Annotated in this window: 47 protein-coding genes, 1 tRNA gene and 7 pseudogenes (1 of these 55 running past the window's edge); 26 read left to right on the top strand and 29 right to left on the bottom strand. The window is 70.4% G+C overall.

From position 1 onward, the window contains the following. From MXD62_RS11100 to MXD62_RS11090, 3 genes and pseudogenes are all read left to right on the top strand, one after another. Positions 1-1,157 carry the 3' portion of a carboxylesterase/lipase family protein gene (locus tag MXD62_RS11100; protein WP_248829212.1) on the top strand. 262 nt of this gene lie to the left of the window's left edge, so the window shows 1,157 of its 1,419 coding nt (coding positions 263-1,419); its start codon lies off the left edge, out of view; it ends in the stop codon at positions 1,155-1,157. A 424-nt stretch (positions 1,158-1,581) separates the two neighbouring features. After that, on the top strand, positions 1,582-2,787 hold the full coding sequence (locus MXD62_RS11095; protein WP_248829211.1) for an ABC transporter substrate-binding protein: 1,206 nt from the start codon (positions 1,582-1,584) through the stop codon (positions 2,785-2,787). 176 nt (positions 2,788-2,963) lie between these two features. Then, positions 2,964-4,208 (top strand): annotated as a pseudogene (locus tag MXD62_RS11090) (DHA2 family efflux MFS transporter permease subunit); the annotation flags it as partial. 186 nt (positions 4,209-4,394) lie between these two features. Here the strand turns inward: MXD62_RS11090 and MXD62_RS11085 are convergent. The 3 genes from MXD62_RS11085 to MXD62_RS11075 form a co-directional block, all read right to left on the bottom strand. Further along, entirely contained in the window at positions 4,395-4,649 is a 255-nt protein-coding gene (locus MXD62_RS11085) for a CocE/NonD family hydrolase C-terminal non-catalytic domain-containing protein (protein WP_248829245.1), read from the bottom strand. 286 nt (positions 4,650-4,935) lie between these two features. After that, complete coding sequence (locus MXD62_RS11080; protein ID WP_248829210.1) at positions 4,936-5,496, bottom strand: TetR/AcrR family transcriptional regulator; 561 nt, start codon at positions 5,494-5,496, stop codon at positions 4,936-4,938. A 212-nt stretch (positions 5,497-5,708) separates the two neighbouring features. Next, positions 5,709-6,194, bottom strand: coding sequence for a nuclear transport factor 2 family protein (locus tag MXD62_RS11075; RefSeq protein ID WP_248829209.1), 486 nt, complete (start codon positions 6,192-6,194; stop codon positions 5,709-5,711). Between the two features lie 728 nt (positions 6,195-6,922). On the opposite strand from MXD62_RS11075, the gene MXD62_RS11070 reads away from it, so the two are divergent. Then, positions 6,923-8,884 carry a long-chain fatty acid--CoA ligase gene (locus MXD62_RS11070; protein ID WP_248829208.1) on the top strand — a complete coding sequence of 654 codons (1,962 nt, stop codon included), beginning with the start codon at positions 6,923-6,925 and terminating at the stop codon, positions 8,882-8,884. A gap of 64 nt (positions 8,885-8,948) precedes the next feature. Here the strand turns inward: MXD62_RS11070 and MXD62_RS11065 are convergent, their stop codons facing one another. After that, complete coding sequence (locus MXD62_RS11065; protein WP_248829207.1) at positions 8,949-9,098, bottom strand: hypothetical protein; 150 nt, start codon at positions 9,096-9,098, stop codon at positions 8,949-8,951. Positions 9,099-9,162: 64 nt separating this feature from the next. Between MXD62_RS11065 and MXD62_RS11060 the strand changes: the two genes are divergently transcribed. Next, positions 9,163-9,501, top strand: coding sequence for a hypothetical protein (locus MXD62_RS11060; protein WP_248829206.1), 339 nt, complete (start codon positions 9,163-9,165; stop codon positions 9,499-9,501). 441 nt (positions 9,502-9,942) lie between these two features. Here MXD62_RS11060 and MXD62_RS11055 read toward each other — a convergent pair whose 3' ends face one another. The 11 genes and pseudogenes from MXD62_RS11055 to MXD62_RS39695 all read right to left on the bottom strand — a co-directional run bounded on the left by MXD62_RS11055 (position 9,943) and on the right by MXD62_RS39695 (position 19,207). Then, on the bottom strand, positions 9,943-10,179 hold the full coding sequence (locus MXD62_RS11055) for a hypothetical protein (protein ID WP_248829205.1): 237 nt from the start codon (positions 10,177-10,179) through the stop codon (positions 9,943-9,945). 476 nt (positions 10,180-10,655) lie between these two features. Beyond that, a complete protein-coding gene (locus MXD62_RS11050; protein WP_248829204.1) occupies positions 10,656-10,862 on the bottom strand; it encodes an RNA-binding S4 domain-containing protein in 207 nt (68 codons plus the stop codon). Between the two features lie 123 nt (positions 10,863-10,985). After that, entirely contained in the window at positions 10,986-12,197 is a 1,212-nt protein-coding gene (locus MXD62_RS11045; protein WP_248829203.1) for a cytochrome P450, read from the bottom strand. A 114-nt stretch (positions 12,198-12,311) separates the two neighbouring features. Beyond that, a complete protein-coding gene (locus MXD62_RS11040; protein WP_248829202.1) occupies positions 12,312-13,250 on the bottom strand; it encodes an oxidoreductase in 939 nt (312 codons plus the stop codon). 391 nt (positions 13,251-13,641) lie between these two features. Further along, the gene (locus MXD62_RS11035) at positions 13,642-14,247 is read right to left on the bottom strand and encodes a response regulator transcription factor (RefSeq protein WP_071059593.1); all 606 of its coding nucleotides are present in this window, start codon (positions 14,245-14,247) and stop codon (positions 13,642-13,644) included. Beyond that, complete coding sequence (locus MXD62_RS11030) at positions 14,244-15,647, bottom strand: histidine kinase (protein ID WP_248829201.1); 1,404 nt, start codon at positions 15,645-15,647, stop codon at positions 14,244-14,246. The genes MXD62_RS11035 and MXD62_RS11030 overlap by 4 nt, the downstream gene beginning before the upstream one ends. Before the next feature lie 73 nt (positions 15,648-15,720). Further along, positions 15,721-16,560 (bottom strand): ABC transporter permease, encoded by an 840-nt coding sequence (locus MXD62_RS11025; protein WP_248829200.1) that lies wholly within the window; start codon positions 16,558-16,560, stop codon positions 15,721-15,723. Continuing rightward, complete coding sequence (locus MXD62_RS11020; RefSeq protein WP_248829199.1) at positions 16,557-17,726, bottom strand: ABC transporter ATP-binding protein; 1,170 nt, start codon at positions 17,724-17,726, stop codon at positions 16,557-16,559. The genes MXD62_RS11025 and MXD62_RS11020 overlap by 4 nt, the downstream gene beginning before the upstream one ends. 122 nt (positions 17,727-17,848) lie before the next feature. Continuing rightward, positions 17,849-18,094: pseudogene (locus MXD62_RS11015) on the bottom strand (SDR family oxidoreductase); the annotation flags it as partial. A gap of 14 nt (positions 18,095-18,108) precedes the next feature. After that, complete coding sequence (locus MXD62_RS39700) at positions 18,109-18,657, bottom strand: ABC transporter substrate-binding protein (protein WP_308301235.1); 549 nt, start codon at positions 18,655-18,657, stop codon at positions 18,109-18,111. After that, a complete protein-coding gene (locus MXD62_RS39695) occupies positions 18,596-19,207 on the bottom strand; it encodes an ABC transporter substrate-binding protein (RefSeq protein WP_308301234.1) in 612 nt (203 codons plus the stop codon). Before MXD62_RS39695 ends, MXD62_RS39700 begins: the two co-directional genes overlap by 62 nt. 1 nt (position 19,208) lies before the next feature. Here MXD62_RS39695 and MXD62_RS39690 point away from each other — a divergent pair, with 1 nt between their 5' ends. Then, on the top strand, positions 19,209-19,361 hold the full coding sequence (locus MXD62_RS39690) for a hypothetical protein (protein ID WP_248829197.1): 153 nt from the start codon (positions 19,209-19,211) through the stop codon (positions 19,359-19,361). A 341-nt stretch (positions 19,362-19,702) separates the two neighbouring features. Here the strand turns inward: MXD62_RS39690 and MXD62_RS11000 are convergent, their stop codons facing one another. Then, a complete protein-coding gene (locus tag MXD62_RS11000; RefSeq protein ID WP_248829196.1) occupies positions 19,703-20,374 on the bottom strand; it encodes a TetR/AcrR family transcriptional regulator in 672 nt (223 codons plus the stop codon). Between the two features lie 339 nt (positions 20,375-20,713). Here MXD62_RS11000 and MXD62_RS10995 point away from each other — a divergent pair, with 339 nt between their 5' ends. Beyond that, positions 20,714-21,616: an LLM class F420-dependent oxidoreductase gene (locus tag MXD62_RS10995; protein ID WP_248829244.1), complete on the top strand. Its 903-nt coding sequence runs from the start codon at positions 20,714-20,716 to the stop codon at positions 21,614-21,616. On the opposite strand, the gene MXD62_RS10990 is transcribed toward MXD62_RS10995, so the two are convergent. Both MXD62_RS10990 and MXD62_RS10985 read right to left on the bottom strand, forming a co-directional pair. After that, positions 21,604-22,485 (bottom strand): glycosyltransferase, encoded by an 882-nt coding sequence (locus tag MXD62_RS10990; RefSeq protein WP_248829195.1) that lies wholly within the window; start codon positions 22,483-22,485, stop codon positions 21,604-21,606. The two genes, MXD62_RS10995 and MXD62_RS10990, sit on opposite strands and share 13 nt — an antisense overlap. A gap of 15 nt (positions 22,486-22,500) precedes the next feature. Beyond that, positions 22,501-23,361, bottom strand: a complete 861-nt coding sequence (locus MXD62_RS10985; RefSeq protein ID WP_248829194.1) for a sugar phosphate isomerase/epimerase — start codon at positions 23,359-23,361, stop codon at positions 22,501-22,503. Between the two features lie 411 nt (positions 23,362-23,772). On the opposite strand from MXD62_RS10985, the gene MXD62_RS10980 reads away from it, so the two are divergent. Beyond that, positions 23,773-24,003 (top strand): hypothetical protein, encoded by a 231-nt coding sequence (locus MXD62_RS10980; RefSeq protein WP_248829193.1) that lies wholly within the window; start codon positions 23,773-23,775, stop codon positions 24,001-24,003. A gap of 125 nt (positions 24,004-24,128) precedes the next feature. On the opposite strand, the gene MXD62_RS10975 is transcribed toward MXD62_RS10980, so the two are convergent. Beyond that, on the bottom strand, positions 24,129-25,715 hold the full coding sequence (locus tag MXD62_RS10975) for a high frequency lysogenization protein HflD (RefSeq protein ID WP_248829192.1): 1,587 nt from the start codon (positions 25,713-25,715) through the stop codon (positions 24,129-24,131). Continuing rightward, positions 25,712-27,091, bottom strand: a complete 1,380-nt coding sequence (locus MXD62_RS10970; RefSeq protein WP_248829191.1) for a tetratricopeptide repeat protein — start codon at positions 27,089-27,091, stop codon at positions 25,712-25,714. The genes MXD62_RS10975 and MXD62_RS10970 overlap by 4 nt, the downstream gene beginning before the upstream one ends. A 190-nt stretch (positions 27,092-27,281) precedes the next feature. Between MXD62_RS10970 and MXD62_RS10965 the strand changes: the two genes are divergently transcribed. Then, the gene (locus MXD62_RS10965) at positions 27,282-28,736 is read left to right on the top strand and encodes a DUF4331 domain-containing protein (protein WP_248829190.1); all 1,455 of its coding nucleotides are present in this window, start codon (positions 27,282-27,284) and stop codon (positions 28,734-28,736) included. A 15-nt stretch (positions 28,737-28,751) separates the two neighbouring features. Further along, positions 28,752-29,156, top strand: coding sequence for a hypothetical protein (locus tag MXD62_RS10960; RefSeq protein WP_020464201.1), 405 nt, complete (start codon positions 28,752-28,754; stop codon positions 29,154-29,156). A gap of 243 nt (positions 29,157-29,399) precedes the next feature. On the opposite strand, the pseudogene MXD62_RS10955 reads toward MXD62_RS10960, so the two are convergent. After that, positions 29,400-29,618 (bottom strand): annotated as a pseudogene (locus tag MXD62_RS10955) (alpha/beta hydrolase); the annotation flags it as partial. Between the two features lie 360 nt (positions 29,619-29,978). Here MXD62_RS10955 and MXD62_RS10950 point away from each other — a divergent pair. From MXD62_RS10950 to MXD62_RS10930, 5 genes are all read left to right on the top strand, one after another. Next, a complete protein-coding gene (locus MXD62_RS10950) occupies positions 29,979-30,185 on the top strand; it encodes an alpha/beta fold hydrolase (RefSeq protein WP_308301233.1) in 207 nt (68 codons plus the stop codon). Positions 30,186-30,264: 79 nt separating this feature from the next. Further along, positions 30,265-32,466 (top strand): MMPL family transporter, encoded by a 2,202-nt coding sequence (locus MXD62_RS10945; protein WP_248829188.1) that lies wholly within the window; start codon positions 30,265-30,267, stop codon positions 32,464-32,466. A gap of 37 nt (positions 32,467-32,503) precedes the next feature. After that, positions 32,504-35,737: an AAA family ATPase gene (locus MXD62_RS10940; protein ID WP_248829187.1), complete on the top strand. Its 3,234-nt coding sequence runs from the start codon at positions 32,504-32,506 to the stop codon at positions 35,735-35,737. Between the two features lie 63 nt (positions 35,738-35,800). After that, on the top strand, positions 35,801-38,470 hold the full coding sequence (locus MXD62_RS39685; RefSeq protein ID WP_248829186.1) for an AAA family ATPase: 2,670 nt from the start codon (positions 35,801-35,803) through the stop codon (positions 38,468-38,470). Positions 38,471-38,552: 82 nt separating this feature from the next. Next, positions 38,553-40,724: a BTAD domain-containing putative transcriptional regulator gene (locus MXD62_RS10930; RefSeq protein WP_308301232.1), complete on the top strand. Its 2,172-nt coding sequence runs from the start codon at positions 38,553-38,555 to the stop codon at positions 40,722-40,724. Here MXD62_RS10930 and MXD62_RS10925 read toward each other — a convergent pair. Then, positions 40,622-40,837, bottom strand: a complete 216-nt coding sequence (locus MXD62_RS10925) for a 2TM domain-containing protein (protein WP_248829185.1) — start codon at positions 40,835-40,837, stop codon at positions 40,622-40,624. The two genes, MXD62_RS10930 and MXD62_RS10925, sit on opposite strands and share 103 nt — an antisense overlap. Before the next feature lie 149 nt (positions 40,838-40,986). Here MXD62_RS10925 and MXD62_RS10920 point away from each other — a divergent pair, with 149 nt between their 5' ends. Then, positions 40,987-41,148 (top strand): hypothetical protein, encoded by a 162-nt coding sequence (locus tag MXD62_RS10920; RefSeq protein WP_248829184.1) that lies wholly within the window; start codon positions 40,987-40,989, stop codon positions 41,146-41,148. 162 nt (positions 41,149-41,310) lie between these two features. Continuing rightward, a complete protein-coding gene (locus tag MXD62_RS10915; protein WP_248829183.1) occupies positions 41,311-43,905 on the top strand; it encodes a SpoIIE family protein phosphatase in 2,595 nt (864 codons plus the stop codon). A gap of 148 nt (positions 43,906-44,053) precedes the next feature. Here the strand turns inward: MXD62_RS10915 and MXD62_RS10910 are convergent, their stop codons facing one another. After that, positions 44,054-45,577 (bottom strand): catalase, encoded by a 1,524-nt coding sequence (locus tag MXD62_RS10910; RefSeq protein WP_248829182.1) that lies wholly within the window; start codon positions 45,575-45,577, stop codon positions 44,054-44,056. A 267-nt stretch (positions 45,578-45,844) separates the two neighbouring features. After that, positions 45,845-46,030 (bottom strand): magnesium transporter accessory protein, encoded by a 186-nt coding sequence (locus MXD62_RS10905; protein ID WP_248829181.1) that lies wholly within the window; start codon positions 46,028-46,030, stop codon positions 45,845-45,847. 181 nt (positions 46,031-46,211) lie between these two features. On the opposite strand from MXD62_RS10905, the gene MXD62_RS10900 reads away from it, so the two are divergent. Continuing rightward, entirely contained in the window at positions 46,212-46,382 is a 171-nt protein-coding gene (locus tag MXD62_RS10900; RefSeq protein WP_071059584.1) for a CsbD family protein, read from the top strand. Between the two features lie 138 nt (positions 46,383-46,520). Continuing rightward, positions 46,521-47,489 carry a TIGR03557 family F420-dependent LLM class oxidoreductase gene (locus MXD62_RS10895; RefSeq protein ID WP_248829180.1) on the top strand — a complete coding sequence of 323 codons (969 nt, stop codon included), beginning with the start codon at positions 46,521-46,523 and terminating at the stop codon, positions 47,487-47,489. Here the strand turns inward: MXD62_RS10895 and MXD62_RS10890 are convergent. After that, entirely contained in the window at positions 47,486-47,998 is a 513-nt protein-coding gene (locus MXD62_RS10890; protein ID WP_248829241.1) for a DUF6328 family protein, read from the bottom strand. The two genes, MXD62_RS10895 and MXD62_RS10890, sit on opposite strands and share 4 nt — an antisense overlap. A gap of 297 nt (positions 47,999-48,295) precedes the next feature. Then, positions 48,296-49,855, bottom strand: a complete 1,560-nt coding sequence (locus MXD62_RS10885; protein ID WP_251081480.1) for a CYTH and CHAD domain-containing protein — start codon at positions 49,853-49,855, stop codon at positions 48,296-48,298. A 109-nt stretch (positions 49,856-49,964) separates the two neighbouring features. Here MXD62_RS10885 and MXD62_RS10880 point away from each other — a divergent pair, with 109 nt between their 5' ends. The 5 genes and pseudogenes from MXD62_RS10880 (at position 49,965) to MXD62_RS10860 (ending at position 52,743) form a co-directional block, all read left to right on the top strand. Continuing rightward, positions 49,965-50,123, top strand: coding sequence for a hypothetical protein (locus MXD62_RS10880; RefSeq protein ID WP_248829178.1), 159 nt, complete (start codon positions 49,965-49,967; stop codon positions 50,121-50,123). 111 nt (positions 50,124-50,234) lie between these two features. Then, positions 50,235-51,083 (top strand): glutamate-cysteine ligase family protein, encoded by an 849-nt coding sequence (locus tag MXD62_RS10875; protein WP_248829177.1) that lies wholly within the window; start codon positions 50,235-50,237, stop codon positions 51,081-51,083. 110 nt (positions 51,084-51,193) lie between these two features. Further along, positions 51,194-51,328 (top strand): annotated as a pseudogene (locus tag MXD62_RS10870) (IS6 family transposase); the annotation flags it as partial. Positions 51,329-51,639: 311 nt separating this feature from the next. Further along, positions 51,640-51,712 (top strand) — tRNA-Lys (locus tag MXD62_RS10865). A 242-nt stretch (positions 51,713-51,954) separates the two neighbouring features. Next, positions 51,955-52,743 carry a DUF429 domain-containing protein gene (locus MXD62_RS10860; protein WP_251081484.1) on the top strand — a complete coding sequence of 263 codons (789 nt, stop codon included), beginning with the start codon at positions 51,955-51,957 and terminating at the stop codon, positions 52,741-52,743. 250 nt (positions 52,744-52,993) lie between these two features. Here MXD62_RS10860 and MXD62_RS10855 read toward each other — a convergent pair. After that, a pseudogene (locus tag MXD62_RS10855) lies at positions 52,994-53,502 on the bottom strand (transposase). A gap of 258 nt (positions 53,503-53,760) precedes the next feature. On the opposite strand from MXD62_RS10855, the gene MXD62_RS10850 reads away from it, so the two are divergent. Together MXD62_RS10850 and MXD62_RS10845 are read left to right on the top strand one after the other, a co-directional pair. Then, complete coding sequence (locus MXD62_RS10850; protein ID WP_248829175.1) at positions 53,761-56,574, top strand: toll/interleukin-1 receptor domain-containing protein; 2,814 nt, start codon at positions 53,761-53,763, stop codon at positions 56,572-56,574. Next, on the top strand, positions 56,571-57,332 hold the full coding sequence (locus MXD62_RS10845) for a hypothetical protein (protein ID WP_248829174.1): 762 nt from the start codon (positions 56,571-56,573) through the stop codon (positions 57,330-57,332). Before MXD62_RS10850 ends, MXD62_RS10845 begins: the two co-directional genes overlap by 4 nt. 76 nt (positions 57,333-57,408) lie before the next feature. Here the strand turns inward: MXD62_RS10845 and MXD62_RS39680 are convergent. Both MXD62_RS39680 and MXD62_RS40665 read right to left on the bottom strand, forming a co-directional pair. Further along, a pseudogene (locus MXD62_RS39680) lies at positions 57,409-57,501 on the bottom strand (IS6 family transposase); the annotation flags it as partial. Positions 57,502-57,564: 63 nt separating this feature from the next. Beyond that, a pseudogene (locus tag MXD62_RS40665) lies at positions 57,565-57,671 on the bottom strand (MerR family transcriptional regulator); the annotation flags it as partial.

The following is a 57,671-nucleotide window of genomic DNA, read 5'->3' as shown; positions in this document are numbered from 1 at the left end:
CGCCCGATCCCACCGGCGGTGGTCTTCCGGTGCTGGTGTGGTTCTACGGCGGCGCGTTCCTGATCGGCTCCGCCAGCCAGCCCGAGTACGACGGCGCGACGCTCGCCCGCGGGGGAGCGGTCGTGGTGACCGTGAACTACCGGGTCGGCTTCGAGGGCTTTGGCTGGCTGCCCGACGCGCCGCTCAACCGCGGCCTGCTCGACCAGCTGGCCGCGCTGCACTGGGTGCGGGACAACATCGCGCAGTTCGGCGGCGACCCTGGCAATGTGACGATCATGGGCCAGTCCGCGGGCGGTACCTCGGTGGCCGTGCTGGTGGCGGCGGACGAGGGGCGGGGGCTGTTCAACCGCGCGATCGCCCAGAGCGTCGCCGGTGGCTTCCTCACCCCGGAGCGCGCCCGGGCGACCTCCGAGCGCATCGCCGCGGCCCTCGGGGTGCGCGCCACCGCCAGCGACCTGGCAGCCGTGCGCCCCGAGGCCATCCACGCGGTTCAGCGTGAGGAAGGCCAGATCACGCCGTACGGGCCGGTCCTGGGTGGGGAGCTCGTCCCCGGTCTGCCGTGGCGGCGGCTGCGCGGCGAGGTCGATCTCGTGGCCGGCTCCACCCGTGACGAGTACCGGCTGTTCGCCGTCACGGCCGGCATGGCGGACGCCGATCCGGCGGCGACCGCGGTGACGGTCGGCCTGCCGCCCTCGGCGGCCGGTGCCTACCGGGCGGCCCACCCGGATCTGTCCGATGCCGACCTGAACGCGATGATCCTCTCCGACGGCGCCTTCCGGATGCCCTCGCTGTGGTGCGTCGGCAACCATCCCGGCCGCGCCTACTGCTACGAGTTCGCCTGGCAGAGTCCCGCCTTCGCGGGCGCGCTCGGCGCCTGCCACGGCATCGACACTCCACTCACGTTCGGCAACTTCGTCGGGACGATGTCGTCGATGCTGCTGGGCAATCCCGTTCCGGCCGGGGTTGTCGACCTGTCGGAGCAGATGCGCTCGGCCTGGATCTCGTTCGCCGCGACCGGCGACCCCGGATGGCCGGCCTACCGGGCGGGCAAGGCGATCACCCGCATCTGGGACGTGCCGTCCCGCCTCGCGGCCGATCCGCAGGCGGTGTCCCGCCAGATCTGGGAGCAGGCCGCGACGGCGGGCTCCGGCCGCTGACAGATCCCCTGAACCGCGGTCGTCGGCCCGAGTCGCGTCACGAGACGCGAGGCAGGCCAGACGGGCCGCGGTGTCAGGTGGCCGGTAGTCGTCCCGTGACCAGGCGCGAGATCGACGCCTTGTGATCGTGATTGTTTCCGACCGTTTCGGACGGATTGGGGATGGTTCGACACGGCCGGAAGCGCCTTGTGTGCACATCGCGCCGACGCCGGCCCAGGGCTGCGAATTGTGCTTTGCGTGACGAGGTCTGTGCAGGTCAGGGCCCATATTTGGCGTCCTGGGGGTAGCGGCTACGATCCTCAAACTTCGCTAATGAAATGCTTATGCACGAGGGTTGGGTGCCGTGGGCGGCCCAGTGAGGAAGGCCTCCACGGCGCACGACATCGCCGCGTGCGTTCGTCCACGCGCTCATAGGGGGACCTGTATGCGTAAGGCTGGAGTGGTCGGACCGTTATCCCTGGTAGCCGCGATCGTCGTGGGTGCCCTGACAGGGTGCTCGGCATCGGGAGCAGGAGCCGGGGCAAACGGTCCCTGCGACAGCCCCGGAGTCACGGCCGACCAGGTCAAGTTCGGCTTCGTCTTCTCCGACACGGGCACGGGCAGCGAGGCGCTCTCGTCGGCCCGCCTGGGGGTTGACGCCAGGATCGGGCTGGCCAACGAGGAGGGCGGGGTCAACGGCCGCCGCGTCATCTACGACTGGCGGGACGACGCGGCCTCCTCGTCCACGAACGTGCGGGTGACCCAGGATCTCAGCAGCTCCACCTTCGGCCTGGTGGGAGTGACCTCCTCGATCGGTGGCTCCCTCGACAATCTCGAAAAAGAGGGAGTTCCGTACGTCGGTCTCACCCAGCCCTCCTACGCCAAGTACCCGAATGTCTTCGCGCACCTGTACGACGCGGCGTCGGAGACGATCGGCCGGTACTTCCAGGCCAACGGCGGAACGAAGGTCGCCATGGTGAGCACCGGGGGGTCGGCGTTCACCGAGGAGGTCGCCGGGCGGTACCGCCGCGCGTTCGAGTCCGTCGGTCTGCAGGTGGCCCCGCTGATTCCCTTCGCGGCCAGCGTCGACAGCCCGGCGCGGGTGGCCCAGCAGATCGCCGGCAGCGGCGCGAACGCGCTCATGGGCTTCACCACCGCGGACGACCTGGCCGCCATCGTGCAGGCCACCCGCCAGGCGAACCTGGCTCTCACTTCGACCGTCTCGACCAGCGGGTACGACCGCGGCGTGCTCGCCTCGATGGGGCCGGCGCTGCGCGGGGTCTCCTTCCCCGTCTATTTCCACCCGTTCGAGGCGGGCGGGCCGGCCATCGACCGCTACCGCGACGCGATGACCCGTTTCGCGCCGCAGGCCGTCCAGCCCGAAGAGAAGTTCGCCATGTACGGATACATCTACGCGGACATGTTCGTGCGCGGCCTTGAGCTGGCCGGCGACTGCCCGACCCGCGCGGGTTTCATCAGCGCGCTGCGCAACGTGACCGACTACGACGCCGGCGGCCTCATCGAGCCGACCAACCTGCGCACCAACCCGACCACCCCGCTCCAGTGCGCCGCGTTCGTCCAGGTCAATCCGGCCGGTGACGCGTTCCAGGTGGTGCGCGAGCGACTCTGCGCCAACGGCCAGGGGAACTGAGCCCCCCCGGGCGGCGGGTGGTGGTGAGCGCCCCCACCCGCCGTCTCGGTTGACGACTCTCCCATCCACCCTCATAGTGAGGTTGCCTCACTATGAGGGCCGGATGATGTCGGCCCGTGACGTCTGACGCCGAAGCCCTGTCCCACCTCGGCCGCGGCGGGACAGAAGGAGTCGGCATGGACGTCCCCCTTGACCGCCGCCCGAGCCAACGCGTCGTCGTCGCCACCCTCTTCGTCGCGACGATGTTCATCACGATCATGGACACCACGATCGTCAACGTGGCGCTCCCCTCCATCGCCACCGACCTGGGCGCGAGCTCCGGGTCGATCGACGAGGTCGTGATCGCCTACCTGGTCAGCCTGGCCGTCTCCATCCCGGCCTCGGGCTGGCTCGCGGACAGGTTCGGCAGCCGGCCGGTGTTCCTCGCCGCGCTGGGCGTGTTCACGGCGGCCTCCGCCCTGTGCGGGCTTGCCGGCAGCCTCACCGAGCTGGTGGTCTTCCGGGTGCTGCAGGGCGTCGGCGGTGGCCTGCTCACCCCGGTGGGCATGGCGATGCTCTACCGGGTCTACCCCCCGGCGGAACGGGCCCGGGCGGCCCGGATTCTCATCGTGCCCACCGTCGTCGCGCCGGCCGCCGGCCCGATCCTCGGCGGGGTGCTGACCGACCAGGCGTCCTGGCACTGGGTGTTCCTGGTCAACGTGCCGATCGGGATCGCCGCGTTCGGCTTCGGCCTGGCGTTCCTGGCGGGCTCCCGGGTGCCGGGTACCGGCCGCTTCGACGCGCCGGGCTTCGTGCTCTCGGCGAGTGGCTTCGCCCTCGTCCTCTACGCGCTGTCTGTCGGGCCGGACCACGGCTGGCTGTCGGCCGGGACCCTCACGGCCGCCGGGGTCGGGCTCCTGGCGACCGGGGCCACCATGTGGTGGGAGCTGCGCCGCACCCAGCCGCTGCTGGCCCTGCGGCTACTCGGCAACGACCTGTTCCGCACCGTCAGCCTGACCCTGTCGATCGCGTTCATGGCGTTCATGGGCGTGCTGTTCCTCGTCCCGCAGCTCATGCAGACGGTGCGGGGCGCCAGCGCGACCACCTCCGGGCTGGTCGTCTTCCCCGAGGCCCTGGGTGTGCTGACCGCCACCCAGATCGCCGGGCGCCTCTACCCGAGGGTCGGGCCGCGCCGGCTGATGGCCGGCGGCCTGGTCTTCGCGGCCGCCTCGACGCTCGCCCTCGGCTTTCTCGACTCGGCCGGATCCCTCTGGCCGCTGCGCGCGCTGCTGTTCGGGGTCGGCTTCGGTATCGGCTTCGTGATGATGCCGGCCCAGACCGCGGCCTTCGCCACCATCTCCGCCGCCTCGACGGCCCAGGCCTCCGCGCTGTTCAACGCGCAGCGCCAGCTCGCCTCCGCGATCGGCGTCGCGTTGGTCTCCACCGCGCTCAGCCTGGCCCGACCCGCCGCCACGGGGTCCGGCGGCGGGTCGGGCGTCGGCGACACCGGCTCCTTCAGGTGGGCGTTCGCCGTCGCCGCGGCGCTGGCCGCGCTCGGGCTGCTCGCCGCGCTGCGGGTGCGGGACGCCGACGCAGCCCCGACCATGCGCCCGGCCGCCGGGTCCGCCCTACTCGGGCACAGCCGGGATGATCAGGGTGGAGGTTCCAGGGCCGGTGCTGACGGTCACGTCGACCGGGCTCGCGTCGGGAGTGAGGACGTCGGCGGCGCCGCCGGAGACCCGGACACCGATGCGGTGGCCGGCGGCGAAGCGGTGGTGGACCGGCCGGATGCCGACCTCGAAGGCGGTGGGCTCCCCGGCGGTCACCGGCGTCGGTGACGTGTGCGACTCGCGGTGGCTGGCCCGCAGGAAACCGTCGTTCACCACCGTGGACGCGCCGTCCGGGCTACGCCGAGCAGGCAGTCAGCGCCGCCACCGCGCCCACGGTGACCAGCGCGGTGAACCTGGCGGCCGTCAGCCCGCCCCGGAGGTGCCCCGAGGGGCGCATCCGACCGGATAAAACGCCGGCTAACTGGCCGCCGACGGCGTTCAGCGCGCGTTTCCCGGGATCGCGGCGTCTCGCGCGTCCCGCGCGTCTCCCGAACATCGGCAGTTTCGACTTCCGGGTCCTGGGCCCGTCCTCTCCGGGTGATCATCGACAGCTCGGACGTCACACTCCGGCCAGGTTGTGGAGACCGGCGCGGACGCGATCGAGGGACATCTGGCGGGCCGCGACGAGGTAGTCGACGACGTCGGCACGCAGCGCGGTGAACAGGACGTGCGCCAGATAGTCGGTGTCCTCCCAGGGCCGCACGGCCGCGAGGCGCCGGGCGAGCTCGGCGATCCAGTACCGGCTGGACGGGTTCGAGTAGTAGGCGTTCGGCCCGCGGTGCTCGAGTGCCCGGATGAGGGTCCGGTTGGCCACCACGAAGTCGAGCAGGGCGTCGAGGTAGGCGCTCAGCGCCTCGGCCGGGCTGCCACCGGGGCCGAGCGGCGCCGGCCCGTGCTCGACGCGCTGGCCCAGCGCGTTCGCCCGGGGCTGCAGGACGGCCTCGACCAGGGTGGTGCGGTCGCCGAACCTTCGGAAGACGGTGCCCTTGCCGACCCCGGCGGCCTCGGCGATGTCGTTCATCGACACCTCCTCGGCCCCCTCGCGGTCGAACAGGTCCGCCGCCGCGGCCAGGATCGCCGCGCGATTACGGGCGGCGTCGGCCCGCTCGGCCCCGGTCACCGCCCACCTCCTCCCGCCGCGCGGACCGGCGGTTCGCCGGCCCGGCGATCCGCCGTGTGGCGCCACTCGCGTGGCGCCGGTTCCAGTCCGCGTGCGCGAACGGTTCCAGCAAATTCTGCCAGGAGTTCCGCGACGGTGTCCGGGGCGCCGCCGCTGCCCCGGACCGGTGTTTCAGATGCCCCGATTCAGCCGCGCGCAGGGTTTCCATCAGGTTAAGCGTGTCGGGATTGTCTGACCTCGGGAATCGCGTGCCGCGCTGCCGCCGGGGCGCCTACGAGGGCTGGCCGAGACCGCGGATGAACCCGGTGATCCCCGGGCCCCTCCCGCCGGACGGCCTCCGAGTAGTAGCGGCCGCTGGAGATCGTGGTGCCGGCCGGGTCGACGGTCCAGATGACGACCGCCGCCATCTCCATCCCCGTGGCGGTCGCGGTCGTCTCGGTCCGCACCTCGTCCCCGTTGACCGCCGTCCGATGGATCTCGACGGCGAAGCCGGGGTGCGTCTCGAACAGGGTGTTCAGGGTGGCGATCTCCTGGTCACGCCCCCGGAAGCCACAGGCCGGCTGTTGCGGGACGATCATCTCGAAGGCGGGGCCGAGGCAGGCCCTGAGCCCGTCGACGTCCTTTGTGCTGATGGCCCGGAAGAAGCTCTCGACAGGCCGGGGCGGGTCTGCGTCCGAATGAGCCGCAGGTGATGTCACGCTGACATCCCTGCGAGGGGAAGAACGGTCGAGAAGCGGGCGGGACACGTTTCCGGATGGCTGCCGATGAATCGGTGGAGACCTGCCGTTAAAGGCGGTCGAGAAAGCCGTCCTGCGGTCGCGAAATGCAGCCGAACAGTGCGGTTGCGAAATGCGTTCGACGATGGCTGTCGCGGTGACGTTCCCCGTCGCGGTGACGTCGCGGTGACCGCCGGGAATCGATTTCGGCATCGGTGCGCGCGGCGGCGGGGAGAACAAGTTACCTACCGGACCGGGCGGCTCGTCGAGAGGGGTGTCCGCCGGCGCCCCGCGGCGCTTCGTGCGCTGGTCCAGGGCCCTGTCGTCGGACGGAGGGCCGGGCGGAGGGCCGGGCGGAGGACCGTGCGGCCTATCGGATCGACGGGAAGAAAGCATCATAATCCGGGCGTACCGCCAGAATAACCCTGACTGCATCAAATTGGCGTGCCAGGTTTGTGAGCGTTCATTGACAAAGGTGGGGAGATCTGTTTTCCTTCGGGCGGTTGGGCGTCGACGTCCAGGAGGAACACGGTGTTGAAGCGGGCAGGGCTCTGGTCGGCCCCGGCACTCCTGCTAATGCTGGCGGCGGGTGGCTCTTCGTCGAACGTGCGGTCGCCGGCGGCGGCGCGAACAATGGTCGGCCGAACGGCGACCTGACGATGTCACCGGGGCCATGAGCAAGGGTGCATACCGATGGGAGCGGGCGCCACATGGCGGCTGACACGACGACATCCTTCGAGGTGGTCGGCTCGGCCGACGAGGCGGCGGACATCCGGGCCGCGGTCGCCGGCCTGACCGTCCCCACGCTGTTGGCCCGCCAGTGCCGCTCCCGCCCGGACGCGGTGAGCATCCACTGGATGCGCGACGGCGAGTGGCAGGCGTGGACGTGGCGCCAGTACGGCGCGCAGGTCGCGCGGATGGCCGGCGCGCTGGAGCGTCTCGGGTTCGGCCACGGTGACCGGGCGCTGCTGATGACGCACCCGCGGCCGGAGTTCCACGTCATCGACTCCGCCGTGCTCCTGCTCGGCGGCTGCCCTATCTCGATCTACAACTCGTCGCCGGCGGAGCGGGTGCGTCACCTCGCCGCGCACTGCCGGGCCAGCCTCGTCGTCGTCGAGGGACGCGAGCTGCTCGCCCGGGTGCTGGCCGTGCGCGCCGAGCTGCCCGACCTGCGGCACGTCGTCGTCATCGACCCGGCTCCCACCGGCAGCGGCGATACCGGCAGTGAGGCCGCCGGCGGCGAGAACCTCGGCGGCGGGGCCGCCGGTGACGTGCCGCCGGGTGTGCTCCGCTGGGACGACCTGCTCGCGGCCGACCCGGTCGACCTCGAGGCGCGGGCCGCGACCGCCGGCCCCGACGACCCGTGCACCGTGATCTACACCTCGGGGACGACCGGCGTCCCGAAGGGCGTCATGCTGGATCACAGGGCGGTGATCTGGCAGTGCGAGAGCTATCTGCGCCGGCTCGACCGTGACCTGACCAATGCCCGCTGGGTCAGCTACCTCCCGGTGGCACACATCGCGACCCGGTTCTACGCGCAGTACTTCCACGTCTACGCGGGCCTGGAGGACATCACCTGCCCGAACCCGGCGGACGTCGAATCGGTGCTGATCGACCGGCCGCCGCACCTCTTCTTCGCGCCGCCGCGGCTGTGGGAGAAATACCTGATCTCCCTGCGGGAGTGGATCGGCGCCATGGACGACCCGGCCCGCGCGACGCGGCTCACCCGCGCCATGCGGGTCGGCGAGGAGGCGGCGCTGCTCGAGCTCACCGGCGGGGACGTGCCACCCCGGCTCGCCCGGCAACGGGAGGAGCTGCGGCCCGCCGCCCGGGAGCTGCGCGCCCGCCTCGGGCTCGGCGACCTGCTGACCGGGGCGATCGGGGCCGCGCCCGCGAACCCCCAGCTCACCGCGGCGTGGATCGGCCTCGGCGTGCCGATGTTCGAGGGCTACGGGCTGAGCGAGTCGACCGGCATGCTCACGGTCGACCCGTTCGCCTACCGCCTCGGCAGCGTCGGCCGCCCGATGCCCGGCGTCGAGCTGCGCGTCGCGCCGGACGGCGAGCTGCACTTCCGTGCCGGCAGCGCGTTCCGGAGCTACCTGGACGACCCCGAGCAGACCACCGCCGCCGTCGACGCGGAGGGCTGGGTGCGCACCGGTGACCTGGCCACCATCGACGACGGCTACGTCCGGCTGCGGGGACGTAAGAAGGAGCTCATCATCACCGCCGGAGGCGAGAACGTCTCACCTGTGGCGGTCGAGTTCGCGCTCGCGGCGCAGCTGCTGGTGGGGCAGGTGTGCGTGCTCGGCGACGGCCAGCCGGCGCTGGGTGCTCTCGTCGTCCTGGACCCCCAGGCCGCCGCGGTCTGGGCCGGCGTGAACGGGATCCCGTTCACGCACGTCGACGAGCTCGCGGCCGATCCGCGGGTGCTGGCCGAGGTCGGGCGGCAGATCGCCCGGGCCAACGACCTGCTCGTGCGTCAGGAGAAGGTCCGGCGGTTTCACGTGCTGCGCCACGAGTGGCCGCTCGACTCCGACGAGCTCACGCCCACCGCGAAACTCCGCCGCGATCAGATCGCGGCGAAATACCAGGCCGAGATCGCGGCGATGTTCGCGGCGCCCGCCAATGTCGAGGTCATGCCGCGTGCGGTGGCCGCGAACCATTCCTCGTGACTCTCGGGGCACCCGCTGGCTTTCCCCACCTGGCCGCTGACCGCCGGCCCGCTCGTGGCGAAACTCAGATGCGCGGCCGCACGGCCTGCATGATGGCGGCGAGATCCTGCGGGGCGGCGAAGTCGACCAGGGCGTTGGCCATCGAGGTGGTGCCGACCGTGAGTGGTGGGTGACATGTCGGGCGCGTTGTCGGGGTGAGCGTCCGCGCCGGCACCGATTCGGGCCGGTCAGCGCCGCGGCACTTGACAGGATGATCTATCGCGGCCAGGATCGAATGTATGTTCGATCTCCTCGGAGTCCGGCCACGCCCTCGCACCGTCCAGGATGACTCCGTCGCGCCGGGCGAGCGGTTTCCGTCGCAGCGAGTAGCCGATGATTCCCGCCCGCTGTCCGCTCGGGCGTCGAGCGGCCTGCCGCCGAGCGTGGCCCGGGTCGCGGCGCGGACGAGACTGTCCGCCGAACTGCTCGCCGCCATCCTCACCGTCGACGGGCGATCACGGGCGACCCTCGACGACATGGAGCGCGCGGACGCTCTCGCGGACGTGCTTCTCGCCCGCCGCCGGCAGCGGGTCGACCGGCATCGTCCCGAGCTCGCTCGGCCAGCCCGGCACGGTTGACGCGTCAGCCCGCGGTGACGGTCCTGGCCTGACGGATCCGCAGCTGACGCTGTCCACCGTGAAGGTCAGCCCGCCGCCATCGCGGGCGGTAGCCTCGTCACCGCCGTTGTAGCCGCGGCCGGTTGTTCTGCTTGATGCCCGTCGGTATCCGGGTCTCTTCGCCGGCCAGGTGTTCAGGCGCGAGCGGTGATGTCGGCGATCGTAGGTTGCCTACGTAACGCTGCTCCGGTGCGTCACGCCGCCGGGAACTCTCGGACGCTGCACGATGAGTTCCCGGATGAACAGCCGTCCTCTGTGAGGACTTCCTCCAGCGCTTTCTTCACATCGCCGGCCGTTTATCGACATGCCCGGCTGATGGTTTCTCCCGCCGGCCCTCATGCCCACAGCCAGGGGGCCGTGGTGCACACAGCGGTGATCTGGTGCCGATGGGTACGGCCTCGATCAGCTGTGCGAGTGCGCCCAGCGCAGGACCCGGCGACGGATGGGACGCCGCTGCTCGACAGCCTTGCCGGCCAGGTCGAGGCGGGTGCGGACCGTCCGCCGCTCCGGCTGCGCGGTGGTGGCGCCAAGGGACAGGAAGGTCTCCTCGGAACCGAAGTGCCAGGGGTTGTCCGAGCGACGGGTGGCCGGCTTCTCGTACCCGCTGGAGTGAGTGGCGGCATGGATGGCGTTCAGCACGGCGGGCTCCCGGGTGCAGAGAAGGGGCAGGTGATGAGGCGGTCAAATCTCAGCCGCCGTAATTAATAGTGCATGCACCACGGAGTTCTTGTGGGCCCGATCGACGTGACCTCGGACGCACTCGGTAGGGAACCGTGAAAAATGTGACCGACGCCCGTGTCCTGGAACACAATGCGGCCGAAAGGTGTCGCAAGATCGCGACTGCAGGGTTGCGCCGCTCACATTCGGGTCGGCCATCGGTGACCTGTGTCACTAATGGCGGGAATGCGAATTTTGGCGGCATCTCCGGTGGAACGGGCGCCGCCGACGGGCGCGGACCAGGACAGCCTGCGGGCAGCGGGCGGGCAGTGGAGCCCGTTGCCCGCGAGGGTCTGGCACCGGCGCGGGGTCCTGACGACCGGCATCGCCGGGGCACGCCAGCCGATCCGGACGGACAGGCCGCGCCGGGGTCGCGACAGGGTCGTGACGGGGATGGATCAGCCGACGCGCAGCTGCTCGCCGGGCAGCGTCACCTCGTCGCCTGGCCGCAGCTGGCGGCCCCGGCGGGTCTCGACCTCGCCGTTGACGCTGACGCTCCCGCTGGCCAGCACCGCCTTGACCGCCGAACCCACCTCGACGACGTCGGCGAGCTTGAGGAACTGGCCGAGCCGGATAACGTCGCCGTCGATGCTCACTTCACGCATTCCCTCAGCATGCCGGACCGCCGACCGCCAACCACCGACCACCGACCGGACCGGCTGGCGGGAGCCGCGGTCGACGACCGGGCGAGGCCCGCGGCTGGGGTCGTGACGATCAGGTCCGCCGGTTCAGGCGGACGGGTCGAGCTGGAGCGGGAGTGCGACAAGCGAGCGGATCGTCGTCGTGAAGGCTGGCTGGAAGCCGTCCGGAACGCGGTAGTCGGGGATGCGGGCGTGCCATTCGCGCAGGGCGATGCGCAGCTCCAGCCGAGCCAGGTGTGAGCCCAGGCAGCGATGCGGCCCCCGCCCGAACGCGATGTGCCGGTTCGTGTCGCGGTTGAACCGGACGGCCTCAGGCTCGGGGATCTCCCGTTCGTCGGTGTTGGCGGCGCCGAGCAGACCGGTCACTACCTGGCCCTTGCGCACCGGGCAGCCGGCGATCTCGGTGTCCTGGGTCGCGAATCGCGCCACCATCATCACCGGCGACTCCCAGCGGAGCAGCTCCTCCACGGCGTTCGGAATCAGCGTCGGGTCGTTCACCAGCGCATGCCGCCGGTCGGGGTGGAGCGCCAGGTGCAGCATCATGCAGTCCAGCGAGGCCGAGACGGTGTCCAGGCCGGCGACGAGGAAAAGGAAACAGATGTCGAGGATGTCCTCGTGGCTGAGGCGTGCGCCCTCGACCTCGGTCTGCAGGAAGCGGCTGACGATGTCCTCGCCCGGGGTGGAGCGCCGGTCGGCGATGACGGCGTCGAAGTACTCGTAGATCGACGCCGCGGTCGTCTTCAACAGGGCAACCGAATCCTCGTGGCCTCGAGGCCGCCCGGTGATCGACTCGGGCCGGATGAAGCCGTCCTTCATTTCAAGGAAGGTGGGGAGCTCGCCGAGCGGAAGCCCCAGCAGGGCGAGGAAGACCTGCGACGGGAACCGCAGCGAGAACTGCTGTACGAAGTCCACCTCACTCTCGGTGGCGATCGCATCGACGAGGCCGCGGGCCAGCTCGGTGATCGGCCCTTCCATCTCCTTCATGCGCTGCGGGGAGAAGAGCGGGTCAAGGATCCTGCGGTACTCACGGTGTTTCGGCGGGTCGATCTGCAGGGGGATCAACGGCCGCTCGGTGCCCGTCTGGGCCACGCCGACTCCGGAGGAGAAGACCTCGGGGTTTGTGAGCAGTGTTGCGATGTCCGCGCTCCGGGTGACCAGTACCCCCCTTTCGCCCAGCGAAATCGCGCGCTGGGCGCGTAACCCGGGGAAGACGGCCTGTGGAGCCGTCAGGAACGCAGGGTTCTCCATGGGATTTCCCGACTCGGGTGCCGTACCCGACGCCGCACTGTCAGTCGACATGTGAGCTCCTCGCCGTAGGCTGCGACGAATTTATACCAAGTATAAAAACGTCGCAACCTGGCGAAGTGGGCCCGCCGCGCCGTCGCCCGCTGCCGGCGGGTGCCGCGGCGCCGCTCAGAGCGGGTAGGTCACCGTGGTCAGCCGCTCGGACAGTTCCCACAGACGTTCGGCGGTCCCGGTGTCCCGCGACGCGGCGTTGGAGGTGACCAGGACCGGGTGGCCGGTCATCTTCAGCAGCCCGGACGGCCCGTAGTACTCGCCACCCCTCGTCGATGGATCAACCGCCGCGCGCAGAAGGGGCAGGGAGCCTTTGAACGCCGAGTGGACGATGGGGTTGGGGATGTGGTCGACGACCTTCTTGAGTTTCCGCTGGACCGGGCTGGGGTTGCCTCCGACCTCCGTGTTCGCGCCACCAGGATGCGCGGCGACGGACCGTGCCGATTTTCCCGCCGCCGTCAGCCGGCGCTGCAGCTCATAGGTGAACAGCAGGTTCGCGAGTTTCGATCGGGCGTAGGCCCGGAACGGCCGGTACTTCTGGGTCAGGTCGAGGTCGTCGAAATCGATCTTTCCCATCCGGTGCCCGTTGCTGCTGACCGTCACTATGCGGCCGGCGTCGGAGGCCGTCACGGCTCCCAGGACGAGCCCGGTAAAGGCGAAGTGGCCGAGGTGGTTGATACCGAAGTGCTGTTCGAAGCCGTCCTCGGTCCTGTCCTGGGGCAGCAACATGACGCCCGCGTTGTTGATGAGCAGGTCGATGACGGGGCGCTCCGTGACCAGCGCGTCGGCGGCCTTGCGGACCGAGGTGAGCGAGCTGAGATCCATCTGCAGTACTGAGACGTCCGCCTCGGGCACGGCGATCCGGATGGTGTCCAGGGCGTCCTGTGCCTTGACCGGGTTACGGCAGGCCATCACCACTGTCGCGCCGCGCCCGGCGAGCAGCCTGGCGGCCTCGAAGCCGATTCCGGAGTTCGCGCCGGTGACGACGGCCGTCCGCCCGTTCAGGTCGGGAACGTCGGCCGCACTCCAACGCCGCCGCTCAGGCGCTTCCGCCATGACGACCTCCGCGATCGATACAGGGCGAGGATCTCCGCCCATCTGATGGGAAACCCCGTGACCATATCGAGACCACTGGCAGCACACTACAGGCACTGGTCCGCGTGTGATTCCCATAGCCCACGCGCTCGCGCATGCCAGGCCCAGCACCAGACAGACCGTCGCCGTCCTGCTTCGGTGGCGGACGTCCGCCCGGCGCGTTCTCGGACCCGCTGCCCGCATACCGGCGTCGCGGTATCCCTGCCATTCGGCGCGCGTCGAGCGACTGGCCTGGAAATTGGCGCCGAAATAGCCACTGGCCGAGCGGGCCCCGCTGCGGTCCCGTAGTGGCCCCGTAGGCGGCAGGCCACCCGCTCCCTCGATGCTCATCCCCGGCCGGCGGTGCCTCGGGTCAGATCCAGCCGCGGGCGCGGGCGAGCTGGACGGCCTCGTGCCGGTTGACGGCGCCCAGCTTCGCGGCAGCCGATGACAGGTAATTGCGTACCGTGCCCCGAGACAGAGCGGCCCGGGCCGCGATCTCCTCGACCGGTGCGCCGCCGGCGGCCAGCTCGAGGACTTCGGCCTCACGCGAGGTCAACGGGCTCTCGCCGGCCGCGATCGCCTCCGCGGCCAGCTCCGGGTCCACGTAGCGGCCGCCACCGTGCACCGCCCGGACCACGTCGGCGAGGACCTGCGCGGAGACGGTCTTCGGAAGGAAGCCGCGCGCCCCCGCCGCGAGCGCCTGCTTGAGATAACCGGGACGTCCGTGGCTGGTCACGATCACGTTGGCGCACCCGGGGACCTCGGCGCGCATCGCCTGGGTGACGGCGATGCCGTCCATGCCCGGCATCTGCAGGTCCAACAGCGCGACGTCGGGGCGGTGTAGCCGTCCCATGGCCAGCGCCTCGGGCCCGGACGCGGCCTGGGCGACAACCGCCATGTCGTCCTCCATGGCCAGCAGTGCCGCCAGCGCGCCGCGGATGAGGTTCTCGTCGTCGGCAAGCAGAACCCGGATCACGGCTGCGCCTCGGCCGCGGTGGGTGCGGGTCCCGGTGCCGTGACCGGGCCGTCCGAGACATCGTCCGGGACGGCGAGCCGAACCTCCAGGACGAAGCAGCCCCCGGATTCCCGGGCCACGCTGAGAACGCCGCGCAGGCCGGCGAGCCGCTCGCCCAGACCGGCCAGGCCGCTGCCCGCCGTGGGTCTGGGCCCAGGCCCCGCGACGGGCCCTGGGTTCGGGGCCGCGCCGGGTCGCGGGGCGTGCTGGCTGGCGGTGCCCGCCGCGGCCGGCGGCACACCGTCGTTGGTGATCCGCAGTACCGCGGTGCGTGCGCGCCCGGGCCCGACACGCACATCGAGGTCGACGGTGCAGGTGGTGGCCGCGCTGTGCCGGATCACGTTGGTGGTGGCCTCGCGGACGACCCAGCCCAACGCGGTCTGAGCGGAGGGGGGCAACGCCCGGTCGAGGGCCTCCTGGCTGACACCTCCGGTGATCTGACAGGCCACCCCCGCCGAGCGCAACAGCGCCCGGGCGCCGGCGAGTTCCGCGCCCAGGTCGGCCCGGCGGTAGCCGTCGACAACCGCGCGCATCTCGCGCAGCGAGTCGTGGGCGACCTGGCGAACCTCCAGCATGCGTTCCGCCGCGGCAGCGTCTCCGTGCTCGGCCAGGCGTGCGGCGAGCTCGCTCTGGACGGCCATCAGCGACAGGTTCCGGCCCAGCACGTCGTGCAGGTCCCGGGCGAACCGCAGCCGCTCCTCGGCCACGGCGAGGCTGGTGTGGACCGCCCGGGACCGATCTATCTCCCACACCACGCCGAGCATCCAGGTCGAGACCCGGTAGGTCAGCGCCACCAGCACAATCGGGTACGCGTAGTACCCGGCCGCCTGGAGCGGTGTGACTTCGGGGCCCACGTCGGCCGCCGGCGCCACGGCTTCCACCATGGCCTGGATCAGGGCGCAGCCGGCGGCGCCCACCACCACGCAGGCGAGCAGCGACGGTGTCCGCAGCAGTGGCGCGACCGCCGCGGTTGACGCGCCACCGGCGATCATCGTCACGATGAGCGTGACCGGCATGCCACCGCCGCCGGGATCGGCGTCGAACCCGGGGATGGCGGTGCCCATCGCGGCCAGGACGACCGCGCCCGCGGCCACCCCGGCGACCAGCGGGGCCGCTGCCCGCCGCCCGCCCAGATGGGCCGCGAGCCCGGCGCGCAACAGCACCACACAGGCCACGGCGTGCAACGCGGACACGACGAGGAGCCCACCGGCGGCCAGCCCCCAGGCACCCGGCCGGGAGCTGATCGCCAGCAGCACCAGCCCCGGCTCGGTGGCGGAGAACAGGTACAGCGGCCACCGGGTGATGGCGTCCATGCGCTCGGCGCTGCCGCGCTCGCGCCACCAGCGCCACCACCCGGTCATGGAACCCACCGTGTCATGCCCCGCCCGCCGGGTGGACCATCGGACACCCGACAGCCGGCGGCGGGCGAACCGGTCAACGGCGCGGCTCCCACCGGAACCACCGCCGCGCCGCCCAACCGGCGGCGACCACCCACGCCACCAGCACCAGGGCCGGCGGCACCGCCGCTTCGAACGAGCCGGTGAAGTCGACGGTGCGGCCGTCGCCCGCAGCGCCGGTCAGGCCGAGTCGCATCAGATCGACCACCGGGGTCAGCGGCAGCATCCGGGCGGCCAGCTCCCACGGCGCGGCCAGCGCGTCGAGCGGGACGAGCAGCCCGGACAGGACGAGCGGCACGACCAGCACCGGCATCGTCGTCACCTGGGCCATCTCGACGCTGCGGGTCACCGTGGTGCTGAGCGCGGCCAGCGCCACGAAGACGGCCGTGCCAAGGACGATGGCGACCACCACGAGCAGCGGGTTCACCGGCGCGGCCAGATCGGACAGCGCCGCCGTGACCGCGGCCGCCACGAAGATCTGCGCCCAGGCCACCGCGACGGCCGGAGCCGCCGTCCCGGCCAGGATCTCGAGGTCACCGGCCTCACCGGCGCGCAACCGTTTGAGCACCAGGTCCTCGCGCCGGGCCACCAGCGCGGTGACCAGGTTGTAGTACACGGCGGCCAGGAGCACGACCGCCGTGATCGCGGTGAGGGCGGCCGCCCCGGCACGGGTCGATCGGCCGCCCTCGACCGGGACCGACATGACCACCGGAATCAGGCTCACCGGTGTTCCGAGCGCGATGAGCAGCGCAACGGCGTTCCGGCGTAGCAGCACCATCTCGGCGCGGCCCAGCGACCTGACCCGACGCGCCGCACCGGAGCCGCCCGTCCCCGGAAGCGGGCGTGCCGGCGCGGCACCCTCGCTCGCTCCGCTCACGCCGCTCGCTCCGCCGCCGCATCCGGTCGGGCCTGGCGGCCGGGCTGGTCGACCTCGCCGGGGAGCGAACCGCCGGAACCGTCCACAGCGACCTCGGAACGGGCCACGGCGAGAAACGCCTCCTCGAGCGACGCCGACCGGGCATTGAGGTTGCGCAACCGCACCCCGTTCCGGTCGCCCCAGGCCAGCAGCATCGTGAGGGTCCGCTGGAGATCCGCGGTGGTCAGCAGAACCCCGCTTCCGCAGCCGCCGCCACCCCCGCCTCCGTCGCCGCTCCCACTCCCACTCCCGTCGCTGTCACTGCCGCCTCCGTCGCCGCTCCCGCCACTGCCCTTGCCCTTGCCTTTGCCCTTGCGGCCACCGAACCACGCCTCGGTCAGGTGCAGCCGCGCGCCGGGGAACTCCGGCAGCTCCACGGGGAGTCCGGCGTCGAGCTCGAACGTGATACGGGCGGGTTGCGCCGCGACGACCTCGGCCGGTGTGCCCGTCCGCACGATCCGGCCCCGATGCATGATCGCCAGCTGGTCCGCCAGCGTCTCGGCCTCCTCGAGATAGTGGGTGGTGAGCAGCACGGTCGTTCCCGCCGTGACCAGGCCCTCGACCCCGTCCCAGGTCGCCCGGCGGCTCTGCGGATCCAGACCGGTCGTCGGCTCGTCGAGGAACAGCACCTCGGGCCGGCCAAGGACGGCCGCCGCGAAGTCGAGCCGGCGCCGCTCGCCGCCGGACAGCTGCCGGACGCGAATCCCCGCCCGATCGCGCATGCCGGCCAGCTCGAGTGCCTCGTCCACCGGACGCGGCGACGTCAGCGTGCCGGCCCATGCCCTGATCGCCTCCGCGACTGTCAGGTCGGCGGGGAAAGCCCCGGACTGGAGCATGATCCCGATCCGGGGCCGCACCAGGCGCCTGTCCCGGAACGGGTCACGCCCGAGCACCCGGACGGTGCCGGTGCTCGGCCGGGCCAGGCCCTCGAGCACCTCCAGGAGGGAGGTCTTCCCCGCGCCGTTGGTGCCCAGCAGAGCGAACAGGCAGCCGCGAGGCACCACGAAGGCCACCCCCCGGACCGCGTCGTGGCCGCGCCGCCCCACCGGACCGTAACGACGCCAGAGATTCCCGGCGGTGATGACGCCGGCGTTTTCGTCCATGTCCTTGTTCATGACCTCGAGCATCCGTCACCATCCGTGTCACTGATGGTGACGGTGTCATCGGTTTCCGTGCGGCGCGCACGGCTCGCCCATGACAAATGTCAGCGTCGCCGCTGCTCAGACAGCGCTGTCGATGACGGCTACCGCCATCCGGCCGCGGCCGCGATCGCGTCGGGATGACCGGAGCCGCCGGCGGGAGTACCCCGAATCATGGCCTCGGCCGGATGCTCGACGGAGGCGTCCAGGTCAGGGGTGCGGATAACGCCGGGCGAGACGGCGTTGACGCGCACACCCAGCGGTCCGAACTCGGCGGCCCCGGCCCGGGTGAGCGTCTCCAGCGCTCCTTTCGTGGAGCTGTAGAGCGAGCCCACCGGCAGGCCCAGCCGTGCGACACCCGCCGCGGGTATCAGGCGCCGCTGCCGTCCCTGCAGAGACGCTTATGGGTGACCTGGTAGGCCCTACCGGTCGGATCGATCTGAACGAAAGCGTTGCAGTCGGGGACCTTCCCGATGTTGTTGCGCAGGTCGACCTGCTCGATCAGCCCACCGGCGTTGTAGTCCGCGACCTTGCGCAGTGAGCTGATGAAGCCCTCGCGGGTGGGGCAGGCGCCCGCCAGCCGAAGTCCCTCGAGAAAGAGGTCGGTGTAGATGTACGCGAACATGGCGAACTGCTGCTCGGGAAGGGCGGTCTCCGGCGCGAAGCGCGTCATCGCGCCGCGGTAGCGCTCGATCGGCGCGCCGCCGGCCTCGAAGGGCAGGAAGTAGACCGGGAAGGAGACCCCGGTAAGCGCCGGTCCCGTCGTGGTCAACAGAGCTCGGTCGTATCCGGAGAGCGAGACACGCACCGGGAAGTTCAGGTTCTCGGCCTGGGCGGCCTTGAGGATCTCCGCGAAGTCATCCGGCGTCCCCAGGTTGAGCAGCGCGTCCGCGCCGGTTTCGGCGAGCTGGCGCGCCACGCGGGCCGGGCTGTCGGTACATTCTCGCATAGGAGATCGTCCCGGCGATGGTGAGTCCCACGGACTGCATGGCCGTCGTGTACCGCGCGGCGGAATCCGCGGTGAAGAACGACGTGTTGGAGGCCACGAAAGCGACCTTCGTTCCGCCGCTGGCCCTGATGTCCTGGCCGACGGCCTCCAGCGAGGCTCCGTAGTTGTACGAGAACATGTTCTGGTGCTCACGCCAGGCCGGCTCCGCCGCAAGGCCCACAACGGGTACCCCCTGCGCTGTCAGGGCGCCCATCGAACCGGCGAGGTTGGTGGTGACCGTCACCAGGCCGAAAACGGACTCACGTCGAAGAAGCTCGTCGACCACCTGCGTGTTGCGTGACGGGGCGTTCTCGTCGTCCCGCCATTCGTAGGTGATCTTACGACCGTTGACCCCGCCCTCCTCGTTGGCCAGGCCGATCCTGGCGTCGAAGCCGGCCCGAGCCGAGACGAGCGCGGCACTGCCGACACCCGTGTCCGAGTAGACGAATCCCAGATTCACCGCGTCGGAGGTGATCCCCACCGTGGAGCACGACGCATTCGTGTCGCTCCCGGATCCCGCGGACGAGCAGCTCGCCGTTGCGAAGCCCACCAGGACCGCGGCCGCCAACCCCAACGGCCGCGCCAAGCCAGCTAAGAACATGAAGATTCCCCTGGACGGTCATGAACGAGAGTGAGGCGCGCGCTTCCGGGCGAGTCGATCCGTCCTGCTCTGGCCCGCCCGCGCTCAGGAACTCAGGTCGACCGGATCAGCTGGCCCGCGCAGGCAAGACGTCTCGCATCTCGGATCCGCTATTGGTTCCGTCGACGATGAAGCGGGTGGCCGTGGTCGGGCCGGCGCCCCGGGAGCCGTCCGTGCGCCACCGCGGTGGTAGGCGCCAAGCCGAGATCTATGAGGATCCTCCCGGTGCAAGTCCGCTTCGTGACGGAACGATGTCACCAATATAGGCGTTGCGCTGAACCCGACCGAGGTCAGGGTTCGGGAGCAGGGCTCGGTCGTCGCTTCTGGCGGAAGTGATCAGCCCTGCTCGGAGCCCGGGCCGGCGGAGCCGGGAAGGCGACCGTCGTGGATCGCGTCCACCAGCAGGCCGATGGCCCAGACGATGGCCTGGGTCGCCTGATCGCCGTCGAGGTTCCACATCATGGTCAGCCGCTCGTAGGACGGAACGTGCCACAGGACGTCCAGCATGCCGGTGGCCATCGCGCGTTGGGCCTCGGGCCAGTCGGCCGTGTGCTGAGCGACGGCGGCGACCAGAGCCTCGCGGCGGCGCTGGTCCTTGGGTATCGACGTCGCCTGCGCGGGGTCCGTGGGGGTCCACCGTGGAACCGCGTAGGAGGACAGCGTCGCGAAGGCGCGTGCGGTGACCTCGGGGAGGCGATCGAGGTCGAGGTCCTCGTAGCTCACACCCGCCTCGTCCTCGAGGCGGCGCAGGACGGCGTCGTGGAGATCAGTCTCGGTGGGGAAATGCCGGTAGACCGTGCGTTCACCGACGCCGGCCCGCTCGGCGACCGCACGGAACGTCAGATCACGCCAGTCCCACGCGGGGAAGCTGTGGACCAGGGCCGAGCCGGCGTCGACGATCCGCTTGCGCGTCTGGGCCGCCAGCTCCCGCCGGCGCGGGCTGTCATAGCGCCGGCGAGGCGGTGTCGCCGCGCTTCGGTCTGGGCTGGGTGTTGCCGCGGCGCTCATATTGGTGACATCCTACTGCCGCGAAGGCGGCTCGAGTTACTCGAGTTAAGGGAGGGTAACTGTGGATCTTGGCTTGGTCGGTGCCACTGTGGTGATACAGGGTGGCACGCACAGTGTGGGTCTGGCCACCGCAACGCGACCCTGATCCACATGGGCCCCGCCGACGCCAGGGCGACCGTCAAGTTCCTCCTCGGCATCCAGGCCGAGCGACCTGAGCAGGCTCACGCCCGGCCCCGGGCGATCGTGCTCTCCCATGTCGGGTCAACCGGTGCGTTTGAGTCCTCCCCCGTGGATCTCCCGAGTCACCTGCTCCCGACAGTTCCTCTCGACGAGGTGAAAATGCGCTTCATCTACCATTACCCCGAGACCAACGGCACCGACCGCGACATGCTCGACGCCGGCGCGCTGGCCGAGGTCGCGGCAGCAGCCGAGCGGGCGGGATTCTACGGATTCTGCCTCAGCGAGCACCCGGCCCCGAGTGCCCGATGGCTGGCCTCCGGCGGGCACCAGAGCCTCGATCCGTTCGTCGCGCTCGGCCATGTCGCCGCCGTGACCCAGCGGCTGCGGCTGCACACGAACCTTTCCGTCGCGCCCTACCGGAACCCGTTCCTGCTCGCCAAGGCGGCGGCGACCGTTGACAAGCTCTCCGGTGGACGGATTGTGCTCGGGCTCGGCACCGGGTACATGAAGACCGAGTTCTTCGCGCTCGGAGTCGACATGGACGAGCGCAACACGCTGTTCGACGAGATCCTCGACGTGCTGCCGATGCACTGGAGCGGTGAGCCGTTCAGTTACAAGGGCCTGCACTTCGACGCCCGGAACGTCATCGCCCGGCCCCGACCGGTGCAGGACCCGATTCCCATCTGGATCGGCGGTAACTCGAAGCTGAGCCGGCGCCGCATCGCGCAGCGGGCGCAGGGCTGGATGCCGCTGGTGGGCCCGCCGGAGCTCAGCGCGGCGGTGCGGACGACCTCCATCGGTTCGCTGGGGGAGCTGGCCGTCATGATCAACGAGATCCGGGACGCCGCCGCGGCCGCCGGGCGGCCGGACACGATCGATGTGCAGTACTCCTACAAGGACCGCTCCATCGCGACGCCGACCGCCGAGCCCGATCGCCACCGTGAGGCGATCGCCGAGATCGAGAAGGCCGGCGTGACCGCCGTGGTGGTGTCGAGCCCATCGGTGTCATCCGCGGCCACGCTCGAGTTCCTCGAGGCGTTCGGCACGACCTACCTGTCCTGACCGGCGGGATTCCCTACGGGGCTGACGAGTAGATGCGGCGGGGGAGGGCCGAAACGCCCGCGGACGAAGTCCAGGAGCCCGCGGACACGTCCTTCGAGGTTCCAGTAGGGGCCGCGCCGGGCCGGGACGACCGCGCCCGAGCCGAGATGCCACAGTGCGATGCAGAACCGGATGAACGCGTGGTAGCGGCCGGAGTGGTCCCGCACGAGCAGCAGGGTGTTGCGGAGCTGCAGGTAGTCGATCGCCGCGGCGGTGGAGCCGATGTTCGGGTTCTTGACCATCGCGCCCCGCACGAGTCCGGATTCCCAGCCGGCGGACCTCGCCCGCAGCGCGAGGTCCGCCTCCTCGCAGTACGCGAAGTAGCGTTCGTCGAAGATCCCGATCTCGTCGAGGCAGGCACGGCGGGCGAACATCAGCGTGCCGTGCGGGTGCCCGGCGGGCTCCCAGCCCTCGTCCACGCTCGCGGGCATGAGGATTCCGCCGAAGTAGGGGTCGATGACCGGCGTCGCTCCGTCGCCGACGTCCGCACAGGCCAGGCCCGCTCGCGGCTGCTGCGCCAGCACGCCCAGCATGTGACTCAGGCAGGTGGGCTCGGGCAGCGCGTCGTGCGGCGCGAGCACCACCCACTCTCCCGCGTCCGCGTCGGCGAGGAACGCGCGGTAGCCGATGTTGGCCGCCGGTCCGAACCCCAGGTTGCTGCCGGCGAGCACCACCGTGACATCGGCGGCCTCGGCCGGCGGCATGACCGCCGATCCGTTGTCGACGATCGTGATCGAGACGGGAACGTCCTGAGCGCGGAACGCGTCGATGGTGTCGACGAGTCGCTTCGGCTGGTCACGGTGAACGATTACGACCGAAAGAGGCTGCACGAACCCAGTGCTACATCAGATCAGTGGGCCAGCGTGCGAAATAGAAGGAAAACGTCCGCCGAGAACTGTCTCCGTGGCGGCGAACGCGCGCCGCGCCATCTCGGCTGGCCCCAGGCCCGCGAGCGAGGCGGAGTACACCTCTGTCGCCACGACGGGATCGGCTCCGGTCGCGACGAGAACATCCAGGACAGCCTCGATGTCGGCGTCGCCGTCGCCGGGCAGCAGGCGGGCGGTGATCGTCTCCGTCCTCAGGTCGTCGGCCGGCCGCGCAGGCGCGTCACACAGCTGAAGGACATGGATCCGCTCCGCCGGCACGTCACGCAGGGTGTCGTAATCGGGCCCACCAGGCTGGCGGAACCAATGCCACATGTCGACTACCAGGCCGAGGTTGTCGCGGTCCACCGCATCCAGGAGCCGCACCGCCGCCCTGATGTTCGGCACCACCGACCACGGCAGGAACTCGAAACTGATCTGTAGGCCCCGCTCCGCCGCGAGATCGCACAGGTACGCCAGCCGCTCCGCCACGCCGGCGATCGACGGTACCTCGACCTCCGACGTCGTCGCGATAACAGTTGGGGAGCCGGCCCACTGCGCGATGTCGAGAAGCGGTCGGGCCTGCTCGGCTATCTCCTGCCGGTCAGCGTGGACCCATTCCATCAGAACCTCGACAGTAGGGATCGTCAGCCCTCTGTCCCGGTGGTAACCGAAAAACTCCTCCGGAGTCATACCGTCAGCGACGGCGCCATCGAGGTGCGAACTCGTCAGCTGCGCCCCGTCGAACCCCGCGTCCGCGATGGCGTCGACGAGTGTCCGGACGTCGGCAGCGGCGAACGGTCGGCCAAGTGGTAGGAGAGTCGGAGCCGAAATGGCCCTCATCGGTCGAACCTCTCATCGAGAAGAATGCTGCGGCCCGCGAGCCCAGGCTAGATCTCCGGCGCCCACGTCATGTGCGAGTTGTGGCGATGTTGTGTTTTGGGGGATGGTCCCGTTGCGGGTGCCGGGTCGGCGCTGTACGGTCTCTGGATCTTTGCGGCCCCCATCGGCAAGATGGATTATTTCGGTCAAAATGGACATCTATTCGCTCGGGTGAACCTGAGTCGCGCTTTCGTCGCGCAGGGAATCCAGGATAGGCGAAGGTGTCGCAGATCGAGGTGTTGCGAGGGTCGCGTCGTCGGCACTCGATACAACAGAGTATCCTGCCGAATTTTAATGGCCGAGGGGCGATCCACCCGGCCGTCCACAACGAATACCGGATGACCGACAAACAGTCGGCAGACGGGAGCAGTCATGCAACGCCGAAATGCCTCGACGCCAGCCCGCAGGTGGATCAGGAGAGTCGCGGCCACCACCGCCGCCGCCGGAATCGTCGCAGGTACCAGCCTCATCGCGGCCGGCCCGGCCAGCGCCGCCACCTACTGCGGGGCAACGCCTGACGGCGGCTTTGGTTGCATCATTGACCAGGGCGACGGCTCGTTCAAGATGGCCAACAGCGACGGGGACATCATCTACAACTGGTAACGACTGAACCGCAGGTGGGCCGGTGACCGGTATTTACGTGGTCACCGGCCCATCCAGGTCTGGCCCGGTTCAGGCTGCCAGCCGGATATAGGCTGTTCTGCCTTCCTGAACTCCTGCGCCTGGAGTCATATCGTGACCTGGCTGCCGGCACGCAGCGCCACGACGGCGCCGACGAGCACGACCAGGGCGGCTGTCGCCACCGGCGTCCAGCGCAGGCCGGCGGCGAACCCCGGCACCAGCGCCTGGGTGCGCTGGAGCAGCGGGATGAGTGTGCGGTCGAGCAGGAACCCGACGCCGACCAGCGTCGCCGCCATTCCCACGCCGTAGGCGAGAACCAGCAGGACCCCGAACCACGCCCGTCCCAGTGCGACCGCTCCGAGCAGCACGACGACGGCCGACGGCGTCGGCACCATGCCGCCGACGAGTCCCGCGGCGAGCAGGCTGCGTAGCCTCGGCTGGTCGGTGACGGGCGGGTGCACGTGCCAGCGCCCGCCATGCGAGTGACCGTGCTGGTGCGCATGACCATGACCATGATCGCGCGAAGGTCCGTGGTCGTGGTGCCCGTGGTCGTGGTGCCCACGGTCGTGTTCATGGCGGTGGTTGTTCGAGTGGTCGTGGCCCGCGGTCAGTAGGTCGCGATACGGCGAAATGATCAGCCTTGACCGCAGCAGACTGGCACCGAGACCGATCATCAGCAGCCCGCTCGCGACGCCGAGCCACGGATAGATCTTCTCCGGAGCGAAGCCGCTCGACGCCGACAGCACGACCGCGAGGACGAGAACGCCGAGGGTGTGGGTGAGCGTGACCGCTCCGGCGGTGGCGGCGAGTTGCCGTCCTGTCGCCGAGCCGCCGACGATCCGGGCCGCCATCACCGTCTTGCCGTGCCCGGGGGCGAACGCGTGCGCTGTCCCCAACACGACCGCGGCGAGCAGTGCGAGCACACCCAGGCCGAGTGAGAAGGAGTCCCGCTCGACCAGGCCGTTCACCCAACCGGCGAGGCCGCCGGCCGCCTGCCGGGCCTCGTCTGACGCACCGCTACCAGGCGTTCCAGTGCCGATGGCGGCCGCCTGCGACAACGGGTCGGCCGCGGCGGGTCCGCCCGGACGAACGGTCAGCGTCGCGCGCGTGACGTCGGAACCGCCGCCCAGCGGGTCGTCGGGATACCGGGTCAACAGGTTCGTCGGTGAGCGGGACGGTACGTCCGAGGAGACCACCGTGGTGCCGTCCCCGACCGCGACCGTCTCCCGCCAGCCGACCCGGTCGGCGTACGCGGCCAGCGTGTACCGAATCGTCGTGTCAGTGGCCGTGGCCGGGGCCGCTGCCCCGGCGGTCTCGGCGGAGTATCGGCAGACCAGCCGCATCGTCGACAGCCCGCCGTCGCCCGGTGGGAACGACAGCGAGCCGCCGATCGGGACGAGCGGGCGGGCCCGGCCGTCGACCGCCAGCGTCGCCCGTCCGGCCGTGCGGGCGCACTCCGCTTCCCGCCAGCGGGCGGCTCCCAGCGCGTCGACGTCCGGCCGGACCTGCGCCGCCGGTATCTCGGCGAAGTCGGCGACCACGTCGACGAGAACCTCCTCGACGCCCACCCGCAGCACGCTCGCGCTGTTGACGGTGAAACTCCCGAGGGGATGTGCCGACGCGGATCCGCCCGCCGCCAGGACGAACGCGGCCACCGTCACGGCCAGGACGGCTGCCCGACGCGGCGAGGTCACCGGGCACTCGCGTCGAGGGACGCGAGAAGGGCCTGTGCCCGGGGCGCGTGCAACGGTGAGAAGTGCGGGTCGGTGTCCAGCGCCGCCCGGAGGTCCGCGACCGCGGCGTCGGTCTGGCCGAGCGCGGCGTGCACGACGCCCCGGTGGTAGGAGAACAGTGCTCGGTGGGTGCCGAGGCCGAGCGCCGACTCGGCGGACGGCAGCGCCTCGCCGTCTCTGCCGAGCTGGTGCAGCACCCAGGCGCGAGCGTCGTCCACGAAGACCCCGGCACGGTGCGGTTCGCCGCCCGGCGCCGGGGACAGCGCGGCCAGCGCGGCGGCGGGGTCGCCGTGGTCCGCCTCGAACAGCGCCAGCTCGACGTCGACCTCGACTCCCTGCGCGCGCATCAGCTCCGCGGTGGAACGCACCAGGGAGTACTGCCGCTTCGCCTCGTCGGGCCGGCCCGACGATTCGAGCAGTTCTCCGTACTCGGCGACGATCCACGGCTGTGGGCTCCGAGTGGCCGCGACGGCGTAGTCCGCCAGGGCCGCCTCGCTCTCGCCCCGGGCGGCGGCCACGCGGGCACGACCGACGAGCAGCGACACCGATGGCGGGTCGCTCGCCTGCCCGCGCCGGTAGGCCTCGTCCGCCCCGACGAGGTCGCCCGAGTGCCGCGCCAGTTCACCGAGATGGAAGTAGGCGAACGCGGCATCGGCTGCCGACGTCGCGTCGTCGGCTACCCGCCGCAGCATCGCGGCCGCCTGGTCGATCTCGCCGCGCAGCTCGAACGCGTAGGCGACCCGGGCCAGCGACGCGACATCGGGACGCAGGTCGACCGCGGTCTGCGCCGCCTGCCACGCTTCGGGATAGCGCCCGAGTTCGACGAGCGCGTCGAAGCGCACCCCGTGCGCGGTCGCGTTGAACGGGTTGACGGCGACCGCGGCATTCGCGGCGCGCAGCGCACCGGGGAAGTCGTGACGTGCGGCGGCGAGCGCCGCCTGCCCGGCGAGGGCGGCGTCGTTGTCCACCGGACGCAGTTCCAGCGAGCGGGCGAACGCCCCGTCGGCCCGTGGGTAGGACGTCGGATCACCGGTCACTCTGGCCTGCTCGACGTAGGCGAGGCCGAGCTCGGCCCAGGCCGGCCAGTCCCCCGGCACCTGGTCGAGCCGGTCACGCAGACTCGCGACGGGTGCGGCCGCCGCCCTGCCCGCCGAGGACCACGCCTCGTCCACGGCCGCCGCTCCGGTCGGCGTCGGCGCGACACCGTGGCCCGAGTCATCCCGGACGAGCGGCGAGCCGACCACGGCCAGCGCGGCCGCGCCTGCCAGGCCGGCCACGCAGATCAGGCCGGCGAGCACCCGTGCTCGACTCGCCCCGCCGCCCAGTCGCCGCTTCATGCGTGTCCTCCCCGCTTCCGTCCCGCCGGTCGTTCGCCAGCGATTCGGATCCGCAGAGGTCACGGACTGCACCTGGGACCCACAAATGATGTCAGGTAGCCGACACGATCCGTGCTCCTCACGTCACCGAACCACGGACGTTCACCGGACAGGCGCATCGGTCCGGTCCGTCGATCCCTGAGGGAGAACCATGAGCCGACTGACATCCGCACGCGACGGCACGCCCGGCCGCCGACGGCGGGGACGGCTGCCCCGGCGGCGTGCCCTGGCTGGCGCGACCGCCCTGCTCTTCGGTGCGACGGGCGCCGCGGTGACCCTCGCACCGACGGCCGCTGACGCGTCCAGCCACCGGGAGGCTCCGCTGATCAGCAGCGACCCGACGGTCGACAACACCGACACCTACGCATTCGTCAGCCCGGACGACCCGGATTCGGTGACGCTCGTCGCCAACTGGCTGCCCTTCCAGGAACCCGCCGGCGGACCGAACTTCTACCCGTTCGCGACCGACGCCCAGTACGACATCAATGTCGACAGCAACGGCGACGCGAAGCCCGACATCACCTACCGCTGGACGTTCGCCAGCACCTATCAGAACCAGAACACGTTCCTCTACAACACCGGGCCTGTCACCTCGCTCGACGACCCGGACCTGAATTTCCGGCAGACCTACAAGCTGGAGCGGATAGCCGGTGGCAAGACCACCGTGCTGGCGGACAAGGTGCCCGTCGCGCCCTCGTTCGTGGGCGACGCGTCCATGCCGGACTACCTGGCGCTGCGCACGGCGTCCCTGAAAGAGCTGCCCGGCGGCGCCAAGACGTTCGCCGGACAGGCCGACGACCCGTTCTTCCTCGACCTGAGGGTGTTCGACCTGCTCTATGGCGGCGACCTGTCCGAGGTCGGGCAGGACAGCCTCGCCGGGTTCAACGTGAACTCGGTCGTGCTGCAGGTCCCCAAGACCGAGCTGGCGCTCAAGGGCGACCCGGCGCGCAACCCGGTGATCGGGGTGTGGAGCAGCACCCAGCGGCGCAGCGCCTCGATCTACGGGCCGACCGACGGCTCCGGCATGCTGATGTCCTTCGGTAACTGGTCGCAGGTCTCGCGTCTCGGCTCGCCGCTCGTCAACGAGGTGGTCGTGCCGGTCGGCCAGAAGGACCGGTTCAACGCCTCCACTCCCGCCCGGGACGCCCAGTTCCTGAACTTCGTCACCAAGCCCGAACTGCCGAAGCTGATCGAGGCGATCTACAAGATCCCCGCACCGGCGACACCGCGCAACGACCTCGTCGCGGTGTACCTGACCGGTGTGAACAAGGCCAACCTCGGTGTCGACCTGAACGCACACGCGCTCAACGCCGACGTCGACCCGGCGAAGATCGCGCCCTCCGAGCAGCTTCGGCTGAACATGTCGATCCCGCCGACCGCGGAACCGAACCGGCTCGGCGTCCTCGGGGGCGACACCGGCGGGTACCCGAACGGGCGACGGCTGGGCGATGACGTCGTCGACATCTCGCTCCAGGCTGTCGAAGGCGCCCTGCTGCCCAACCCGCCGGCGGCGGTCACCGGCCTCGGTGACGGCGTCGACGGGCCCGACGTGCGGTTCCGCGGATGGTTCCCGTACGTCGGCCTGCCCACCTCGGGTTCGAGCTGACAGGGCGGCACGACCATGACCAGACTCCGGCGAGCCGCCTCGGCCGCCATTACGGTCGCCGTCATCGTCGGTGTGGCGGCCTCCTGCGGCGGGGAGGGACCTCCGCCGCTGCCCGAAGCCGGGTCGTTCGCCCCCGGTGCCTGCCAGACGCTGGCCCCGGACCTGATAGCGACCCTGCGGCTGACCCAGGCGGACCCCGGCGCACCGGACGAGATCAAGGCGCTCGCCCGCGACCTCACACCGCCCCAGGAGAAGCTCTACGGCCGGATCGGTACCGCCGGGGAGTACGCCGGCGACCTCGAACGGGTCACCACGGCCGTCGGCTTCCTCCGGCTGCGGGTCGATTCCGGGACCTACGACCCCGCTCTCCTGACGGAGGTGAGGACCACCGCCCGGATGCTGGCGGACCGCTGCACCTGACCGCAGGCGCCCGGCCGCCGTCTACCGGGCCCCTGCCGATCTGAGTGGACCGGCTCGGCCAACCGAGCCGGTCCGCTCCCGCCCGACCAGCGAGCCGAGAAACATCGCTGTGGCGACTCCGGTCTGACAGCGGTCGAGGACGCGGCCGTCACCTTCGGGGCCGACTGCCGGCGTTGTTCGCAGAGGTCCGCCGCTGCTCACCGCTCGTCGGCGGGAGCGGCGGGTAGACGGCGTCGGCGCAGGTCAGACGGGCACCGACTCGACAGCGCTCCTGATCATCTCGGCCACCACGGCCGGGTGGGAGAGCATCAGGTGCGACGAGTTCACCTCCACGGTGTCGACCCCCGCACGCTGGTAAGCGAAGCGCTGGACCTCCGGATTGGTGGTGTGGTCCGAGGTGGACACGATGCCCCACGAGGGCCTGGTGCGCCACGCGGCGGCGGGCGCCCTCTCGGCGAAGGCACCGTGGACGAGGACGACAGTGGGCTGGGACACGCTCGTCGGCCTTTCCCGATGGGACCTGACGGGAGTTGTGAGGCCCGAGCACACCACCGGGCTGTTGACGATCTGTGTATCGCCTCCGCGCCCGGGGGCCCGGGCCTTCCGCGTCCATGCCGCGCGCCACTACCTCGGTGTCTCCGGGTCCCGGCAGCGGCCGTCGCCCCGCGACCGCCACCCACCAACCCTGCCCGGCGACCGGCGGGCCGGGCATAGGCGGCGCCGAATCCACTAAGCGTCCACTGGTCATCAAGAGAGTCGACCTAGTGTGATCAGAGAACAGGTGCATGCGGTCGGGCACGGCTGTTGTTGGTTTGTCCAGCCATGGCGCTGAAGGCGAGGTCTCACCATCAAGAAGCCCGTGCTCTTCATCCACGGCCTATGGATACATGCCGTGTCCTGGCCGGGCTGGGCGGGCCGCCGATCGTAATCGGGCATTCCTTCGGCGGTCTGATCGCCCAGAAGCTGTTCAGTCGCGGCGAGACCGCGGCAGCGGTGGCCATCTCTCCGACGCCGGTCAAAGGCCTGTGACTCTCGTCCCGCGTGCGGCAGGTTGCCGTCTGTGCCCGTACCGCGGCTAGAGGTCGCACAGAATGCCCGGGGAGCAGAGATGTTCGAGCGTCTGGGACGGACGATGTTCCGTCGGCGGCGGTGGGTCATCAGCCTGGCCGTGGTCTTCGCCGCGTTCGGCGGCATCTGGGGTACGCAGGTATTCGGCGCGCTGACCACCGGTGGGTTCGACGACCCGGCCAGCGAGAGTGCCCGTGCGCTCGACCGTGCCGAGGCGACACTTGGCCGAACAGGCAATGACCTGGTCGTTCTCTACAGCAGCCCGAGCTTGACGGTCGACGACCCGGCGTTTCGGCGGGCCGTGACCGAGACGCTGGACGCGCTCCCGGACGACGTGGTGACCAGGACGATCACGTACTGGGGCACGAACAGCCCGGCGCTGGTCAGCGGCAACCGGCGCTCCACCTATGCCGTGCTGACCGTGGCCGGCGACGAGGCGCAGCGCGTCGACGGACTGCAGGAGATCGAGGACGGGCTGGCCGCTCCCGGCCTTCAGGCCCAGGTCGGCGGCTACACCGCGGTCAGTCGCGACATCGGCGAGCGGGTGGCGGCAGACATCGGCCGTGCCGAGACGATCTCCATACCGGTGCTGCTTGTCCTGCTGGTGGTCGTCTTCGGCGGCGTGGCCGCGGCGAGCCTGCCGCTCGTGATCGGTGGTCTGGCCATCCTCGGGGCCTTCACCGCGCTACGTGGGCTGAGCTACCTGACCGACGTCTCGGTCTTCTCGATCAACGTGGTGACGATCCTCGGGCTGGGTCTGGCGATCGACTACGGCCTGTTCATGACCGGACGGTTCCGGGAGGAGATCGCCCGTGGGCTGGGCGTCGAGGACGCGATCGTTCGGACGACGGCCACCGCCGGCCACACCGTCGCGGTCTCCGGCGTCACCGTCGCGGTCTCGTTGTCCGGGCTGCTGATCTTCCCGATGCCCTTTCTCCGCTCGATGGGATTCGGCGGGCTGTCCGCGGTCGTAGTCGCGATGGTGGCGGCGCTGACCGTGCTGCCCGCCCTGCTCGGGGTCCTGGGCCACCGGGTGGACGCGCTCTCCGTGCGGCGGTTCCGTCGCGTTCCGCGCCCGGCTCCCACAGCGGGCGAGGTCGAACACGGGTTCTGGTACCGCCTCGCGCACAGCATCATGCGGCGCCCGGTCATCTACGCGGTCGGGGTGCTCGCGGTCCTGCTGCTGGCCGGTTCGCCGTTTCTCCGGGTGGAGTTCGGCGGTGTCGACCCCAGGGTGCTCCCGGCGGGTACCGAGAGCCGCGTCGTCTCCGAGACCGTCGACCGGGACTTCGTCCGCAACAGCCAGTTGCCGATCGAGGCGATCGTGACCTCATCCGACCGCGCCGGTCTGGAACGACAGGCCGGGCTGGAGCGATACATCACCGCGGTCCGGGGCGTCGATGGTGTGAGCGGAGCCGAGGTCACTGGCCAGGCCGGGAGTGTCACCCGGGTCGCCGTCAGTTACCAGGAAGACCCGATCTCGGCGCAGGCACGGGACCTGGTGCGCCGGATACGGAACGTCCCCGCACCGCCTGGCGGCGAGGTGCTGGTGGGTGGCTTCACCGCGGAGCTGACCGACCAGCTCGACACCACCGCCGACCTGCTGCCCTGGATGGCACTGGTCATCGTCGGCGCGACGTTCGTCCTGCTGTTCCTCGCCTTCGGCTCGGTCGTGCTGCCGATCAAGGCGATCGTGATGAACATCCTGTCGCTCGGCGCCTCGTTCGGCGCACTGGTCCTGATCTTCCAGGACGGCCACCTGTCCGGTCCGCTGAACTTCACACCAACCGGGACGCTGGAGGCGACCCAGCCGATCCTCGTGCTCGCGATCGTGTTCGGGCTGTCGACGGACTACGAGGTCTTCCTGATGTCCCGGATCCGCGAGGTGTACGACCGGACCGGTGACAACACCACGGCGGTCGCGGTCGGACTGCAGCGCAGCGGCCGGATCATCACCAGTGCCGCGCTACTCATCCTGGTCGTGATCGGGCTGTTCTCGACCTCCGGCATCACCTTCATCAAGCTGATCGGGGTGGCGATGATCATTGCCGTCCTGGTGGACGCGACGATCGTCCGGGCGCTGCTCGTACCGGCCACGATGCGCCTGCTCGGGAACACGAACTGGTGGGCGCCGGCGCCACTGCGGCGCTTCTACGCCCGCCACGGCCTGCGCGAAGGTGCGGACCCGCCCCCATCGACGCCTGATCTCCGTCCCGCACCAGCCCACACGCGATCCGACTGATAACTCGATCGATTCGGGAGTAGCAACAGGCGTGGCCATGTCATTGCGTCCTGTCCGTGCCGGTAGCCCTGAACAGCCGTCTCCCGGCAGGAATCTTTGCCTCCAGATTCTCGGCCCGTTGCGGATCTGGCGGGGCGGCGTCGAGCTGGACGCCGGGCCCCGGCAACAGGCCTGCCTGCTCGCGCTGCTCCTCATCCGGGCGGGCCGGCCGATCAGCACGAGCGAGCTGATCGACCTGATCTGGGAGGACGACGTCCCGGCATCGGCTGTCAACATCCTCCAGAAATACATCGGCACGCTGCGGCGGTTGCTGGAGCCCGCGCTGCCGGCCCGTGGAACCGGCTCGTACCTGCAGCGCCGCGGTAACGGTTACCTGTTTTCGGCCGACCCCGGCATGCTGGACGTCGTCACCTTCCGGGAAATCACCGGAAAGGCCAGGACATGCCTCGCGGAGCAGCGCCTCGACGCGGCGCTCGACTGCTATGTACAGGCGCTGGCGCTCTGGCACGGCCCCGCGGGCGGCGGGTTGACCCACGGATCGACCGCCGTGTCGCTCTTCGCCGCGATCAACGACGAGTTCTTCGACGCATGCGTACCGGCGGCCGAGCTCGCGGTGACGCTGGGCCAACCCGAGCTCGTGCTCCAGCCCCTGCGGCTGGCCGCCTGGATGGCGCCGTTGCACGAGACCGTGCAGGCAAGCCTCGTCTTCACCCTGGCCGCCGCCGGTCAGCAGGCTGAGGCGCTGTCAGTGTTCGGGACGGTCCGTGCCCGGCTCGCCGAGGAGCTCGGCATCGATCCCGGACCGGCGCTGGTGGCCGCGCACCGGCGTGTGCTGGAGCCGGCACCGGCCGAGGGAAGGCCTTCCGAGCGGCTGCGGGTGCCTCTGCGGGCTCCTTCCCTCGAGACACCGACCGCCGACGGCATGATCGGCCGAGCCGAGGAGCTCGCGGTGCTGCGCCGCGCGGTGGACTCGGCGTTCGCCGGCGGCGCGGGGCTCGTCGTCGTCGAGGGTGAGCCGGGGGTGGGCAAGACGCGCCTGCTGGAGGAGGCCGGCGCGGAGGCGGACGGGCACGGCGCGCTCGTCGTCTGGGGCCGCTGCCTGGAGGGCGACGGGACGCCGTCGATGTGGCCGTGGGTGCAGGCGGTCGGCACCGTACTCGACAGCCTGCCCGCCGCGGCGCGGGAGGAGTGGCACGCCGGCGAACTCGGCCGCCTCGTGGAGCCGCGCGGCGGCGTTCCCGCCACGCCGGTGCTGCCGGACAGCGGCGCCCAGTTCCGCCTGTTCGAACGGGTTGTCGCCCTCGTCGGCCAGGTCTCGGCGCGGCGGCCGGTGGTGCTCGTGATCGACGATCTCCAGTGGGCGGACGTCGCCTCGCTGCAGATGTTCAGTCACCTGGCGGCCCGCCCGCCGGGCGGCGCTGTGATCACCGGCGCGCTCCGCGACCGTGTGCCCGTGCCCGGCTCGGAGCTGGCGCGGATGCTCGCCGCCGCGAGCCGGCTGCCCCGGCACCGCCGGATCCGGCTCGGCCCGCTCGCCGCGGCCGAGGTGGCCGAGCTCGTCCGCCGCGAGACTGGTCAGACCCCCGACGTCGGGGTTACTCAAAGCATCCATGTCCGCACCGCTGGAAACCCCTTCTTCGTGCGGGAGCTGTCCCGGCTTCTCGCTGACGGCGGGGTTCTCACTGAGGATGCCGCGGCGCGGGCCGGTGTGCCGTCCACCGTGCGGGATGTCGTCCGCGACCGGATGGCGGGCCTTGACGACGACACCGGCGGCCTGTTGCAGATCGCCGCGCTCATCGGCCGGGAGATCGACCTCGGCCTGCTCGCACGCGCGGCCGACCTTGACGCGCAGACCTGCATCGAGCGCCTCGAGCCCCTGGAGGCGCTCGGCCTGCTCGAGCCCACGCCCGGGGACCCGTTCTCGTTCCGCTTCGCGCACGACCTGGTCCGGGAGTCGGTCGTCCGGACGACGCCGCCGCTGCGCGCGACCCGGCTGCACCTGCGCGTCGCCGACGCGCTGGAGCGCTCCGACACCGGCGGCGAGTCCGTCGCCGAGCGCCTCGCCCACCACCTGTGGGCCGCCGGCCCACTCGCGGACCCGGCCCGGACCTCGAGCGCGCTGGAACGCGCCGGGCGCCGCGCCGCGGCCAAGTCCGCGTTCGAGGCCGCCGCACGGCAGCTGGTGTCGGCCGCGCAGGTGGCGAGGACAGCGGGCATGTCGGAGCGGGAGCTGTCCGCCCTGTCGCAGCTCACCGCGGTCGTCGGGATGCGGTCCGGGTACGTCGGCTCCGCGGTCGACCTGCTGGAGCGCGCCGAGGAGCTGGCTCGCGACCTCGGCCGGGAACGGGAGGCCGCCGACTTCCTCTTCTCCCGCTGGGCCGCGTGCTCCCAGGGCATCCAGCTCGACCGCGCCGGCCGGCTGGCGCGCCGGCTACTCGATCAGGGCGAGGTGTCCGCCGACCCGGTCGTGTGTGCCTACGGCCGGCACGCCTGGGGCATCCACCAGTGGGACGTCGGCAACATCGGCGAGGCGTTCCGGTATCTGAGCCAGTCCAACTCGATCATGTTCGATGGCCTGGCCCAGCGCGAGGATGATCCGCTCCGGCACGACCTGCAGCTGCTCTCGCCCGTGATGCTCGCGCTGAACACCGCGCTGCACGGTGACGTCGACGGGGCGCGGGCGCTGCTCGACAGGCTGGAGGCCGCCGCGCGTGGCGACTCCTACGCGATCACGGTCTGGGCCGCCTTCGCCGTCACGGTAGCGGCGCTGGCCGGCGACCCCGCCTGGGCACTACGCGCAGCGGAACGGGGAATCGCGGTGGACCCGGAACATTCCTTCGTCTTCCTCGGCAGCTACCAGCGACTGGCCCGGTGCTGGGCGCGGGCCGTGACCGGCGAAGACCCGGCCGGCGCCGCGACAGAGGCCAAAATGATCATCACGGCGACCCTGCTCGACCCGCCACGCTCGGGCCTGGCCACCTGGTACGGACTGCTCGCCGAGATGTGGCTGGCGGCCGGGATGCCGGCCGAGGCCACCGTCACCCTCGACCGGGCCGACTCGTTCCTCGACACCTACGGCCAGCGCTACCCCGAAGGCCTGATACTCCTGCTGCGGGCACGGATGATGCAGGCACGCGGCGAGCCCACCGCCGCCGTCCAGGCCGCCGCCGAGCGGGCTCGCGCGCTGTCCGTCGAGCGCGAGGCTCACCTGTTCGCCCACCGCGCCGAGGAATTGTCGGCCGGGCTGGCGACGGAGCCGGCCGGCCACTGATCGTCACATCACCCGGTGCCCTGTAGGGCCGTCTGGGGATTTGTCGCCGGATAAGGTTCCCGCGTGGGCCACGGGAAGCTCATCGGGCGGGACGAGGAACGGTCCCGGCTCCTGGCGTTGCTCGGCGACGCGGCCGGGCCGGTCCTGGTGCTTCGGGGGGAGGCCGGCCTCGGCAAGACGGCGTTGCTGGACGAGCTGGCCGCGGCGGCGGCCGGGTTCCGGGTCGTGCGCTGCGCGGGGGCGGAGGCGGAGCGGGACCTGGCGTTCGCCGGGCTGCATCAGCTGGTCTTCCCGTTGCTGCCCGACGCGGCAGGCCTGGATCCCGCGCACCGGGCGGTGATCGACGCGGCGTTCACCGGTACGGCCGCCGCCGCCCCGCAGGTGATGGCGCTCGGCATCGCCGTGCTGGACCTGCTCACCCTCGTCTCGGCGGCCAGCCCGCTGCTGCTGGTCGTCGACGACGGCCAGTGGCTGGACGTACCCAGCGCACAGGTCCTCGCGTTCACCGCGCGGCGCCTCGCGGGTACGGCCGTACGGGTGGCAGTCACGGTGCGCCCCGAGGCGTCGTCACCGCTCGACGGGGCTGGGCTGCCGGAGCTGAACCTGGAGCCGCTGACCGAGCAGGTTTCCACCCGGTTGCTGGACCTGCAGCAGACCGGGCTCAGCCCGTACCACCGGAACATGATTCTGAAGACCGCGGCTGGCAACCCGTTGGCGCTGATCGAGCTGCCCCGGGCGGAACTGCTGGACACCGGCGCGATCGCGCTGCCGCGGCGGCTGGAGAAGATCTACGGCACGCGGCTGCGCGGCCTGCCGGCGACCGAGCGCGGCGAGCTGCTGCTGGCGGCGCTGGACGGCACCGGTGCCGGATCAGCGCGCAGGGTCGGCGCGGCCCGGTACCGGATGCGCGGCGTCGGCCAGGCGGTCGAGGCGGGCCTGCTGGCCCCGGACCCGGCCACCGGGGAGCCGGTGTTCCGGCATCCCCTCGTCCGCTCGGCCGTCGTGCAGGCCGCGACCCCGCACGAACGCCGGGCCGCCCACGCTGACCTCGCCGAGCTGCACCGCGACAGCCCGGAACGGCGGGCCGTGCACCTGGCCGCCGCCACCGTCGACCCGGACGACGACGTCGCCGCGGCCCTCGAAGAGGCGGCCGTCTCGGCTTCGCGGCGCGGCGGTGCGGCGACCGCGATCACCTGGCTGACCCGCGCCGCGGAACTCAGCCGCCGACCCGCCGACCGGTCCCGGCGGCTGGCCGACGCCGCGTACGTCGCCGGGCAGGCCGGTCTGCTCGACACCGCACAGGGCCTCGCGGAGGACGCCGCGTTGGACGGCCCGGCCGCGGAGATCACCGCAGGGTACGTGGCGCTTTACCGCGAGGGCGAGGTCGTTGCGAATCACCGGCGGATCACCGCGCTGCTGGAGTCCGGAGTCGCCGACGAACAGCTGACCGAACGTGCGCTGAGCCTGATGCTGGCGATCAGCCAGTTCGCTGCCGACCCGGTCCGCTGGGAGCGCACCGACGCGCTGTTCGACCGGTTCGGCGACCGGATGGGCCCGTCGACGGCGATTGCCCGGGACGCGTGGGGCGACCTGGTGAAGCGCGGTCACGGCATACCGGAACGGATCGCTGACGCCCTCGCCGATCCCGCCGCTCGCGCGCCGTGGGACGTGATGCGGCTGACCGTCTCCGCCTACTATGTGGGCGTTCTCGGCGACCACCGGGAGCTGCTGCTGCGGACGGTCGACCGGGAGACGGAGGCCGGCGCGGTCACCAGCGTGATGGTGCTGCTCCAGATGGTCATGCTTGACCAGATCGGCGCCGGCGCGTGGGCGGAGGCTGAGCGCACCGGCCGTCGTGGCCTGGACCTGACCGCCGGGCACGGGTACACGCTGTTCGCTCAGTCGTTCCGGGCGTTCCTCGGCCTGCTGGCCGCCTACCGCGGTGATCTGGCCCGAGCCCGTGACCTGCAGGCGGCCGTGGACGCCTGGGGACGGCCGCGCGGGCTGGGGTTCCTGACCGAGTACGCGGAGGCGATCGGCGCTGCCGCGGCACTGAGCGAAGGCGAGTACGAGACCGCGTACGCCTACGCCGCTGGAATCACCGCCCCGGGCACGTTCTCCCGCTACTCGCAGCAGGCCACCCGCACGCTGCTCGACCTGGTCGAGGCCGCCGCGCACACCGGCCGGCACGACGCCGCCCTCGCGCACGCCGAAGCCGCCCGGGATGCGGGCCTGCCGGCGCTGTCGCCGCGTCTGGCGCTGCTCACCGCCGGGGCGCTGGCGATCACCGCGCCGCGGGAGGAGGCCGGTGCGCTGTTCGCCGCCGCGGTCGCGCATCCCGCTGGTCGCGCGTTTCCGTTCGAGCTGGCGCGGATCCGTCTGGCGTACGGCGCGTGGCTGCGGCGCGCCCGCGAGCTGACTTCGGCGCGCCAGACCCTGACCGAGGCACTCGGCGCGTTCGACCTGCTCGGCGCCGCGACCTGGGCCGAACGGGCCCGAGCCGAACTACGCGCCGCCGGCAGGCCGACCCGCGCGGACCGCGCCGCGGTGGCCGCGCTGACGCCGCAGGAACGGCAGATCGCCGAGCTGGCCGCGACCGGGCTGAGCAACCGGGAGATCGGTGCCCGGCTGTTCCTGTCACCGCGCACGGTCGGTGCGCATCTGTACAAGGTCTTCCCGAAGCTCGGCATCACGTCGCGGGCCTCGCTACGTGACGCGCTCCAGAGCGGCTGACACGACGTAGGTCATCTGACAGATCAGCGGGCACCGACTGCCCGGCGATGCTGCGAGCATCGCCCGCACGGAGGAGCCCGCAGTGAGTACCACCGCCACCCCCGGAGCAGGCACGGCTTTCTCCGGCGGACAGCTGTGTCTTCGGATTCTCGGCCCGTTGCGGATCTGGCGGGGCGGCGTCGAGCTGGAGGCCGGGCCTCGCCAGCAGGCGTACCTGCTCGCTCTGCTGCTCGCCCGTGCGGGCAGGCCGACCAGCATGAGCCAGTTGATCGATCTGATCTGGGGCGACGACGTCCCGGCCTCGGCTGTCAACATTCTCCAGAAGTACGTCGGTGCGCTGCGGCGGCTGCTGGAGCCCACGCTGCCCGCGCGTGCGACCGGGTCGTACCTGCAGCGCCGCGGTGACAGTTACCTGTTCGCCGCCGGCCCCGTCATGCTGGACGTCGTCACCTTCCGGGAACTGGTCGAGGTGGCCAGGGCCGGCGTCGCGGAGCAACGGCCCGACGCGGCGCTCGACTGGTACGCGCAGGCACTCGGGCTCTGGCACGGCCCCGCAGGCGACGGCCTGGCTCACGGATCGAGTGCGATGTCCGTGTTCTCCGCACTGGACGGTGAGTTCCTCGACGCGTGCGTGGCGGCGGCCGAGCTCGCGGTGGCACGGGGCCGGCCTGCGCGCGTGCTCGCGCCGCTGCGCCTGGCCGCGGGGATGGCGCCGCTGCACGAGACCGTGCAGGCGAGTCTCGTCATCGCCCTGGCCGCCGCCGGTCAGCAGGCGGAAGCGCTGTCCGTCCTGCGGGCAGTCCGTGCCCGGCTCGCCGAGGAGCTCGGCATCGATCCCGGACCGGCGCTGGTGGCCGCGCACCGGCGTGTGCTGGAGCCGGCACCGGCCGAGGGAAGGCCTTCCGAGCGGCTGCGGGTGCCTCTGCGGGCTCCTTCCCTCGAGACACCGACCGCCGACGGCATGATCGGCCGAGCCGAGGAGCTCGCGGTGCTGCGCCGCGCGGTGGACTCGGCGTTCGCCGGCGGCGCGGGGCTCGTCGTCGTCGAGGGTGAGCCGGGGGTGGGCAAGACGCGCCTGCTGGAGGAGGCCGGCGCGGAGGCGGACGGGCACGGCGCGCTCGTCGTCTGGGGCCGCTGCCTGGAGGGCGACGGCACACCGTCGATGTGGCCATGGGAACAGGCGGTCGGCCTGCTCCTCGACAACCTGCCCACCGCTGCGCGGGAGGACTGGCACGCCGGTGAACTCAGCCGTCTCGTGGAGCCCCGCGGCGTCACCCCCGCGGCTCCGGCACTGCAGGACAAACCAGTGCTGTCGGCCAAACCAGTTCTGTCGGCCAGACCAGCACTGTCAGACACACCGGTGCTGTCGGACAGCGGCACCCGGTTCCGGCTGTTCGAACGAGCTGTCGCCCTCATCAGCCACATCTCGGTGGGACGCCCGGTGGTGATCGTCGTCGACGACCTCCAGTGGGCCGACGTCGCCTCGCTGCAGATGTTCAGCCACCTGGCCGCCCGCCTGCCGGTCAGCACCGTGATCATCGGCGCGATCCGCGACCGGCTACCCGCACCCGGCTCGGAGCTGGCCCGGATGCTCGCCGCCGTGAGCCGGCAACCCCGGCACCGCCGGATCCGACTCGGCCCGCTCAACCCGGCAGAGGCAGCTGAACTCGTCCGCCGCGACACCGGCCAGATTCCCAGCCCCGGCGTCGCCCGCAGCATCCACGCCCGCACCGCCGGCAACCCCTTCCTGATCCGGGAACTGGCCCGGCATCTCGCCGACAGCGGCGATCTCACCGACGCCGCCGCCGCACAGGCCGGCGTGCCCTCCACCGTCCGCGACGTCGTCCGTGACCGGATGGCCGGCCTCGACAACGACGCCACAGACCTGTTACAGATTGCCGCGCTGATCGGCCGGGACGTCGACCTCGCCCTGCTCGCCCACGCCTCCGAGTTCGACGTCCAGACCTGCATCGACCACCTTGAACCCCTGGAAGCACTCGGCCTGCTCGAACCCCGGCCGGGGAAGCCGTTCTCCTACCGCTTCGCGCACGACCTCGTCCGCGAGTCGGTCGCCGACACCACACCGTTGTGGCGGTTGGCCCGACTGCACCTGCTGGTCCCGGACGCGCTGGAGCGGATGAACGATACGGCTCAGTGCCTGGAGTTCAACGTGGACGGCGAGCGGACAGCCCAGACGTGGAACGCCAGCCCGATGCCCCACGCCACTATCGACCACAGGGGCCAGAAGAAATGATCCGGGGTGAGAACCGCCCACAGCACGACCTGGACAAGATTGGCCAGGACATAGCACAGAAGATGGATCCGCAGGCCCCACTTCTCGGCGGTCTCACTTTTCTTCGATTTCATTTCAGCAGGCTAGGTCGACGTACTTGACGGGGCGCGAACTCTTTGCGGATCCGCCGTAGTGTGCGTCCGAATTCGTTCAGTTCTCGTCAAGTATCTGACTCTACGCTGACCCTCGCTGGCCAGTATCCAAGAAAGAGGTCTTCCGCGACGTGTTCGCCGGCGACGTGCAGAGGGCGACCACCGACCTGATGTGGGCCGGCCAGCGGCCGAGTGACGTGCGCACGCTGCAGGAGCCGTCCGGCGCCTCGCACATCGCGATGATCGTTCAGCCCGCCGCGACGGCCGATCTCATCAGGCGCGCCACGCTCTGACGAAGCCCGCCACCGCCACCGTCATCAACCTGCCGGAGGACGCGGGCGTCTGCTTGGGCGACCCTGTGGCCAGGGGATGTGCTGATAATCCAGGTAGCACGGTTGTGTTTGTGTGCCGGCTGGGGTGGCATGTCCACCTGGACTGGAGCGGGGTGGGTAGCGGTGACTGTGGGGGGCCGGGCTGACACCCTTGCCGAATTGCGTCTCGACGCCACCCCCGACGCGGTCGCGTACGCGCGTCGGGTGGCCACCAGGGCTCTCTCCGGTACCCGCTGGCAGGCGATCGCGTCCGATGTCGCGCTCGTCGTCAGCGAGCTCGCGACAAATGCCGTTCTACACGGAAGCGTTCCGGTGTATGTCCGGCTCCGTTCCGGCACCTCGGTGATCCGGGTTGAGGTCAGTGACGGAAGTCGGGCGGAGCCCGTCCGGCCGCCGCCGGACGGCGGCGGTCTGACCGGGCGTGGTATGGCGCTGGTCGCCTTCACCGCGACACGGTGGGGGGTCGAACCCGATCATGGTGGAAAGACCGTGTGGGCGGAGCTCGGCGAGGCGGGAACCCACCACGAGGCCGTGTCCGACGCGCCGTCACCCAGCGAGCCGAGGGCTGACCGGGGCGAGTATCTGATCACTCTCGGGGATGTCCCGACAGATCTACTGCTCGCGGCGAAGCACCACGTGGACGGCCTCATCCGGGAGTTCGCCCTCGCCGCGGGCGGCGCGGCCACCGGCGCGAGCGGCACCGTGCCGCAGCGGCTGGCGGAACTACTGGAGCTGGTGACGAACCGTTTCGCCCGGCCGCGGGAGGCGATCAAGCGTCAGGCGTTGGCCGCAGTCGCGGCCGGGGAGCCGCGAACCCATCTCCAGCTGGCGTTGCCCCTGGATGCCGCGGACGCCGGCGAGGAGTACCTGGCGGCGTTGGAGGAGATCGAGAGCTACGCCCGTGCCGCCCGCCTGCTCACCCTGGAATCGCCGCCGCAGCATGTGGCTTTCCGCCGCTGGTACGTGGGATCGCTGGTGACACAGCTCCGGATCGCTGCCCGGGGCGGCGTGCCCGAGCCGGTGCGTACCTTCGAGCAGTATCTGCTGGACACCCTCGACGAGGTGGTCAGAACCCAACGCACGGCCGAACGGGTCGCGCGGCTGCAGGGGGTCACCGCGGCCCTCGCTCTGGCGACGACGCCGGAGAAAGTCGCTGAGGTGGTGGTTTCCGAAGGGGTGACCGCCCTGGGCGCGTTCGGGGGCGGCCTGCTGGTCGCGCGGGACGCTGGGCGGCTCGCGGTCCCCGGCACCGTCGGATACCGCGAGGAGGTGGTCTCGATGCTGCGTGCGGAACGGCTCGACGACCGCCTGCCGGCCGCCGATGCGATCCGCGGCGGTATGCCGGTCTGGTTGGAATCCCGCCAGGACCGCGACTCGCGCTACCCGGAGCTGGCCGAGCGGGAACCGAATGTGGTGTCGATGTGTGCGTTACCGCTGCTCGTCGGTGACCGTGTGCTCGGGGCGTTGCGGTTCTCCTTCGACCACCCCCGGCTTTTCGACGCTGACGAACGTGACTTTGTCCTGGCGCTGGCGGCGCAGACCGCGCTGGCCGTGGAACGGGCCCGGCTGTTCGCCGCCGAGCGCCGGGCGCTCGAACGCAGCGCTTTCCTCGCGACGCTCGCCGACCGGATCACCACCACGCTGGACCCACGGCGCGTCCTCGAGCAGACCACCGACCTGTTGGTGCCCCGGTACGCCGAACGGGCCGTCGCGGTCCTGACGGACGAGCCGATGACCTCCATCGGCGATCCCTCCCCGAGGGAACTCGCCCTGATGAGGGCGGTTACTCAGACCGGAACCACGACCACGACCACCACCACCGGCGGCGACGGCGACGAGACCGTACTGGCTGTGCCGCTCACCGTCGGCGGCCGTACGGTCGCCGTCCTCGCTGTGCTCTGTCGCGAGGACGGCCCACGCGCCCGCGACGAGCAGGACGCCATCGAGGAGGTCGCCCGGCGCGCGGCCGTCGCGGTGGGCAACGCTCAGCTGTACGAACAGGAACGGCGCACCGCTCTCACCCTGCAACGCAGCCTTCTCCCGCAGCGACTGCCGACGATCGGTGGGCTGTCGTTCGCCTGGCGCTACCTTCCTGGCAGCGCCGGCGCCCTGGTCGGCGGCGACTGGTACGACGTCCTTCCCCTGGACGACGGTCGGGTGGCGCTTGTCATCGGGGACGTCATGGGGCACGGCATCCAGGCCGCCGCGACCATGGGCCAGCTGCGGGCCTCCGCCCGCGCGCACATCACCACCGATCCCAGTCCGTCGGCCGTACTGGCCCGGCTCGATGAGGCGGCGAATCGTCTCGAGCAGGGACAGCTCGCCACGGCGGCGCTTGCCGTGCTGGACCCCGCGAACGCGCGGCTCACCCTGGCATCCGCCGGGCACCTGCCACCGCTGCTGGTCCCGCCGCGCGGCGAGGCCTACTACCTGCCGGTCGATCCAGGTCCCCCACTGAGCACGGGACTACCCGAGTACCCGCAGACGCGGACCACGCTCGAGCCGGGCAGCATTCTCCTGTTCTTCACCGACGGGCTTGTCGAGGACCGCAAACGGCCAGTGGACGAGGGGATGAATCTCCTGCGGGTGGCTGCCACCGCGGCAGCTTCCCCCGACCAGCTGTGCGACCAGGCCCTGGCCGCACTCGGCCGGCTGGCCGGCCCCGACGACGACACCGCTCTGCTCGCCGTCATGGTCAACACCCTGGGCCCCGCATGATCTCGCCGAGGTGGAGGTCATTGGCCCAACCGATGATCTCAGCGTGCTCGCGGTAGTGGCGGACTCGTGGTAGTGGCGGAGGTGGCGCCGCCGGCCGTGGTTCGGGCCCCGCTGAGAGGGCGGGCCCCGAACCACGGCCGGCGGACGGTCAGGCCTTGGCCTGCGCGCTGGACCGGGCCGGGTTGGCCTGCTGCGCGGCCTTCGGGTCGGTCTCGTCCTGCTTGGCCCGTACGCCTGCCTCGATCTGGGTGCCGAGGTCCTTGTCGACATTGCGCCAGTACTCGAAGGCGCGGACCAGCACGGGTTCGCTGACACCGTCGAGCAGGTGCCCGACGACGTTGTCGACCAGCCGCTCCCGCGCGGCGTCGTCGAGGACATCGCGGACCATCGTCCCGGCCTGCCCCCAGTCGTCGTCCTCCGGGCGCGAGGTGTAGGCGGCGCGAACCATCTCGCCGTCGGAGTACCAGTGGCCGCCGTCGTCGGTCAGCTCCGGCTGGGCCACCGGGCCGCTGTAGGAGTTCGGCGCGTACACCGGGTCGGTGACGTTCCGCACCCGCATCGCGCCGTCCTTGGAGTAGCTGTGGACGGGCACCTTCGCGGAGTTCACCGGGATCTGCTTGTAGTTCACACCAAGGCGGGCCCGGTGGGCGTCGGCGTAGCTGAACCCGCGAGCGAGCAGCATCTTGTCCGGCGACAGCCCGGTGCCCGCGACGATGTTGTTCGGCTCGAACGCGGCCTGCTCCATCTCCGTGTGAAAATCGGTGATGTTGCGGTTGAGTGTCAGCCGGCCGACCTCGTGCAGCGGGTAGTCGCCGTGCGGCCAGACCTTGGTCAGGTCGAAGGGGTTGAACCGGTAGGTCTTGGCCTCCTCGAACGGCATGATCTGCATCTTCAGCGTCCAGCTCGGGAAGTCCCCGGCGGCGATGTGCTCGAAGAGGTCGCGCTGGTGGTAGTCGGTGTCTACCGAGGCCATCTGGTCACCCTCGTCCTGGGTGAAGAACTCGATGCCCTGATCGGTCTTGAAGTGGTACTTCACCCAGAACCGCTCGCCGGCGGCGTTGATCCACATGTACGTGTGGCTGGAGTATCCGTTCATGTGTCGCCAGGTACGCGGAATACCGCGGTCACCCATCAGCCACGTGACCTGGTGCGCGGACTCCGGCGACAGCGTCCAGAAATCCCACTGCATGTCGTGGTCACGCAGGTTGTTGTCGGCCCGGCGCTTCTGGGACCGGATGAAGTGCTGGAACTTCAGCGGATCCCTGATGAAGAAGACCGGCGTGTTGTTCCCGACGATGTCGAGATTGCCCTCGCTGGTGTAGAACTTGACCGCGAAACCGCGTGGGTCGCGCCAGGTGTCGGGGCTGCCGCGCTCCCCGGCCACCGTCGAGAACCGAATGATCACATCCGTCTCGGTGCCGGGCTGGAACACCGCGGCCCGGGTGAACGCGCTCATGTCCTGGGTGACCTGGAAGGTGCCGAACGCGCCGCCGCCCTTCGCGTGCGGCTGACGCTCCGGGATGCGTTCCCGGTTGAAGTTCGCCATCTGCTCGATCAGGTAGTGATCCTGCAGCAGCAGCGGGCCGTCCGGCCCCACGGACAGCGAGTGCTCATCGCTGGCGACGGGTATTCCGGCATCGGTCGTCGTCGGACGAGGCTTCTGAACGGTCACGACTCACTCCATTACATCGCGGGATTTGACATCGCGGGACCTGCCCACCCGGTCGACAGCCGCGGCACCCGTCCCGGACCGCGATCCCGGCCTCGGTGATCACGAGCTCCGTGTCACCAGATGTCGGACGGCAGCGCCGTGCGACAGCCACCCCCTGTCCGTCGGCTACCCATCCCCGTACCGGGAAAACCGATTGGGAGGCGGTTCGAGCTGGGGCATAGGAGTCGGTTCGAGCTGGCTGGCGAGGGATCCGCTCAGCACCCGGGATCAGGCCCGGCGACGGATCAACGAACCTATGCCGCCACCAAACAGGCCAATCGCGCCTAGAAGAATCCCGAACGCCCCGAACGTCGTCTGCGTGTCCCAGGAGATGGCGGAGGTGAAGGCAAGTAGGACACCGATCGCAATCAGCGTGATCGCGGCAAGGGCGCCGATAATGCTCAGATCGGTCATATGGCCGTCTTGCCCGGCGACGGCGGGTTGTAACGGGGGATCCTGACCTGACCCGGATCGGTGGCCATCGTGCGGAGTTCCCTCCATTTGAACGTGCCTGCTCCTACGGGTCACCGGGCCAGAGCTGGGTATAGCCGCACCGCAACCACGCACGAGCGGTCACCCGACGGAGGAATGTCCGATGAGCATGGTGGACAAGGCGAGGAATGCCCTGCAACGGTTCACGGGACGCGGCAAGCGGACCGCAGGCCGGGCCAGCGGGGACCGAGGGCTGGAAGCCCGAGGTGCCGCGGAGAAGATCGGTGGGAACATCAAGCAGGCCGGCGAGAACCTGAAGGACACCACGCGTTGACCGATGCGCGGTGGCGGGTGCCATCAGGCTCCAGAACGGTACCGCCGCGTTCGAGACCCGCCGGGCCCGTCGCGTTGACAGAGCCGATGACATCAACTCCGATCTCGCCGGCGGCCCGGACGAGGGAGAGGAGAAGAGATGCGGGTCGGCTACAAGCTGGCAACCGAGGCGTTCGGCCCCCGGGAGATCATCCGTCAGGCGGTCGCCGCCGAGGAGGCCGGCTTCGACTTCGTGGAGCTGAGCGATCACTTCCACCCGTGGCTGGACAACCAGGGGCATTCGGCGTTCACGTGGACGATGCTCGGCTCGATCGCCGAGCGCACCGACCGGGTCGGGCTGGTGACCGGCGTGACGTGCCCGACGATCCGGTACCACCCGGCGGTGGTCGCGCAGGCGGCGGCGACCGTCGCCCTCGTGTCCGACGGGCGTTTCACACTGGGGCTCGGGTCGGGCGAGCGCCTCAACGAGCATGTCGTCGGGCGCGGGTTCCCCGCTGTGGCCAGGCGGCACGCGATGCTACGGGAGGCTGTCGAGATCATCCGGCTGTTGTGGCGGGGTGGGTACCACTCCTACGACGGGCGTTACCTCCAGCTGGAGGACGCGCGGGTGTTCGATCTGCCTGATCCGCTGCCGGAGATCGCCGTCGCCGCCAGCGGCGGGCCGTCGGTTCGGCTGGCGGCCGAGTGCGGCGATGCCCTGTTCGCCACCGAGCCCAAGCCCGGGATCGTCGAGGACTACGCGGCCGCGGGTGGAACCGGGGCGCGTTATGCCGAGGTTCCGCTGGCCTACGCGCCGGACGAGGCTGAGGCGGCCAAGGCTGTACACGCGACAAACCGGTGGGCGCTGACCGGCTGGAAAGTGATGAGCGAGCTACCCAATCCGGTCAACTTCGCCGCCGCGACGACGACGGTCACCGAGGACGACGTGAGGGGGCAGTTCGCCTGTGGTCCCGACCCGGCGCGGCATCTGGCGGCTGCCCGCGAGTTCACCGACGCCGGCTTCGACCAGCTGGTCCTGATGAACGCCGGCCCTGACCCGGACGGCTTCTTCGACTTCTTCCGCTCGACCTTGGCGGCGCCGCTGCGAGCCCTGGCCCCGGCCGCCTAACGGCCGGTGTCCCGATTGCCGCGCAGCCGGACGGCCATCGGGACGATCGCCCACAGGACCACCAGCAGCGCGAGAGCCGCCGCACCGGCGACGATCGCGGCCATGCGCCCCTCGACGACGTCGAAGATCAATGCCACGACGCCGGCGAGGGCAAGCGCGAGCAGCGCGAGCCCTGCCTGGGCGACCCGGCTCGCGACGCGGACCAGCGTCTGCTTCTCCCGGTGACCGAACACGGCCCGGTGAATGCTGACCGGCATCACGAGCAGGCCGGTCGCACCGGCCGACAGGAGGACGACGGCCAGGTACAGCGAACGCTGCTCGTGGTTCAGCGTCGTGAACCGTTGCTGGAACGGCAGTGAGAGCAGGAAGGCGGTCAGCAGCTGCACACCGGTCTGGGCGACGCGCAGTTCCTGGAGCAGCTCGCTCCAGTTACGGTCGGTCCGCTCGGCCTGAGTCTCGCCGCGGGCTCTCGCGGCGTCGGCCCCATCGGGTGCCCCGTCCTCCGTCATCATCATCGCGGGCCTACCCCGCCCGACAGCCCCAAACCGGGGCGATGCCACGTCGGCGAGCGGCGGGCGGCGAGGGCACGCCGATCACCGTCGTCTCCCGCAGGGCGTGCGCGGCGGTCCGCGTCGGCTCCGCCGTTCGCCGCGTTCGCTCTGGGCGCCGTGCCCCGGGGACGGGGGCTGGGGAGCGCCGCATGCCGGGTGGAGCGACAGCCGTTCGGGCCTTCCGGGTCACCAGGCCCACATCCCCACCTCCATCAGTGCGATGAAAACATCTGTGCCCCGTTCTGGGGTGGTTTATCAGTGCAGCCAGCGGCGGTGGCGCCGGCGGGAGAGCTTCGGCCAGCGGGCGGCGAAGACGTCCCTGGTCAGGTGCGCCCGTTCCCGCTCGCCGCCGAGGAGAAGGCCGTAGGTGAACGAGGATTCGCCGGCCTGGTTGGCGGCGATCGCGAACTCGCGCAGGACGCCCTGGGCGACGACGCAGTCCTGGTGCTCACCCAGGCTGTTCTGGATTTTCCTGGCTCGCCTGGTGTGCTTCGCGGCGTGTTCCCCGTAGACCGGCGTGGCCGCCTCGCTCGCGTAGCGCAGCTGCTTCGCGGCCTTCCGCGCGGCGTGCAGGGCGGCGTCCTGGCTGTCGCCGGCGGGGGTGTGGAGGGCTCGATCGACCCGGCGGCGCAGCTTGCGGTCGGCTTTGCGGACCGGGGCGCGCAGGGCCGGCCCGGCCGGGCGGCGACCAAGAGCGGAATACGGTGGTTCGCCGACGAAGGCGATCAGGTCGTCGAGGAAATCCAGGTACTGCGCGTCGCGCATCCAGGTCAGGGCCTGCTCCCGGCCGCGCAGGTGCTGTGCGCGCAGATGGCCCTGCACGCGGGCGGCGACGGGGCCCAGCAGGTCCCGTTCGTCGAGCGCGTCGATCCCGGCGGTGAACCGCTTGAGCTGGACCTCGCCGTCGCGGGCGGCGTTGAGCAGGAGGTTCAGTTCCCGCAGCCGGGCCTGGAGCGCGCGCGCCGGCGCTGGGTCGAACAGCCGCTGGAACGTGCGCAGGGCGCTGCGCAGCCGGCGGGCGGCGACCCGCATGTCGTGAACAGACCCGGGATCGCCGAGGCGCACGCGGGCGTCAGCGGCCAGCAGGGCCCGGGTATGGGTCGCCAGATAGCCCCGGACGGCCTCACCCGCGGTTCCCCCGGCCGGGGCGCCGTCGGCGGGGAGCTCGGGAAGTTCCGGCCGCGCCGCCCGCGATCCGAGTGCCCGGGCGAGCTTGGACGGCCCGGCGGCCGGCCGGGCCCCGGCCTCACACAGCACCGCGCCGGTCGCCGGCAGGACGTCGAGGTCGTCGCCGAGGGCCTCGACCTCGATCTCCCGCCAGCGGGACAGCGTCGTCGACGTGCCCAGTGTCTGGGCGTGGACCTCGTCGTCGGCTAGTTCCGCAAGGTCCCGTCCGTCGGGGGCGCGCAGAGTGGTCGCGCGGCGGACGGTCCGCACCCGCGCGACGGGGGCGAGGGGCCTGCCCCGGGTGGTGGCGGCCACGAGGTCGGCGAACTCGCCCGGGACAGTGCCCTCGGCGGAGGGGTCCCGCTCGATCGCGCCCAGCGGACGGCTGATCTCGTCCCGGCCGGCCCCCGAGCTCTGGAGCTTGAGATGCCAGCCGGCGTCATGCCCGCCCTGGCGCCGTCGCAGCGTGATGCGGTTGCGGGCAAGCCGCAGATCTTCGGTGTCGTAGTAGACGGCGTCGAGATGCTCCTCCGTCGGCCCGGCGGTCGAGGCGACCCCGGCAAGACCGGTCAGGGCCGGGACGACGAACGTCGAACTCACGTCGAATTTGGTCTCTACCTCCCGATGCCCGTGGGCCGATGTGCGCATAACACCCTCCGTGTCGGCTTTCACTTCTCCTTTCGGCCTACCCGCTCCGATGTCGGTAACCCGCCGCCCGCGGTGGGGTGAGCGTGCCTGCCTGGTGTACGGCGGCTCAGTGCGGTGTGAGACGGGGCTGTCCGGGTACCCGATCGCCGTCGAGCTCGACGCGGTCGCCGACGGCGCCACCCCCCACCGCGCAGTCGATGTCGGTACCCGCACCCGCCGCTCCCGGCCACGCACCGCACAAGCCGGAACGGCGCCCGTCACCACCTGACCTGCGCACCGCTCCAGCACCGGGGCAGGTCGAGATCGACGGAGTTCCTGGACGGCCGCAGGCGAGGCGTACGCGCGGTTCTCGTCTTCTCCGCCGCCCACGCGGAGATCGGTGGGGACTTCTTCGACCAGTCTCGCGGTACGTGTCACCGCGTCCCGAGTGCTCTCCCACGGCGATGGCCGCGGCGAGGACGGCGGCGGACTCGACGGTGATCTCGACGTCGAGCTGACCCGGGAGCAGGTGGAGAGCGGCTCCGTACCGCGCACCTCGCTCGCGTTGCTGCGGACGTCGCTGTCGGTGCTGACCGCGTTGTCCGCGAACTCCCCGTTCTGGCACGGCTACGCCAGCTACCGCACGCAGGTCTGGGCGCGCTGGCCGACGGCCGGGGCGCCCGCAGCGTTCGGCTCGCCAGCGGAGTACGACCGGGTGGTCGAACTGCTCGAGCGCAGCGGCGCGGCGATGGACGACGGCATGATCTACTATGACGCTCGGCTCTCCCACGACTATCCGACCCTGGAGCCGCGGGTCGCGGATGCCTGGCTCTCGGTGGATGACGCCGTTCTGCTGGCGGCGCTCTCCCGCAGCCTCGTCACGACGTCGGCGGCCGAGTGGCCGGCCGGTGCCCGACGCACGCCCGGAGATGCTGCGCGCGGCGGCGTGGCGGGCGGCACGCGACGGCCTCCGGGGGAGCTGCTCGATCCCGTGACCGGCGCGCTGGTGACGGCCCGCGGAATGGTCGACCGGTTAATAGCCCGGGTCGCCCGGCACTCGCCGCGGCGGGTGACCTGGAGGCGGTCGGTGGAATGGTGGACAACCTGTTCGCCCGCGGCACCGGTGCGGAGCGGCAACGTGCCTGTTGCGTCGGCGTGGACGGATTACCGACGTGGTGGATCTGATTGTGCGGGAACCGATCCGGATTCCTCGGACGCCGTATCGGCTACAGAGCCGCTTCTCGGATGAATTAGGACCTGCTCGACGGGCAAAGAGTGCGATGCGGTCTGTTGCAGGCGCCGGAGCAGATCCGGCGCAGGCGTCGAGCGTGATCGGATGATGGCTCGCCTACGTCCTCGCGCTCCGGCCAGACCATCAGCGCCGGACACGCCCTCGTACAGAACATCCGCCGCGGCCACTACGACCTCGCCACCGACACCGATCCACAGCTGTGGCTGTCGGTCGCGTTTGCCGAACTCGTCCACGTCATCTGACCGCCGCTCACCGAGCCGGCCGCATGTCTCGCTTCCTCCGAACACAACACCGCCCCGCCGGGACGGGCACGATCCGGCTGCGGCGTCGCGGGTACGACCTTCATAGGTCGATTGCAGACGGACCCGCCCGGTAGGCACGGCCACCCTCCTGCCTGCTCGGGCGGGATGACGGTGCCGAGCTCGCCCACCTGGGCGGCGCTCCGACCGCACCACCCGCCAACCCCCAGAACACCCTCCACCGTGCCCACCAGCCAGAAGCTCACGCCCAGCCCTCCCCCCGCCCGGGTAGTTGGGTACGATGGGACGCAGCAGGGCCGTTAGCTCAATTGGCAGAGCAACCGGCTTTTAACCGGTGAGTTCAGGGTTCGAGTCCCTGACGGCCCACCTCGGAGGGCATTTCCTGCGCATTTTTCAAGCATTCTCAAGGTCAATTTTTTGGCGCTTTCACGGTCACCGGAAGCTGGCCGGACCGGTTTTATGACGGCCGTAGAACCGTGCGGACTCTTACCGGTTGCTGTAGCCTCGTTCCTTCTCCCAGCGGAGCATGTCTGGTGCTGGGTGTAGTGCTGATCTTCGAGGATTCGATCGCGAAGAGACCTTTATGCCCTGCCGCGTACCCTGATCAGATGATGACGATCGGCGTGGACCTGGCGGCGGAGCCGAAGAAGACCGCACTCGCCCGGATCGACTGGTCGCCAGGTTCAGCGGTGGTGAGGGAGGTCCTACTCGGTACGTCGGACACCGCGATCGTCATGTCGATCAAGAAGGCGGACAAGGTCGGTATCGACTGCCCGTTCGGTTGGCCGGAGTCCTTCGTCGCCTTCATCGCGGCCCACCAGGCCGGTAACGTCGTCGTCTCACCGGGGGTCACTGGTCTGGAGTGGCGACGTGCCCTGGCGTACCGAGCCACTGATCGGCGGGTCCAGGCAGAGACGGGGCTACGGCCGCTCAGCGTCGCCGCCGATCGGATCGCGCATACGGCGATGCGCTGCGCGGGACTACTGGCAACACTCGCAGGCGACGGCATGCCCGTGGACCGCGCCGGAGGTGGCGTCGTCGTCGAGGTGTACCCGGCCGCGTCGCTTGCCCGGTGGGGGCTACCGCACCGCGGTTACAAGACCAGGGACAACATTTCCGTCCTCGGCACGCTGGTCGACGCTCTCCTCGATGCGGCTGGATGGCTGGATCTCGGCACCCATGAAGATCTTTGCCGCCGTTCTGATGACGCCTTCGATGCCGTGATCGCCGCGATGACCGCCCGTGCCGCGACGCTGGGCCACACCGCCGCCCCCGGACCGGACGACGCCACCGCCGCGGAACGGGAGGGGTGGATAGCACTGCCGACCAGCCCGCTGTCCTCCCTCGTGCCAGACGGCCACCCGAGACCGGCCGAGCACCTACCTCCAGGACGGTGACTCCGAAGATCGAACCATGGGAGCGGCCTTGTTCGTCTACTGCTGATAGCAGTCACGGTCAGCGCCAGCCGAACATGATTGAATGTGCGATCGGTGTTGTCTTCGCACGGCGATGCGCGGTGTTCACGAACGATCGGGCTGCGGCGTGGCCCTAATGTTGTCCCGGTGACCTATTCTGAAGGCCGATCATCCTCGGCGGGGCTGTTGCATTGCGAGGATGCGGCGCACGCCAGGGCCCGGGCAGTCACGGTCAGACGGCTTGGGTGAGCTCGGTGAACGCGGCGGCCAGCCGCAGCTGTGGGTCGGTATGGGCGGCGAGTTCGTAGTGGCCGCGTCGGATGTTCTGAACCAAGGCGTTCCCGGTGCTGATCGTCTGGACCGAGCGGAGGCGTTCGAGTCCGCGCATCGGCCGTAGCCGGGCTTTGAGCCGGCTGTGGTCGGCTTCGATTCGATTGTTCTCTCTGGCGGCGTCGACATGGCAGGCCTCGGGGAGTAGATCGTCGAGGAACCACCTGTCGCCCGGACGGTGCCGGCAGGGCCGGGCCGCCTCAGCGAGCAGGGGCGTGAAGCGCTGTACCCACCGGTACACAGTCACGTGATCAACCTTGATGCCCCGTTCGGCGAGCAGCTCCTCGATATCCCGGTACGGCAGCGCGAACCGCACTACCACCGAACCGCCAGCACGATCACCTCCGGCGGGAACCGGATCCCGGCGAACTCCGACGTCGGAACCGGTGGACGGACACGACGTCGGCGCACGGCCCGATCATGACCGATCGGCGGCCGCGCGCTGACGGACTGCGCCGATGCAACAGTGTCGGGAGCGCTGAGTCGGCATGCCGACACCGTGTGTTATCATTCTGACGTCGTAATTGGCAAAATTTTCAAAGGCCACCGCAAGAGTTCTGTCGAGAGGCGCGGTCGGCCGCAATACATGTGTCACACGGGGGATTTGATGTTCGGGCGCAGCTCCATGAAAGACTGGCAGCAGGCAACGGGGGATCTTCTCTTCGGCCGATGGCGAGGTGGCGGCGTCACCGCTTAATTTCGGAGGTGTCTGTCGACCACGCGTCCGGACCTGAGCCGCACCGCGGGGAGACCTCGCCGGCGGGCCGGCCCCCGACCTCTGGGCGTAGTTTCTTTATCTCCTATTCCCGACATAACCGGGACTGGGCGGACTGGGTTTCATGGGAGCTCGAGGCTGCTGGTCACTCGGTTAACGTCCAGCACTGGGACTCTGTTGCCGGAACGTCTTACCTGGCCTGGATCGAGACTTCCATCCGAAACGCCGACCATATTGTGGTGCTGCTTTCGGAAGCTTACCTGAACTCCGCCTTCGGGCAGACGGAATTCCTCATGGCCTACCAGGTCGACCCGTCGACCGCCCATCGCAGGGTAATTCCGATACGGGTTGAGAACTGCGAGCCTCCGCGTGGTTCATACCTCGCTCAGCTGACCTATTTTGATCTCTTTGGAATGGCCGTAGAGAAAGCTCGACGGCAGTTGGTGGAGAGCGTCGAGGCTGTGATCAGTGGCCGCGACCGGCCGAAGATGCCACCAGTGTTCCCCGGCGGCGTCGGTGGAGACGGCCGTCCGTTCCACACGAGCGGTACTGCCCGACTCGCCGGTCGCCGCTTCCCGGTGCACCCGCCGGCCGTCGGGCGTTCCGCCACCCACTTGTCCGGCTTCTGGTCCTCTCTCCGCGGGGCGCTGCGCGGCCGGGCCGCCACCCTGACACTCGGCCTCACCCTGGGCTGTACCACGGTTGCCGGCGGGCTCACCATCGCCTCCGGTGTCGGCTTCATGACGACGGTGTTCCCGGCCGTACTCGGCTGCGCCTTCCTTTATTTCTTCGTATTTTTGATCCGGGATGCCTGGCCAAAACAGTTCTGGCCAAACTACGCCGCAAACGACCTAGAGGTCGCTGTCCGCGGCGAATGGACGGAACAGATTCGAAGACTTCAGCTCAACCGGAACACGCTGTCCGTGCGGTGGACGGCCGCGCCCTCGGATCTGTGTGACGACTGGGAGACTCTCATCCGAGTCGCGCACGGACCGGGACGTCCTGAACCGGATACCAGTCACTGGTTCGCCGGGCCGCACGAGCTGGTCGGCGGTGAGAACGAACTCGCGGCGGCGCTCGACCGTATCCCGACTCGCAGGCTGGTAGTCCTGGGCGGCGCGGGCTCGGGGAAGACCACGATGCTCATTCGTCTGGTGGTGGACAGGCTCGCTACCCGGCAGCCCGGAGCAGAGGTTCCCGTACTCATATCGCTGTCCACCTGGGATCCGGCCCAGGATCTTTTCGCCTGGCTCGAAGAACGCCTCATCGTCGTTCATCCGTATCTGATGCAGAGGGTTGGTCCGACCCGCCGGACGATGGCCCGGGAGCTCATCGAGGCCGGCAAGATACTGCCCGTTCTCGACGGCCTGGATGAAATGCCTGAACATGTGCGTCCAGGGGCGCTGGCGGCAATCAACCATGCACTGCTGCCCGGCCAACCACTGGTGCTGTCATCCCGTATGGACGAGTATCGGGCCGCCATCATGGCCTCCGGCACAAGCCCCGTCTTCAGCGTGCCCTCGGTGGGACTCGACGCGGCCGCCGGTGTCGAACTCCGGCCGGTGGACCCGGCTGACGTTCGTATATATCTGCGGACCATAGAGGGAAGAGGGCGCGCGGCACACTGGGACCACCTCCTTGAGGCGGTGACCTCTGACCCGACCCTGCCGGCCGCCCAGGCGCTCATGTCGCCATTGATGATCTGGCTCGCGCGCACGGCGTATGCTGGAGGAAGCGGCCGGGAATCTGATCTGGTCGAGGTGCTCGACCAGATCAGATTCCCGGATCGCGGGGCGGTCGAACGACACCTGCTGAGCCAATTCGTGGCCGCCGCCTATCGCGACACCGGGCGCGCCGAGCAGGCGGAGCGTTCGCTGCGCTTCCTTGCCCGGCATCTGCGGGACAACTGCCGCGGTATGCCGGACCTGTTCTGGTGGGAGCTACCGAAGGCAGTTCCCACCTCGATGCTGCGCTTACTGACCAGTGTTGCGATCGGCGTGACCGCTGGTTGCACTGTCGGATCACTTTTCGGTCTCGGCATGACCGTGCTTGACCGCTCGCCGGTAAGTACTGCGAGGGCCGCCGGAATGTTCGCGGGCCTCGCGTCCGGTCTGGCAACGGGTCTGCTGTGGCTGGCGGCTTCCTATGTCGGGACCTCCTCGCCGGCGCAGCGCCTGCGGTGGCGGCCGAGCCCGGTGCGGCTGCCGCTCATGCTGGCTGTGGGCGGTGGGGTCACGTACCTCGTGGCGCTGGCCAGCGGACTGGCGGTGGGCGTCCTGATAGGTGTTGTCGGCGCCGTTTTCGCAGGTGTCCAGACCGCGCCGGTCGACCCTCTGGCCGCTGCGACTCCGCAGGCTGTGTTCGCCCGCGACCGTGCCACCTTCGTCTCCCTGGCGCTGGTGAGCGGAACCACGGGGGGCGTGACGGGAGGGCTCGGGCTTGCGCTGGCCTCGGGGTCCGCGTTGTCGACGCGCTTTGTCATCGGTGCTCCGGCTGGCCTTCTCATTGCCGCGGCGGCCGGACCCTGTGCCGCCACGCTGGGTGCCGTGTGGGGGTGGTTCACGGTGGTGCGAGCGTGGCTTGCGTTCGACCGCCAACTGCCGCTGACGCTCTTCCGGTTCCTGGAGGACGCCTGCGGACGGGGTGTTCTGCGCCAGGTCGGTGTCGCGTACCAGTTCCGTCACATTGATATCCAGAACCATCTCGCTCCGCCTCAGGACCCGCCGGGCGCGGAAAGCTCAAGGTTGCCCACGGCGGACCGCCCGTGACCTCTCACGGGTCCGCGGTGCGGGTCACGCAGGCGAAGGATGACTCGCTGCTCGCTCTCTCCGACGACCTCTTCATTGTCGCGATCACCGCGCTCGTAGCGGTGATCGGAGCGGCCGTGTGGTGGGCGTTCGCTGTTCGGGCGAGGCGGGAGAAGACGGCGGCCGCGATGCGATGCTCTCTCCACGTCGCGCTCATCGCCCTGACCTGTTTCGGGCTGGCCGCCACATTCCTACGCGTCTCCTTGGGCACGAAGACCTATGATCAGCTTCCGCCCCTACCCGACCAGACACAACCGAATCCCTTCGGCATCCATCTGACAGACGTCGCGGTCGACGGGGTGCCGGTGCCGGTGGGCGGGAGGCTCGTCGTCGAGCAGCGGAACACATATCTCCTCTCCGGACGGATCGTCGACCCACATCCGGAAGATCATGCTCGCGCTGGCTACAGCTACTTCGTCCTGAGCACCAACAAGTCCGTTCACTTCCTGCGTTCCGTGCCGGGGGAGATAAAGCCGACGCCCGACGGAACGTGGCAGCTCATGGTTACGATAAACACCGAATTCTGTTACTATCGGTATCCATCGTTGTTCTCCGTCGTGGTGGCTCCGGAATCTGTCGCAGCGCAGCTGCGCGCCGAAATTGGACGGAACTCACGGTGGAGCTATCTACGACAGCTGGACTGGTTCGGGGTGGGCGACGCCTATGTAGACAAAAAACCCAGAAATCCGACGCTTCGGACGTGCTACGACGATCGATGATGCCGGGACGGCCTCATCGATCGAAGCGGTCGACCTGAAGGCGGATTGAACCGCCCCGGGAAGGTTGGAGGCTCTACCAGCGGACCCCCAGCACGATCACCTCCGGAGGGAACCGGAACCCGGCGAACTCCCACATCGGGGCCGAAGGACGGACCACACCTCGCCTCATCGCCTGATCATGACCTGCCGCCACACGGGGCCCGTCGAGTGGGGCAACAGTGCCGTCTGTCTGTCAGGGGGTCTCGGCGGGTGGCGGCTGGTCGGTTGTCAGTTGGCGTGATTGCTGGTTGAGCCGCTGGGCTTCGGCGAGTTGGTCTTCGAGGATGACGATGCGGCAGG

Source organism: Frankia sp. Mgl5 (genome assembly GCF_023242985.1).
GTDB classification, from domain to species: Bacteria; Actinomycetota; Actinomycetes; order Frankiales; family Frankiaceae; genus Parafrankia; species Parafrankia soli.
The sequence above is the reverse complement of the archived record's forward strand: the minus strand, read 5'-3'. Positions and strand labels throughout refer to the sequence as shown.

Bases quoted from the DNA above. Each gene is read 5' to 3' on its own strand.
- MXD62_RS11095 (WP_248829211.1), top strand. From the start codon at position 1,582: ATGCGTAAGGCTGGAGTGGTCGGACCGTTATCCCTGGTAGCCGCGATC.
- MXD62_RS11070 (WP_248829208.1), top strand. From the start codon at position 6,923: ATGGCGGCTGACACGACGACATCCTTCGAGGTGGTCGGCTCGGCCGAC.
- MXD62_RS11060 (WP_248829206.1), top strand. From the start codon at position 9,163: ATGTTCGATCTCCTCGGAGTCCGGCCACGCCCTCGCACCGTCCAGGAT.
- MXD62_RS11050 (WP_248829204.1), bottom strand. From the start codon at position 10,862: ATGCGTGAAGTGAGCATCGACGGCGACGTTATCCGGCTCGGCCAGTTC.
- MXD62_RS11045 (WP_248829203.1), bottom strand. From the start codon at position 12,197: ATGTCGACTGACAGTGCGGCGTCGGGTACGGCACCCGAGTCGGGAAAT.
- MXD62_RS11040 (WP_248829202.1), bottom strand. From the start codon at position 13,250: ATGGCGGAAGCGCCTGAGCGGCGGCGTTGGAGTGCGGCCGACGTTCCC.
- MXD62_RS11030 (WP_248829201.1), bottom strand. From the start codon at position 15,647: ATGACCGGGTGGTGGCGCTGGTGGCGCGAGCGCGGCAGCGCCGAGCGC.
- MXD62_RS11020 (WP_248829199.1), bottom strand. From the start codon at position 17,726: ATGCTCGAGGTCATGAACAAGGACATGGACGAAAACGCCGGCGTCATC.
- MXD62_RS11000 (WP_248829196.1), bottom strand. From the start codon at position 20,374: ATGAGCGCCGCGGCAACACCCAGCCCAGACCGAAGCGCGGCGACACCG.
- MXD62_RS10995 (WP_248829244.1), top strand. From the start codon at position 20,714: ATGCGCTTCATCTACCATTACCCCGAGACCAACGGCACCGACCGCGAC.
- MXD62_RS10985 (WP_248829194.1), bottom strand. From the start codon at position 23,361: ATGAGGGCCATTTCGGCTCCGACTCTCCTACCACTTGGCCGACCGTTC.
- MXD62_RS10980 (WP_248829193.1), top strand. From the start codon at position 23,773: ATGCAACGCCGAAATGCCTCGACGCCAGCCCGCAGGTGGATCAGGAGA.
- MXD62_RS10970 (WP_248829191.1), bottom strand. From the start codon at position 27,091: ATGAAGCGGCGACTGGGCGGCGGGGCGAGTCGAGCACGGGTGCTCGCC.
- MXD62_RS10965 (WP_248829190.1), top strand. From the start codon at position 27,282: ATGAGCCGACTGACATCCGCACGCGACGGCACGCCCGGCCGCCGACGG.
- MXD62_RS10960 (WP_020464201.1), top strand. From the start codon at position 28,752: ATGACCAGACTCCGGCGAGCCGCCTCGGCCGCCATTACGGTCGCCGTC.
- MXD62_RS10950 (WP_308301233.1), top strand. From the start codon at position 29,979: ATGGCGCTGAAGGCGAGGTCTCACCATCAAGAAGCCCGTGCTCTTCAT.
- MXD62_RS10945 (WP_248829188.1), top strand. From the start codon at position 30,265: ATGTTCGAGCGTCTGGGACGGACGATGTTCCGTCGGCGGCGGTGGGTC.
- MXD62_RS10940 (WP_248829187.1), top strand. From the start codon at position 32,504: ATGTCATTGCGTCCTGTCCGTGCCGGTAGCCCTGAACAGCCGTCTCCC.
- MXD62_RS10925 (WP_248829185.1), bottom strand. From the start codon at position 40,837: ATGAAATCGAAGAAAAGTGAGACCGCCGAGAAGTGGGGCCTGCGGATC.
- MXD62_RS10905 (WP_248829181.1), bottom strand. From the start codon at position 46,030: ATGACCGATCTGAGCATTATCGGCGCCCTTGCCGCGATCACGCTGATT.
- MXD62_RS10900 (WP_071059584.1), top strand. From the start codon at position 46,212: ATGAGCATGGTGGACAAGGCGAGGAATGCCCTGCAACGGTTCACGGGA.
- MXD62_RS10895 (WP_248829180.1), top strand. From the start codon at position 46,521: ATGCGGGTCGGCTACAAGCTGGCAACCGAGGCGTTCGGCCCCCGGGAG.
- MXD62_RS10890 (WP_248829241.1), bottom strand. From the start codon at position 47,998: ATGACGGAGGACGGGGCACCCGATGGGGCCGACGCCGCGAGAGCCCGC.
- MXD62_RS10885 (WP_251081480.1), bottom strand. From the start codon at position 49,855: ATGCGCACATCGGCCCACGGGCATCGGGAGGTAGAGACCAAATTCGAC.
- MXD62_RS10860 (WP_251081484.1), top strand. From the start codon at position 51,955: ATGATGACGATCGGCGTGGACCTGGCGGCGGAGCCGAAGAAGACCGCA.
- MXD62_RS10850 (WP_248829175.1), top strand. From the start codon at position 53,761: ATGGCGAGGTGGCGGCGTCACCGCTTAATTTCGGAGGTGTCTGTCGAC.